General features: G+C 45.6%; 55 protein-coding genes (2 of these 55 only partly in view). 25 read left to right on the top strand and 30 right to left on the bottom strand.

Annotated elements, in window-relative coordinates:
• Window positions 1-132, bottom strand: the 5' portion of a protein-coding gene (locus KOD92_RS07105) for a DUF6496 domain-containing protein (protein ID WP_215232862.1). 42 nt of this gene lie to the left of the window's left edge; 132 of the gene's 174 nt are visible here — the first part of the coding sequence; the start codon lies at window positions 130-132; its stop codon lies off the left edge, out of view.
• Between the two features lie 102 nt (window positions 133-234).
• On the opposite strand from KOD92_RS07105, the gene KOD92_RS07100 reads away from it, so the two are divergent.
• On the top strand, window positions 235-1,611 hold the full coding sequence (locus KOD92_RS07100; RefSeq protein ID WP_215232861.1) for an amidohydrolase family protein: 1,377 nt from the start codon (window positions 235-237) through the stop codon (window positions 1,609-1,611).
• A 19-nt stretch (window positions 1,612-1,630) separates the two neighbouring features.
• A complete protein-coding gene (locus KOD92_RS07095) occupies window positions 1,631-1,996 on the top strand; it encodes a VOC family protein (protein WP_215232860.1) in 366 nt (121 codons plus the stop codon).
• On the opposite strand, the gene KOD92_RS07090 is transcribed toward KOD92_RS07095, so the two are convergent.
• Window positions 1,993-2,871 carry an alpha/beta fold hydrolase gene (locus tag KOD92_RS07090; protein WP_215232859.1) on the bottom strand — a complete coding sequence of 293 codons (879 nt, stop codon included), beginning with the start codon at window positions 2,869-2,871 and terminating at the stop codon, window positions 1,993-1,995. The genes KOD92_RS07095 and KOD92_RS07090 overlap by 4 nt on opposite strands.
• A gap of 210 nt (window positions 2,872-3,081) precedes the next feature.
• Here KOD92_RS07090 and KOD92_RS07085 point away from each other — a divergent pair, with 210 nt between their 5' ends.
• The 8 genes from KOD92_RS07085 to KOD92_RS07050 all read left to right on the top strand — a co-directional run bounded on the left by KOD92_RS07085 (window position 3,082) and on the right by KOD92_RS07050 (window position 12,412).
• Window positions 3,082-4,113: a hypothetical protein gene (locus KOD92_RS07085; protein WP_215232858.1), complete on the top strand. Its 1,032-nt coding sequence runs from the start codon at window positions 3,082-3,084 to the stop codon at window positions 4,111-4,113.
• Entirely contained in the window at window positions 4,113-5,276 is a 1,164-nt protein-coding gene (locus KOD92_RS07080) for a glycosyltransferase family 4 protein (RefSeq protein ID WP_215232857.1), read from the top strand. The genes KOD92_RS07085 and KOD92_RS07080 overlap by 1 nt, the downstream gene beginning before the upstream one ends.
• Before the next feature lie 29 nt (window positions 5,277-5,305).
• A complete protein-coding gene (locus tag KOD92_RS07075) occupies window positions 5,306-6,463 on the top strand; it encodes a glycosyltransferase (protein ID WP_215232856.1) in 1,158 nt (385 codons plus the stop codon).
• A gap of 49 nt (window positions 6,464-6,512) precedes the next feature.
• Window positions 6,513-7,439, top strand: a complete 927-nt coding sequence (locus KOD92_RS07070; RefSeq protein WP_215232855.1) for a glycosyltransferase family 2 protein — start codon at window positions 6,513-6,515, stop codon at window positions 7,437-7,439.
• On the top strand, window positions 7,396-7,962 hold the full coding sequence (locus KOD92_RS07065) for a putative colanic acid biosynthesis acetyltransferase (protein ID WP_215232854.1): 567 nt from the start codon (window positions 7,396-7,398) through the stop codon (window positions 7,960-7,962). Before KOD92_RS07070 ends, KOD92_RS07065 begins: the two co-directional genes overlap by 44 nt.
• On the top strand, window positions 7,959-8,708 hold the full coding sequence (locus KOD92_RS07060) for a glycosyltransferase family 2 protein (RefSeq protein WP_215232853.1): 750 nt from the start codon (window positions 7,959-7,961) through the stop codon (window positions 8,706-8,708). Before KOD92_RS07065 ends, KOD92_RS07060 begins: the two co-directional genes overlap by 4 nt.
• Window positions 8,709-8,836: 128 nt before the next feature.
• Window positions 8,837-10,045, top strand: coding sequence for an MraY family glycosyltransferase (locus tag KOD92_RS07055; RefSeq protein WP_215232852.1), 1,209 nt, complete (start codon window positions 8,837-8,839; stop codon window positions 10,043-10,045).
• A 96-nt stretch (window positions 10,046-10,141) separates the two neighbouring features.
• On the top strand, window positions 10,142-12,412 hold the full coding sequence (locus tag KOD92_RS07050; protein WP_215232851.1) for an NADP-dependent malic enzyme: 2,271 nt from the start codon (window positions 10,142-10,144) through the stop codon (window positions 12,410-12,412).
• Between the two features lie 210 nt (window positions 12,413-12,622).
• Here KOD92_RS07050 and KOD92_RS07045 read toward each other — a convergent pair whose 3' ends face one another.
• Entirely contained in the window at window positions 12,623-14,479 is a 1,857-nt protein-coding gene (locus KOD92_RS07045; protein ID WP_215232850.1) for a glycoside hydrolase family 2 protein, read from the bottom strand.
• 136 nt (window positions 14,480-14,615) lie between these two features.
• On the opposite strand from KOD92_RS07045, the gene KOD92_RS07040 reads away from it, so the two are divergent.
• Both KOD92_RS07040 and KOD92_RS07035 read left to right on the top strand, forming a co-directional pair.
• Window positions 14,616-15,677, top strand: coding sequence for an isoaspartyl peptidase/L-asparaginase family protein (locus KOD92_RS07040; protein ID WP_215232849.1), 1,062 nt, complete (start codon window positions 14,616-14,618; stop codon window positions 15,675-15,677).
• Window positions 15,678-15,811: 134 nt separating this feature from the next.
• Complete coding sequence (locus tag KOD92_RS07035) at window positions 15,812-16,921, top strand: T9SS type A sorting domain-containing protein (RefSeq protein WP_215232848.1); 1,110 nt, start codon at window positions 15,812-15,814, stop codon at window positions 16,919-16,921.
• Here the strand turns inward: KOD92_RS07035 and KOD92_RS07030 are convergent, their stop codons facing one another.
• The gene (locus KOD92_RS07030) at window positions 16,922-17,839 is read right to left on the bottom strand and encodes an alpha/beta fold hydrolase (protein ID WP_215232847.1); all 918 of its coding nucleotides are present in this window, start codon (window positions 17,837-17,839) and stop codon (window positions 16,922-16,924) included. It abuts the gene before it with no gap.
• Between the two features lie 186 nt (window positions 17,840-18,025).
• On the opposite strand from KOD92_RS07030, the gene epsC reads away from it, so the two are divergent.
• The gene (gene epsC / locus KOD92_RS07025; RefSeq protein ID WP_215232846.1) at window positions 18,026-18,856 is read left to right on the top strand and encodes a serine O-acetyltransferase EpsC; all 831 of its coding nucleotides are present in this window, start codon (window positions 18,026-18,028) and stop codon (window positions 18,854-18,856) included.
• Here the strand turns inward: epsC and KOD92_RS07020 are convergent.
• A complete protein-coding gene (locus tag KOD92_RS07020; protein ID WP_215232845.1) occupies window positions 18,849-19,442 on the bottom strand; it encodes a TetR/AcrR family transcriptional regulator in 594 nt (197 codons plus the stop codon). The genes epsC and KOD92_RS07020 overlap by 8 nt on opposite strands.
• Window positions 19,443-19,650: 208 nt before the next feature.
• On the bottom strand, window positions 19,651-21,747 hold the full coding sequence (gene ppk1 / locus KOD92_RS07015) for a polyphosphate kinase 1 (protein WP_215232844.1): 2,097 nt from the start codon (window positions 21,745-21,747) through the stop codon (window positions 19,651-19,653).
• A 141-nt stretch (window positions 21,748-21,888) separates the two neighbouring features.
• Between ppk1 and KOD92_RS07010 the strand changes: the two genes are divergently transcribed.
• Complete coding sequence (locus KOD92_RS07010) at window positions 21,889-22,911, top strand: aldo/keto reductase (protein WP_215232843.1); 1,023 nt, start codon at window positions 21,889-21,891, stop codon at window positions 22,909-22,911.
• Between the two features lie 99 nt (window positions 22,912-23,010).
• Here the strand turns inward: KOD92_RS07010 and pyrE are convergent, their stop codons facing one another.
• Both pyrE and KOD92_RS07000 read right to left on the bottom strand, forming a co-directional pair.
• Window positions 23,011-23,652, bottom strand: a complete 642-nt coding sequence (gene pyrE / locus KOD92_RS07005) for an orotate phosphoribosyltransferase (protein WP_215232842.1) — start codon at window positions 23,650-23,652, stop codon at window positions 23,011-23,013.
• A gap of 1 nt (window position 23,653) precedes the next feature.
• Entirely contained in the window at window positions 23,654-24,907 is a 1,254-nt protein-coding gene (locus KOD92_RS07000) for a hemolysin family protein (protein WP_229254574.1), read from the bottom strand.
• Window positions 24,908-25,058: 151 nt separating this feature from the next.
• Between KOD92_RS07000 and KOD92_RS06995 the strand changes: the two genes are divergently transcribed.
• Window positions 25,059-25,742: an NUDIX hydrolase gene (locus KOD92_RS06995; RefSeq protein WP_215232840.1), complete on the top strand. Its 684-nt coding sequence runs from the start codon at window positions 25,059-25,061 to the stop codon at window positions 25,740-25,742.
• A gap of 5 nt (window positions 25,743-25,747) precedes the next feature.
• Here the strand turns inward: KOD92_RS06995 and coaD are convergent, their stop codons facing one another.
• The 4 genes from coaD to KOD92_RS06975 all read right to left on the bottom strand — a co-directional run bounded on the left by coaD (window position 25,748) and on the right by KOD92_RS06975 (window position 28,237).
• Window positions 25,748-26,230 carry a pantetheine-phosphate adenylyltransferase gene (gene coaD / locus KOD92_RS06990; protein ID WP_215232839.1) on the bottom strand — a complete coding sequence of 161 codons (483 nt, stop codon included), beginning with the start codon at window positions 26,228-26,230 and terminating at the stop codon, window positions 25,748-25,750.
• A gap of 12 nt (window positions 26,231-26,242) precedes the next feature.
• Window positions 26,243-27,148: a DUF3822 family protein gene (locus tag KOD92_RS06985; RefSeq protein WP_215232838.1), complete on the bottom strand. Its 906-nt coding sequence runs from the start codon at window positions 27,146-27,148 to the stop codon at window positions 26,243-26,245.
• Window positions 27,149-27,187: 39 nt separating this feature from the next.
• Window positions 27,188-27,679, bottom strand: a complete 492-nt coding sequence (locus tag KOD92_RS06980) for an NUDIX domain-containing protein (protein WP_215232837.1) — start codon at window positions 27,677-27,679, stop codon at window positions 27,188-27,190.
• Window positions 27,680-27,796: 117 nt separating this feature from the next.
• On the bottom strand, window positions 27,797-28,237 hold the full coding sequence (locus tag KOD92_RS06975) for a CBS domain-containing protein (protein WP_215232836.1): 441 nt from the start codon (window positions 28,235-28,237) through the stop codon (window positions 27,797-27,799).
• Between the two features lie 143 nt (window positions 28,238-28,380).
• Between KOD92_RS06975 and KOD92_RS06970 the strand changes: the two genes are divergently transcribed.
• Entirely contained in the window at window positions 28,381-29,808 is a 1,428-nt protein-coding gene (locus tag KOD92_RS06970) for an ATP-dependent DNA helicase (RefSeq protein ID WP_215232835.1), read from the top strand.
• Window positions 29,809-29,816: 8 nt separating this feature from the next.
• On the opposite strand, the gene KOD92_RS06965 is transcribed toward KOD92_RS06970, so the two are convergent.
• The gene (locus tag KOD92_RS06965; protein ID WP_215232834.1) at window positions 29,817-30,773 is read right to left on the bottom strand and encodes an L-threonylcarbamoyladenylate synthase; all 957 of its coding nucleotides are present in this window, start codon (window positions 30,771-30,773) and stop codon (window positions 29,817-29,819) included.
• A gap of 170 nt (window positions 30,774-30,943) precedes the next feature.
• Between KOD92_RS06965 and KOD92_RS06960 the strand changes: the two genes are divergently transcribed.
• Both KOD92_RS06960 and KOD92_RS06955 read left to right on the top strand, forming a co-directional pair.
• The gene (locus tag KOD92_RS06960; protein WP_215232833.1) at window positions 30,944-32,683 is read left to right on the top strand and encodes a GMC oxidoreductase; all 1,740 of its coding nucleotides are present in this window, start codon (window positions 30,944-30,946) and stop codon (window positions 32,681-32,683) included.
• A gap of 31 nt (window positions 32,684-32,714) precedes the next feature.
• Window positions 32,715-33,353, top strand: a complete 639-nt coding sequence (locus KOD92_RS06955) for a gluconate 2-dehydrogenase subunit 3 family protein (RefSeq protein ID WP_215232832.1) — start codon at window positions 32,715-32,717, stop codon at window positions 33,351-33,353.
• Between the two features lie 72 nt (window positions 33,354-33,425).
• Here KOD92_RS06955 and KOD92_RS06950 read toward each other — a convergent pair whose 3' ends face one another.
• The 5 genes from KOD92_RS06950 to folP all read right to left on the bottom strand — a co-directional run bounded on the left by KOD92_RS06950 (window position 33,426) and on the right by folP (window position 38,668).
• The gene (locus KOD92_RS06950; RefSeq protein WP_215232831.1) at window positions 33,426-35,039 is read right to left on the bottom strand and encodes an ABC-F family ATP-binding cassette domain-containing protein; all 1,614 of its coding nucleotides are present in this window, start codon (window positions 35,037-35,039) and stop codon (window positions 33,426-33,428) included.
• 136 nt (window positions 35,040-35,175) lie between these two features.
• A complete protein-coding gene (locus tag KOD92_RS06945) occupies window positions 35,176-36,450 on the bottom strand; it encodes a lactonase family protein (RefSeq protein ID WP_215232830.1) in 1,275 nt (424 codons plus the stop codon).
• 161 nt (window positions 36,451-36,611) lie between these two features.
• The gene (rpsT, locus tag KOD92_RS06940; protein ID WP_215232829.1) at window positions 36,612-36,875 is read right to left on the bottom strand and encodes a 30S ribosomal protein S20; all 264 of its coding nucleotides are present in this window, start codon (window positions 36,873-36,875) and stop codon (window positions 36,612-36,614) included.
• A gap of 103 nt (window positions 36,876-36,978) precedes the next feature.
• Window positions 36,979-37,782, bottom strand: coding sequence for a diadenylate cyclase CdaA (cdaA, locus tag KOD92_RS06935; RefSeq protein ID WP_215232828.1), 804 nt, complete (start codon window positions 37,780-37,782; stop codon window positions 36,979-36,981).
• A gap of 40 nt (window positions 37,783-37,822) precedes the next feature.
• A complete protein-coding gene (folP, locus tag KOD92_RS06930; protein ID WP_215232827.1) occupies window positions 37,823-38,668 on the bottom strand; it encodes a dihydropteroate synthase in 846 nt (281 codons plus the stop codon).
• 28 nt (window positions 38,669-38,696) lie between these two features.
• Here folP and KOD92_RS06925 point away from each other — a divergent pair, with 28 nt between their 5' ends.
• The 3 genes from KOD92_RS06925 to KOD92_RS06915 are packed head-to-tail and all read left to right on the top strand — an operon-like array spanning window position 38,697 to window position 40,878.
• A complete protein-coding gene (locus KOD92_RS06925; RefSeq protein WP_215232826.1) occupies window positions 38,697-39,239 on the top strand; it encodes a DUF1599 domain-containing protein in 543 nt (180 codons plus the stop codon).
• Window positions 39,240-39,268: 29 nt separating this feature from the next.
• Entirely contained in the window at window positions 39,269-40,360 is a 1,092-nt protein-coding gene (locus tag KOD92_RS06920) for a BT_3928 family protein (RefSeq protein ID WP_215232825.1), read from the top strand.
• A 14-nt stretch (window positions 40,361-40,374) separates the two neighbouring features.
• Entirely contained in the window at window positions 40,375-40,878 is a 504-nt protein-coding gene (locus tag KOD92_RS06915) for a shikimate kinase (protein WP_215232824.1), read from the top strand.
• Here the strand turns inward: KOD92_RS06915 and KOD92_RS06910 are convergent, their stop codons facing one another.
• Together KOD92_RS06910 and KOD92_RS06905 are read right to left on the bottom strand one after the other, a co-directional pair.
• Entirely contained in the window at window positions 40,879-42,447 is a 1,569-nt protein-coding gene (locus KOD92_RS06910) for an OmpP1/FadL family transporter (RefSeq protein ID WP_215232823.1), read from the bottom strand.
• A 114-nt stretch (window positions 42,448-42,561) separates the two neighbouring features.
• Window positions 42,562-43,845 carry a hypothetical protein gene (locus tag KOD92_RS06905; RefSeq protein ID WP_215232822.1) on the bottom strand — a complete coding sequence of 428 codons (1,284 nt, stop codon included), beginning with the start codon at window positions 43,843-43,845 and terminating at the stop codon, window positions 42,562-42,564.
• Window positions 43,846-44,026: 181 nt separating this feature from the next.
• Between KOD92_RS06905 and proS the strand changes: the two genes are divergently transcribed.
• Both proS and KOD92_RS06895 read left to right on the top strand, forming a co-directional pair.
• Window positions 44,027-45,502 carry a proline--tRNA ligase gene (gene proS / locus KOD92_RS06900; RefSeq protein WP_215232821.1) on the top strand — a complete coding sequence of 492 codons (1,476 nt, stop codon included), beginning with the start codon at window positions 44,027-44,029 and terminating at the stop codon, window positions 45,500-45,502.
• 63 nt (window positions 45,503-45,565) lie between these two features.
• On the top strand, window positions 45,566-45,994 hold the full coding sequence (locus tag KOD92_RS06895) for an FKBP-type peptidyl-prolyl cis-trans isomerase (RefSeq protein WP_215232820.1): 429 nt from the start codon (window positions 45,566-45,568) through the stop codon (window positions 45,992-45,994).
• Between the two features lie 52 nt (window positions 45,995-46,046).
• On the opposite strand, the gene KOD92_RS06890 is transcribed toward KOD92_RS06895, so the two are convergent.
• Both KOD92_RS06890 and dprA read right to left on the bottom strand, forming a co-directional pair.
• Complete coding sequence (locus KOD92_RS06890) at window positions 46,047-46,676, bottom strand: AlbA family DNA-binding domain-containing protein (RefSeq protein WP_215232819.1); 630 nt, start codon at window positions 46,674-46,676, stop codon at window positions 46,047-46,049.
• A 3-nt stretch (window positions 46,677-46,679) separates the two neighbouring features.
• Window positions 46,680-47,804 (bottom strand): DNA-processing protein DprA, encoded by a 1,125-nt coding sequence (dprA, locus tag KOD92_RS06885; protein ID WP_215232818.1) that lies wholly within the window; start codon window positions 47,802-47,804, stop codon window positions 46,680-46,682.
• A 120-nt stretch (window positions 47,805-47,924) separates the two neighbouring features.
• On the opposite strand from dprA, the gene KOD92_RS06880 reads away from it, so the two are divergent.
• Window positions 47,925-49,748 (top strand): alpha-amylase family glycosyl hydrolase, encoded by a 1,824-nt coding sequence (locus KOD92_RS06880; protein ID WP_215232817.1) that lies wholly within the window; start codon window positions 47,925-47,927, stop codon window positions 49,746-49,748.
• Between the two features lie 39 nt (window positions 49,749-49,787).
• Here the strand turns inward: KOD92_RS06880 and lepB (KOD92_RS06875) are convergent, their stop codons facing one another.
• The 8 genes from lepB (KOD92_RS06875) to KOD92_RS06840 all read right to left on the bottom strand — a co-directional run bounded on the left by lepB (KOD92_RS06875) (window position 49,788) and on the right by KOD92_RS06840 (window position 57,156).
• Window positions 49,788-50,966: a signal peptidase I gene (gene lepB, locus KOD92_RS06875; RefSeq protein WP_215232816.1), complete on the bottom strand. Its 1,179-nt coding sequence runs from the start codon at window positions 50,964-50,966 to the stop codon at window positions 49,788-49,790.
• Between the two features lie 133 nt (window positions 50,967-51,099).
• On the bottom strand, window positions 51,100-52,236 hold the full coding sequence (gene lepB / locus KOD92_RS06870; protein WP_215232815.1) for a signal peptidase I: 1,137 nt from the start codon (window positions 52,234-52,236) through the stop codon (window positions 51,100-51,102).
• A 27-nt stretch (window positions 52,237-52,263) separates the two neighbouring features.
• A complete protein-coding gene (gene dapB / locus KOD92_RS06865; protein WP_215232814.1) occupies window positions 52,264-52,983 on the bottom strand; it encodes a 4-hydroxy-tetrahydrodipicolinate reductase in 720 nt (239 codons plus the stop codon).
• A gap of 24 nt (window positions 52,984-53,007) precedes the next feature.
• On the bottom strand, window positions 53,008-53,697 hold the full coding sequence (locus KOD92_RS06860; RefSeq protein WP_215232813.1) for a DUF5683 domain-containing protein: 690 nt from the start codon (window positions 53,695-53,697) through the stop codon (window positions 53,008-53,010).
• A 3-nt stretch (window positions 53,698-53,700) separates the two neighbouring features.
• A complete protein-coding gene (locus KOD92_RS06855) occupies window positions 53,701-54,618 on the bottom strand; it encodes a ParB/RepB/Spo0J family partition protein (RefSeq protein ID WP_215232812.1) in 918 nt (305 codons plus the stop codon).
• A 21-nt stretch (window positions 54,619-54,639) separates the two neighbouring features.
• The gene (locus KOD92_RS06850) at window positions 54,640-55,437 is read right to left on the bottom strand and encodes a ParA family protein (protein ID WP_215232811.1); all 798 of its coding nucleotides are present in this window, start codon (window positions 55,435-55,437) and stop codon (window positions 54,640-54,642) included.
• Window positions 55,438-55,601: 164 nt separating this feature from the next.
• A complete protein-coding gene (locus KOD92_RS06845) occupies window positions 55,602-56,624 on the bottom strand; it encodes an SPASM domain-containing protein (protein WP_215232810.1) in 1,023 nt (340 codons plus the stop codon).
• Between the two features lie 70 nt (window positions 56,625-56,694).
• The gene (locus KOD92_RS06840; RefSeq protein ID WP_215232809.1) at window positions 56,695-57,156 is read right to left on the bottom strand and encodes an Lrp/AsnC family transcriptional regulator; all 462 of its coding nucleotides are present in this window, start codon (window positions 57,154-57,156) and stop codon (window positions 56,695-56,697) included.
• Window positions 57,157-57,336: 180 nt separating this feature from the next.
• Between KOD92_RS06840 and ald the strand changes: the two genes are divergently transcribed.
• On the top strand, window positions 57,337-57,671 hold the 5' end (the start) of the coding sequence (gene ald / locus KOD92_RS06835; RefSeq protein ID WP_215232808.1) for an alanine dehydrogenase. It continues 778 nt past the right edge of the window; only the first 335 of its 1,113 coding nucleotides appear in the window; its start codon is at window positions 57,337-57,339; its stop codon lies off the right edge, out of view.

Below are 57,671 nucleotides of genomic sequence, written 5' to 3'. Positions count from 1 at the left end.
CGACAACCCAATCGCAATCGCCTGTTTTTTGGAAGTGACTTTTTTGCCGGAACCGGATTTCAACTTCCCTTCTTTTTGCTCGTGCAAGGTCTCCCCGACCTTTTCACTTGCCTTTTTTGAGTATTTTGCCATAATTCACCTGTGTTAATACGGTTAGCTTGATTTTTTGTTCTTTGTAAAAATGACGCTTTTATCAAAACCTGTACCAAAATCTCTTACTCAAAACAGCCACGCATGCAAACACTGCATATTATCCTGACAGCCACGTTACGAATACCGGCCAGGCTCTCCCTGTTGGCATTAATATTTGGATCAACAGGCGGTTATGCCTGGGCTCAGCCCGGGACAAAGCTGCTGAAAGACGTGACGCTGATCGACGGTACCGGCGCCGCTCCTTTGGAGCATGTCGATATTCTTATTGAAGGAAAACGCATTAAGGAAATTGGTAAAAACCTGAAAGCCAACGCCGAAACGATCGTCTCGCTCAGCGGAAAAACTGTGATGCCCGCGCTGATCTGTGCACACGCGCACGTTGGAACGCTGAAAGGCACCACTTCGTCGGCAGAGAATTACACACGTGAGAATGTGTTGCGGCAATTGAAAAAATACCAGGACTACGGAGTAAGCGCAGTGCTGGCAATGGGAACGGACAGACCGCTGATCTTCAACGGTCTACGCGACTCGACGGTCGCTGGGTTACTGCCGGGCGCACGTTTATTCTCTGCGGGATACGGTTTTAATACACCCGACAAAAATCCCGGCTCCTGGATGAACCTGCTGCTTCGACCAGAGCGCCCAGAAGATGTACCGGCAATGATGGAAAAGCTTGCGGCAGTTAAACCGACGGTCGTGAAAATCTGGGTCGATGATCACGGTGGCGGCAGTCAGAAAATGAAGCCCGAGATATACAAGGCGATCATCAAGGAAGCGCATCAGCGGAATATTCGCGTAGCCGCCCACTTATATTACGCCGACGACGCCAGCGCGCTGATCGACGCCGGACTGGATATTATCGCTCACAGTATCCGGGACAAGGAAGTTGATGCAGCATTGCTGGCGAAAATGAAGCAGAAAAAAGTCATTTACATTCCTACCCTTACCCTGGACGAATATCAGTTTGCATACGCAGAAAGTCCGGAGTGGCTGAATGATCCGTTTTTCAAATCGTCACTTGAACCGGGTGTATTTGAAATGATTACAGAGAAAAGTTATGGTGAAAAAATCAAGAAGTCGCCTGACTACCTGCGGAATGTAGCAGCAAATAAAATCGGAATGCGGAACCTCAAAAAGATCTCCGACGCTGGCATTACCGTCGCGCTCGGCACAGATTCCGGCGCATTTCCTGTCCGCGCGCAAGGATTCACGGAGCATTTGGAACTGGAAATGATGGTAGAATCCGGTCTGAGCCCATTGCAGGCGATCACGGCGGCAACAAGAAACGCAGCCCGCGCTTTGCTGATCGATAAAGAAAACGGTACGCTTGAAAAAGGTAAAATTGCCGATATGCTCATCCTGGAAGCAGATCCAACCAAGGATATTAAAAATACGAGAAAGATAGATTCAGTCTGGAAAGAAGGAAACGCTGCCAGCAAAGGCCCATTAAAACAATAGAAAATTCACTCCTGCAAAAATGAAAATCAGTTTTAAGAAATTAGACCATATTATGCTTTGCATTCCCGAAGGCAAAGAAGAAGTAGCCAGGGAATTTTATACCAATATACTGGGCCTGCCGGAGTTGAAAGACCTGGGTTATCCGTTGCCAAATGGAGCGATCTGGTTTCAGATGGGGGATATTCAACTGCATGTTCGGGCTGAAAAAAATCATAGTGTTTCAGACCGGCATCCGGCATTTGAGGTGCACAATCTGGCAGAAGCGCGCGCATTGCTGGAAAAACACAATATTGAGATCAAAAATGAAAGCAAAATCCCGGATAGAAATCGACTTTCTTTCCGGGATCCGTTTGGCAATCGCATTGAACTGATCGAAATGACCTAGTTCGCGATATCTGTATAAGGATTGCTGATCGTGACCACGTTTTCGTTGATAAACTGGATCAGATTTTCGTTCAGGCGCTCCTTGTGGGTAATGAAAAGTCCGTGAGGTGCGCCTTCGTAAATGATATATTCAGCGGCGGGAAGCATTTCAGAAGTGCGGTCGCTGCTCACTTTAATAGGCACTGTTTTGTCTGATTCACCGTGAATGATCAGTACCGGCACGTCGATCAGCGGCAAGTCGTTTCTGAAATCGGTTGCGCTGAAACTGCGGATGCATTGGGCCGTAGCCCGGCCCGATGCCTGCAATGCCAGAATGCTGTGCCACTGCAGTATCTCGTCACTTACTGCATTGTTGAGCAGGCTGATACCATAAAAATCTTTGGCAAAACCAGCCAGGAAATGCGGGCGGTCGTCCTCCACATCTTTTACAAACCCGTCGAACAGGTCTTGCGGAACGCCATCGGGATTATCTTCGCCTTTCAGCATATAAGGTACTACCGAGCTAATTAGCACAGCTTTTGAAACGCGGGCACTTCCGTATTTACTAAGGTAACGCACCACTTCTCCCCCACCCATTGAAAATCCGACGAGGGTAACATCGTGGAGGTCAAGACTTTCGATTACTGCATTCAGGTCACCGGCCAGTGTATCATAATCGTAGCCTGACCAGGTTTTATCCGATTTTCCGAACCCGCGGCGATCGTAGCCAATGCAGCGGATTCCGTGTTTTGGAAGCTCATTGAACTGATATTCCCACATTTCGTGGCTCAAAGGCCAGCCGGAAATAAAAATGACGGGTTTTCCCTCGCCAACTTCGTTCACAAACAATTTTATGGGTTCACCTGTTGTACCCGCTTTTGATTCAATCCATTTCATAGTCTTAGGTTTAAATAGCGTATAATTTGGTCCGTAGATCCGGTTTCGAACTAACGTACTTCCTTAAACTGTTTAAATTATCATTCCAAAAATCCTGTAAGTTGTAAAGTTGTAGGCAACTTATTTCTCAACAAAAAGTCAAAAAATCGTATTTGGAAAAAGTAATTCTAAATTTGCGCACACATTCGACGTAGAAAAGAGCTTCCATTAATGTTAAAGTACCTATACGGATTTCTGATTGGCATCGTCATTCTCGCCGGAATAACCGAGGTTGTATTAAGGGTAAAATACGGTTTCTGTAATTCGCCGCTCTACGTTTCCGATCCTGATTTTGAATATATATATGCGCCCAATCAGGATGTAAAACGCTTTGGTTATGTACTGAAAACGAATAAGTTTTCAATGCGAAATGAAGAGATTCTCCCTTCTGATACGCTGGTTATCCTGCTCATCGGGGATTCGGTCGTGAACGGCGGCAGCCTTACTGATCAGGATAGCATTGCTACCACCCTCCTGGAAAAGCGTTTTCAGGCTGATTTCAACCAAAGAGTGCGGGTATTGAATATTTCTGCGGGCTCGTGGGGGCCGGATAATGTGGCGGCTTACCTGAAAAAGTTTGGGCTTTTCAATGCGAAACTGATGTGCCTGGTGACGAGCAGCCACGATGCACACGATATCATGTCGCACCAAAGTCCGGTCGGGATTGATCCTGGCTGGCCGAACAAGCAATATAAGGTTGCATTGTACGAACTTTGGGACCGATACCGCTGGATTTTCTTCTATTATATTGATACCGTATTTTTCTCACAGGAGCCCGACGTCCCGGTAGTTGCCCAGGAAACGAAACCAGAGCCGGTTCCGGCAGACTCTTCCAGCCAGGTGAAAATCGATTCGGCAAAAAAAGATAAGCTCAATCAAGCTGGCATTCGCAAGCCGGGTACTGATTTCAATCCGGGATACCAGCAGCTTTTCGAAATGGCGCGCGACAATAATATTCCGTTTTTCATTTACCTGCACCCGGAAATCACCGAAGTGGATATGGGGCATTTCAATGATCAGGGGGAAGAAATTATCGCATTTGCCAAACAGAACAATATCAGGCTGATCAACGAATTTCAATATCCGATTTCCACCAAACTATATCGGAAAATGGATCTCGTACATTATAATAGCCAGGGACAGGTTTTTATGGCCGATAATTTGTACCCATTGTTTCAGGAATATTTAAATCTTAAAAAGTAATGCGCGTACTCGTTGTTCACAATCAGTTATGGGCGCATTATAAGTCGAGGCTTTTCAGCGATATCTCCCAGGTTTTTAGAAGATCTTATCCCGAAAGTGAATTTCTCGTGGCGCAGATCGCACTATACGAAGCGAGCCGGAGCGTGATGCAAAATGACAACGCAGTAGTTTACGAATATCCCTATCAGGTACTTTTTGAGCGCAGCCTGGATAGCACAGCTACGGGCGAAAGGCGAAAAGCACTTTTTAAGGTATTCAACGAATTCAAACCTGACGTACTGAATATCACCGGCTGGGGAGATATGGCGCAGGTTCAGCTCATGTTTTATGCCAGGTTCAAAGGTGTAAAAGTGGTGATCTCTTCCGAATCTTCCTCGCTGGATCACAGCCGCTCTTCCTGGAAGGAAACTTTGAAAAGCTTTATAGTAACCCGGGCCAACGCATTTTTTTGTTTTGGTAAAACTTCTGCGGATTACCTGGAATCATTGGGCGTAAAGCCAAAGGATATCACCGTGCGAAAAGCGGCGGTCGTTGACGAGGAAGTTATCCGGAGAAATTTTGAAAATGCTAAAAAGCGGCGGGCGGCTGAACAAACCGGCAATGCGGCGCGGAAATTTGTGTACGTGGGTCGGCTGGCGCCGGAAAAGAACCTGGAAATGCTCATCCGTGCATTCAGTAATGTTCATAAAAACGCGGACCCTGAAACGGTGAACTGGCAACTGCTATTCGTCGGCGACGGACCTGAGCGGCAGCGGCTTGCATTGCTTTCGGAGGAGCTGAAAATTAGTAATCAGGTTATTTTTGCCGGCGGTTTTCCATGGTATGAAGTTCCAAACTGGCTGGCGCAAAGTGACGTGCTGGTATTGCCGAGCAAATCGGAACCCTGGGGATTGGTGGTCAATGAGGCAATGGTTTGCGGAATGCCCGTAATCGTTTCTGATAAATGCGGCTGTGTGGCGGATCTGGTTGAGAACAATACAAACGGGTTCGTATTCAATCCGGAAAAACAGGAAGAACTGGAAAAGGCTTTGCTTTTTTTTATAAACAATCCTGAAAAAATAAAAACAATGGGCGCAGCTTCGCTGGTAAAAATCAAGCCTTTTTCTTCGGAAACTGTCGCGGCCCAAATGGTAGAGACTTACAAAAAACTGGCGAAGGCGTAAGCTGAGCATTGAAATACACTTACGAACAAATGCGGATTCTTAATATTTGTGCATACACCTGGGCGATCGGCGGACCAGCCCGGATCATTTACGACCACACTACCGAAGTACTCGCGCAGGGACATCAGGTTGATATCCTGAGCCCGATGACGCCCGGCGAAAAAATGTATCCCGCCCCGCAAGGCGCTCGGCTTATTCCATGTGCCAGAACTACGCCTGTAAGTGACATTTATAGGGAATTTTCCATCGAAATGTACCAGTATCTCAAAAAGCACATTGATGAATACGATGTGGTGCACATGCACGGAATCTGGCATTTTGGAAGTCTGGCGCCGTTTTTGATCCCCAGCAAGGCAGCAAAAGTCATCACGATCCACGGTCTGCTAGACAAATGGGCCGTGGCGCACAGTAAATGGAAAAAGCAGATCGTCACTGCACTGTATCAGAAAAGATTGCTTGGAAAAGCGGATCTGATACAGATCAATAATACCGACGAAGAGGAAGACGTGGTCCGGTACCTGGGTTACCGGCCAAAGAATATGGTGATCGTTCCTAATGGAATGAAGCTTTCAGATTATCAGAACTTACCTGAAAAAGGAATTTTCCGGGCGAAACATCAGATTACTGAAAAGCAGCAGCTTATACTTTTTATGGGGAGGCTCAATATTAAAAAGGGCCTCGACCTGCTGTTGCCTGCATTTGAAAAAATCCACCAACAGCTACCCGAAGCAGTACTGGTACTGGCTGGGCCGGACGATGGATACCAGTCGGAAACAGAAGAATTCATCAAAAAAAACCAGCTCGCCGACCGCATCAAGCTGGTAGGAATGCTGACTGATACCGATAAAAAAGAAGCTTTTTCTGACGCTGACCTTTTCGTTCTTCCGTCCTATTCGGAAGGATTTTCAATCGCAGTTTTGGAAGCGATGACGTGCAAAATCCCGACGGTTGTTTCCGATCGCGTAGGTTTTGGCGACTATATCAGAAAGTATGACGCTTCGTACCTAACTCCCTTGAACAGTGAGGGAGTAGCGGAAGGAATTCTTAAAATATTACAAGATAAACCTTACGCTTTGTCCGTAGCAAATCGTGCGTACGACATGGTAACCGAAAATTTTGACATCAAAGTAGTCGCTAATCAATTATTGGAAGAATACAAGAAGATTCAAAAAAGCCACTATCTTTGAGCATTTAAGTAACCGCTGAAAAGCAAGTCCGAAACGTTACACACTGGATATGATTGATTTATCCGTCATTATACTGACACACAATGAATCGAAGCACATCGGACGTTGCATTCAAAGTCTTCAGCAGGTAACCGACAAGATTTTTATCGTCGATTCTTTTTCAACTGACGATACGGTTTCCATCGCCGAAAATCTCGGCGCAACTGTGATCCAGAATCCCTGGGTTTCCTATTCCTTCCAATTCAATTTTGGTATCGCCAATAATCCATTTCAGACAGCCTGGCTGATGCGGATGGACGCCGACGAATACATTACGACCGAACTCGCAAACGAACTGAAAGCCTCCCTCGGCCAGGTTTCGGCGGGCGTTTCCGGTTTGTATGTAAAGCGTCGCGTGATATTTATGGACAAATGGATCCGTCGCGGAGGCTACTACCCGATCTGGCTGCTGCGCATCTGGCGCCGCGGGATCGGTACCTGCGAGGAATTGTGGATGGACGAACATATCAAGCTCAGCAGTGGAACGGTCGAAAATCTGAAAAACGATATCGTCGATCATAACCTCAATAACCTGACCTGGTGGACCCAAAAGCATAACAATTATGCAATAAGGGAAGTCATTGATTTATTGAACATTAAATATAATTTTGATAGCAAGCCGACCGTGGATCCGAAGTTCTGGGGAACGCAGGAACAGCGGACGCGTTATCTTAAAGTAAAATACTCAAAAATGCCGCTATTTACCCGGCCATTCATTTATTTCAGTTACCGGTATTTTCTAAAACTTGGTTTTCTGGACGGTTTGAAGGGTATTATCTGGCATTTTTTACAAGGATTCTGGTACCGCTTCCTCGTCGACGCGAAGATATACGAAGTGTATTACCGGGCCGGGAAGGACAAGGAGCAGATCATGGAACATTTCAGAACGGAATATGGAAAAGACCTTAAAAACCCAAACCGATCTGTCAAAGTATGACAATAGCTCGTACAAGCCCGGCAGTTTTGTGAAGCAATTACTATGGTATTTCACAGGCCGCCTGTTTGTGCACACGCATTTGCCTTACCCCTCCGGTTTCAAGAATAGTCTCCTGAGAATGTTCGGTGCAAAGATTGGAAACGGGGTTGTGATCAAGCCAAAAGTGAACATCAAATATCCCTGGTTCCTGCAAATCGGCGACCATACCTGGATCGGTGAAAATGTGTGGATCGACAACCTCACTATGGTGACAATCGAATCAAACGTCTGCTTATCACAGGGTTGCATGCTTTTAACCGGAAACCATAATTATTCGAAGAGCGCATTTGACCTGATCGTGAAGCCGATTATCATTGAAAAAGGCGCGTGGATCGGCGCGAAAGCGACGGTTTGTCCGGGTGTAAAAGTTGGGTCGCACGCAGTATTAACAGTCAATTCTGTGGCTACAACGAATCTGGACGCAGACGGAATTTATCAGGGAAATCCTGCCAGATACATTAAAACAAGAATAATAAACCATTGAAAGTAAGTATACTGACGGTTGTCTATAACGGAGCAGCCACGATCCGCCAATGCATTGAATCGATTGTAAATCAGGATTATCCTGATATCGAATACATTGTCGTGGACGGAAATTCGAAGGACGGAACGCAGGATATTGTGAAATCTTTCGAAGGGAAAGTCAGCAAATTCGTTAGCGAAAAAGACGCTGGAATTTACGATGCCATGAACAAAGGCATACAATTAGCATCCGGTGAAATAATCGGAATATTAAATGCAGACGATTTTTACGCGTTCTCAACCGTTATTTCCGAGGTGGTCGGACTGATGAAATCGGGCAACTATGAAGCTTGTTACGGGGATTTGGAATACGTTGACTTTACAAACGGATCAATAGTAAAAAGGAAATGGACTTCGGGATTATATCAGAAGGGTTCATTCTTAAATGGCTGGATGCCGCCACACCCTACGTTCTTTGTGCGCTGCGAGTTGTACGATAGGCTCGGCAAGTTTCGACTGGATCTGGGAAGTGCGGCAGATTATGAGCTGATGCTGAGATTTGTACACAAAGCAGAAATTAAGATTGGCTACCTGCCCAAGGTACTGGTCAAAATGCGGAGCGGCGGGGTCAGTAACAGTTCGTTTAAAAACAGGATTCAGGCAAACCGAAATGATCTTAAAGCATGGAGAACAAATGAATTAACTCCGAAATTTTACACATTGTGGCTAAAACCAATCAGGAAAATCTTTCAATTTATCAGGTTTTAAAAAAGACCTGATCCTGACGTTCAGTAAATATTTTGCATTTCGGTGACTTGGATATTTCCTATATTTACAAAATTTACGTCATTTGACTAGAATTTTCCTCTTTACACTTCATAAATAAGGCAGACACTATGGATTTAAAGTTACCTCTTCAGATATTAAGTGAAGGAAACTTCAGCAACATCATCCACCACGATGTGTACCAATGCCTCCTTTCGTTTCTGATCGCCTGTTTTCTGTCGATAATCTCCATACCTATTATCATTAACCTGTCTAATCTGCTGCATCTTACGGCAAAACCAGGTTTCCGCAGCTCTCACGAAACCGAAACGCCCACACTTGGCGGTATTGCCATTTTCGCAGCCACACTGATCGCCTACTTTCTCTGGCCACACTCTGAAAACATTCTCGATTCCAATCTGATCAGTCTCGCGATGACGGGCGTGATCATTTTGTTTTTTCTTGGAATAAAAGATGATATCCTTGCAGTTGACCCTACCAAAAAGCTGATCATTCAAATTTTCGCTTCGCTGATCTTGGTAGCGATGGGGAATTTTAAGGTTGATAATTTTTACGGGATCTTCGGCATTCACGCAGTAGCTGACTATGTCAGCATTCCACTTACTGTTTTCATATTTATCGCGATCATCAATGCGATCAACCTGATCGACGGGATTGACGGACTGGCGGGCGGCATTAGTTTAATTGCCGGACTCGGGTTTGGTATCTGGTTTATTCTCAACGACCACTTTTCTTTCGGCTGCCTCGCATTTGCTATGTCGGGTTCGTTGCTGGGTTTTTTAAGGTTTAATTTTTCAAAAACAAGCAAGATCTTCATGGGCGATACCGGGTCGCTGATCGTCGGTTACCTGCTTTCAATATTCTCGGTCGAATTTCTATCGCTGAATGTTGGCTACCTGCACGATCCGAACGCTTATTTCAATGCACCGATCATCGTGATGGTATTACTGATCGTTCCGATATTTGACACGCTCCGGGTTTTCATTGTCCGCATATTTAAAGGCGGCTCCCCGTTCGTAGCCGACCGCAATCACATGCACCATATTCTACTGGACAACGGGCTGAACCATTTCTGGGCTTCGTTCTCACTTTGGATGGTGACAATTACCAATACGGCACTGTTCTTCGCATTTCACGGGGACATTACAAATACGGCCTCGCTTTACATTTATATCGCGATGTTCGGCGCCTACATGCTTTTTGCACATATTCTCAAAAGAAGGATCGTTACCGTCAAAGCAAGGAAAAAATTGGTAAATAGTCCCTCCTTCAAGAAAGAAGATGTGCCTTCATCAGGCAACACAATGCGCGATTTCTGACCCCTGCGCCGGGGAATTTGCAGTGAATAGCTCCGCAAAATTCATTGGCATGAACCTAATGTTTGTACCTTAGCACGAAATAATTGCTATACAGGTATGAACAAAAAGATCAGAAAAGAAGACGCGCTATATTACCACTCGAAGGGCAGACCTGGGAAAATCCAGGTAATTCCAACCAAGGAAACAAGCACTCAGCGGGACCTTTCGCTGGCCTACTCTCCCGGAGTAGCAGAGCCTTGCCTTGAAATCGCCGAAAATGTTGAAAATGCATATTTGTATACTGCCAAGGGCAATTTGGTTGCTGTAATCAGTAACGGAACGGCTGTTCTTGGGCTGGGCGATATCGGTCCAGAAGCTTCCAAGCCTGTCATGGAAGGAAAAGGTTTGCTATTCAAGATTTACGCAGATATTGATGTTTTTGATATTGAATTGAATACCAAGGATGTCGACGAATTTGTCCGGACTGTCAAAATTCTGGAACCAACATTTGGCGGCATTAACCTGGAAGATATTAAAGCGCCCGAATGTTTTGAAATTGAAGCCCGTCTTAAAAAGGAACTGAATATCCCGGTCATGCACGATGACCAGCACGGAACTGCGATTATCAGTGCCGCTGCGATGCTGAATGCTTTGAAACTTGTCAATAAGAATATTGGCGAGATCAGAGTGGTGGTTTCCGGCGCTGGGGCCTCTGCTGTTTCCTGTACAAAACTGTATATATCGCTGGGTGTTAATCCTCAGAATGTGGCGATGTTTGATACAAAAGGACATATTCACAACGGTCGCACGGATTTGAGTGAGATGAAAAAGCAGTTTGCGACTGATGTAGCATATGATTCGCTCGATGCTGCGATGGTTGGAGCTGATATTTTCCTTGGACTCTCAACAGCTGATATTGTGTCCAAAGACATGGTGAAATCGATGGCGAAAGATCCGATCGTGCTCGCCATGGCCAATCCAAATCCCGAAATACCTTATCCTGATGCAGTAGAAGCGCGGGAAGACGTGATTATGGCCACCGGCCGTTCTGACTATCCCAACCAGGTTAACAACGTACTCGGGTTTCCATACATTTTCCGCGGTGCGCTGGATGTAAGGGCTACGGAAATCAATGAAGAAATGAAGCTGGCTGCGGTTCATGCACTGGCGGATCTGGCGACCAAGCCCGTTCCGGATATTGTCAACCTGGCTTATAATGAGACGAATATCGTTTTTGGTAAAAATTACATTATACCAAAACCCGTCGATCCGCGCCTGCTTACTACGGTAGCCCCCGCGGTTGCAAAAGCAGCGATGGAAACCGGCGTAGCACGCACGCATATCACAGATTGGGACGCTTACGAGCAGGAACTTTCAAGTCGCCTGGGTCGCAATGAGCAGATTTCAAGAGTAATCCTGAACAAGGCGAAGCTTGCACCAAAAAGGGTTGTTTTTGCTGATGCAGAGAATATTCAGGTATTACGTGCAGCGCAACAAGTTCGGGATGAAGGAATTGCGATACCGATCCTACTCGGTAGTAAAGAGACGATTCAGCATTTGATCAGAGAAAGCAAGCTCGACCTGGGAGACGTAGTAATCGTGGATCCGCGTGCGGAAGAAAATGAGCACATGATCGATACGTACGCTGCTAAACTGTACGAAAAACGTCAGAGAAAAGGACTTACGCCGATCGAAGCGAGAAGAACGATCTATTTCAAAAGCTATTTTGGCTCGATGATGGTCGAAAATGGCGAAGCAGATGCATTCATTTCCGGTTTAACCCGCACTTACCCGGACACAATCCGCCCGGCTTTGCACGTGATCGGAAAGCAGGATGGTGTGAATAAAGTAGCAGGTATGTACATTCTGCTCACACCAAAAGGCCCGCTCTTTTTCTCAGATACCACTGTCAATCTTGATCCTACGGTTGACGAAATCGTGGAAATCACGGAACTGACTGCAAAAGCAGTGGGACATTTCAATATTTCGCCCCGCATTGCGCTGGTAACGTATGCCAACTACGGTAGTGCTGCCGGTCACGATGCTGAAAAAATGCGGGAAGCCACTGCTATCCTGAAAAAGAGAAATCCGACAATGGTGGTGGAAGGCGAAATGCAAGCTCACCTTGCTTTCAATACAACACTTTTAAAAGAAAATCACCCATTCAGCGACCTCGTCGACGGCGGCGCGAATACGTTGATTTTCCCAAATCTGTCGGCAAGTAACATCGCCTATAACCTGCTGAAAGAAGCAGCCGAACTGGAAACCATCGGACCGATCCTTTTGGGTCTTAAAAAGCCGGTGCACGTGTTACAGCTAGGAAGCTCCGTCCGCGAAATCGTCAACATGGTCGCTATCGCAGTTGTAGAAGCGCAGATGAAGGGTTAGAGGGGAGGAAGGAGGAACGGAGGAAAGGGAGAATGGAGGAAAGGGAGGATGGAGGAAAGGGAGGAACGGAGGAAAGGGAGGAAGGAAAATAAAAGGGAAGAATAGCAGGTGCTCTGCGTTCTTCCCTTTTTGTTTTTTAATATTTAATTTTCTCCTTCCTCCGTTCCTCCTTCCTCCCTTTCCTCCCTTTCCCCCCTTTCCTCCCCAATCCTACCTCATCTTCACAAACTCCGGATTATAAATAGGCTGATGAATCGCTTTCAACTTGGCTTCCGGGAATTTGATTACTTTACGGTCGTAGGTCATCAAACCGTTTGTTTCGATCTCTACGTCAGTGGTTTGTGTGTAAACCGCCGCGGACAAACCTTTCCGGATCAAAGGCTCGAACTTTTTGATCATGCCTTCATAACGGTTGTAAAGTTCTTCCTGCGTTTTGAAGCTCTGGTAGCCCCAGTTGTCTTTTTGCTGCCAGGTATGTCCAGTCACCGGAAGTCCTAATCCGCCGAATTCACCCAAAACGATAATTTGCTTCGCACCGAAAAGATCAGGTCTCGGCATAACGGGCTCGGGGTAATTGTGCATATCTATAATGTGCCCCACCGGATGGAAGTTACCGCCGCTCGCGCTGTTTACGAGTCTGCTTGAATCGTATTGCATCGTCCATTTTGTGATCTCCTCGGTCTTGAACTGGCCCCACGCTTCATTGAAAGGTACCCAGATTACTATAGATGGGAAAAAGCGGTTGGCATCCATGATCGCTTTCCACTCGTCTTTAAATATCTTTTCTGATTCCGGCGTGCGGTCGCGATCGGTTTCGTTGCCGGTAATACCCGGGCGCTGCTCCCAGTTATTGCCCATATCGCCGCTCGGCATATCCTGCCACACCAGCATTCCAAGCTCATCGCAATACCGGTACCATCTCGCCGGCTCCACTTTCACGTGCTTCCTGATCATATTGAAGCCCATTTCTTTGGTTTTCACAATATCGAATTTCAGAGCCTCGTCATTTGGCGCAGTGTATAAGCCGTCGGGCCACCAGCCCTGGTCGAGCGGACCGTAGTGAAACAGGAATTTATTGTTCAAAGTCATGCGCTGGATCCCGTTCTGATCGGGCTGCATCGCGATTTTACGCATTGCGAAATAACTTTTCGCTTCGTCGATAACTTTTCCATTTCTCGTGATCGTCACAGTCAGATCGTACAAAAACGGACTGTCGGGTGACCATAACTTTGCATTTGGAACTGACAATGCGATGTTTGCATTAGGGGCGGCTTCCTGCTCGGCAACCTTGGTGGTTCCGTCGAAAGCCACAACCTTCACCTTATCCCCCTCTTTCGCGCCCTCCACCTTCAAGCTGATATCTACTATTTGCTTATCAATATCAGGAACCGGCAAAACACTTGTAATGTGACTTGTAGGCACGGTTTCCAGCCAAACTGTCTGCCAGATACCTGTCACCGGCGTGTACCAGATCGCGTGCGGATTCTTGATCTGCTTGCCTCTTGGCTGCGGTCCGTCGCTGCTAGGGTCCCAAACTTTCACGCTGATTTCCTGTTGCTTCTTTTTAACCAGCAAGTCGGTAATATCAAATGAAAAAGGATCATAACCGCCCTGGTGCGAGCCGGCTGGTTTTCCATTTACGAATACCTCACACTTCCAGTCCACTGCGCCGAAATGTAGCAGTACGCGTTGATCTTTCAGTTTCGGAGCAAAATCAACTGTCCGATTGTACCATAGCACACTATCTTTTCCAACCGTTCTGCCGACTCCTGACAATGCAGATTCAACTGCAAAAGGCACCAGGATTTTTCCCTCAAAACTGGCGGGTTTGGTTTTGCCGGCAGATTGCGGTACGATTGAGTAATTCCACAACCCATTGATATTCTGCCAGTTTTTACGGATCAATTGCGGTCTTGGATACTCCGGATGTGGATTGGCGGCCGAGACTTTTTCTGCCCACGGCGTAACGATTTTGCCTTGCTTATACTTCCAGTTGGCATTGTCCTGCGCATACAGGATCTGCGTGGAAATGGCCAGGATGGTTAGGAAATAGCTTAATTTTTTCATTCTTGATTTTAATTACTGAGACTTAATTTGAGTTTTACAATTCTAAAAGTCCTGCAATAATATGCTTTACTGCGGAATTCGAGTGCAACAGATATTGACTATATTAGATTTTACAACTCACTCAAAGCAAGAATCCATGAAAAAGGTCTGCATTATCTTCTTGACCCTATTAAACCTGCCGCTGTTCGCACAGGATTTTTCAGATAAGATCACGCTGGTAATCCACGGCGGCGCAGGAACCATAACCCGGTCTAATATGAGCCCGGAGCAGGAAAAAGCTTACAAGGATGTTTTGAATACCGCTTTGGAAAAAGGTTATGCAATGCTGAAAAGTGGCGGTACCAGCGTTCAGGCGGTGGAAGCTACGATTCATGTAATGGAAGATTCGCCGCTTTTCAATGCTGGCAAAGGTGCTGTTTTCACAAATGAAGGTAAAAATGAGCTCGACGCTTCGGTGATGGAAGGCAAAACGATGAAAGCCGGCGCAATAGCCGGAGTTACTACGATCAAAAACCCGATCAGCGCTGCGATTGCAGTGATGGAAAAATCCGAACACGTCATGATGGCTGGCGCCGGCGCGGAGAAATTCGCTAAACAACAGGGAATCGAGCTCGTTGACCCAAAATATTTTTACACAGAATCAAGATATAAAGCATTGCTGCGGGCCAAGGAAGCTGACAAAACTGAGCTGGACCATGATTCAAAAGACGAAAAGCAATTGAAGAAAGCGCCGAAAACTGGATTTGCGAAAGACGCTGAATTGATATTTACGGAAGGAAAAAAATTCGGGACTGTGGGTTGTGTAGCGCTGGACAAGTTCGGTAACCTCGCTGCCGGCACTTCTACCGGCGGAATGACCAATAAGAAATACGGACGCATTGGCGACGCCCCGATCATTGGCGCGGGTACTTATGCCAACAATGCAACTTGCGCAGTTTCGGCGACCGGCCACGGCGAATATTTCATCCGCTCGGTAGTTGCATACGACATTTCTGCATTGATGGAATACAAAAGCATGTCGCTGAAAGACGCCTCAAATGAAGTGGTTATGAAAAAATTAGTCGAGCGGGGCGGCGAGGGTGGTATTATCGCGGTCGACAGGAACGGGAATATTGCAATGCCATTTAACAGCGAAGGAATGTACCGTGGTTACATCAAAAGTGACGGAACACGCGAGGTACTTATTTACAAAGACTGACCTATTTTCCGGTATAAGATTTTAAGACAAAAAGAATGCAGTTTTATGCATTTGTTTCTGGTTACAACCATACAAAAAAGTGCATTTCCTGCGTTGTGTTTACATTAAGTAACTTAACGCCGCCCATTCCTTTTATGAAATCAATCTACGGGATTTTCTTTCTGATCGCGTTGTTTTGTAACGCAGGTTATGCCACTCATTTACAGGGTGGCGAGATCATGGCGGCTCACGTTTCGGGGCAAACTTATAATATCAAAGTCCGGATTTATGTGGATGCACAAGTGGGTGGCGGCGCGGCAGATGCCATGCAGGAAGTGACGGTATGTCTGGGAAATGGCACCACGCGCAATCTGCCAAGAACTACAACAAATCCGGTCCCCGGCTCACGGAGCATCATCGCGGTGGATTTTGAACAGCAATATACTTTTCCGACACCAGGCATTTTTCAAATTTCGGCAGCGGTTGATAACCGTACGGGTGGTATGCTTAACCTGGATAATTCGCAGGTGACTTCGATGTTTATCTGGACTGTAATCGATACACAGGTTGCAAATTCAACTCCTGTCCTGCCCTACCTGGCTTTCGATGCGGGCGTGAGGCAGGTTTTTTCAGTCGATCTGAAACCAACTGTGGCTGACAGCGATAGTATTTCAGTGAAAGTGGAGCGGATCAGCAAACCATCGCCTGGTTCCTGCGGTGTAAGAATGCCCGATCGTACTTATTTGTTTCCCAACGAAATAAGCGCAAATGGTACTTTTAAAGTTGAACCTGCATTGAACCAGCTGGTATGGAAAGCGCCGGAAGTTGTTGGTAATTATCTGTTTGCAATGGTTGTGAGAGAATGGCGCGGCGGCGTCGTGATTTCAGAAAGCTACCGGGAAGGAACAATCAACGTAACTGACAAGCCAGGTGAAACGGTTGAGATCCCGCCCTACGAATCCTCTGAATACGGAAACCCTATCACCTCAATTCCTAAGACTTCTTCCGCTGAAATTTCCATGGCTGTTGAAGCTTATCCGGTACCGACCGACGATTTTGTAACTGTGAATGCTTACAGCAAAAATAGGGCGGTGATCAGGCTGCAGTTGATTGACTTGAATGGTAGGATTGTTCGTGAAATCAAAACGATAGCTCCCGAAATATCTGTGCAGGAACGTTTTGATATGCGTAACCTTTCACACGGCGTCTACATTATCAAGGCAGACAATGCTACCGACTCGGTGACGCAAAAGGTGGTGAGATAATCAATTTCCGGTTATAGCAGTTTCGTCAGAAACCCTGTCCAGCGAGCTGATCTTTTCCTTAAAAAGAAGACCTTTTAAAAGCATTTCCTTGATCATCGACAAATGCGTGTAGGTGATCATGTGGCCCGCATTATAGAGAAAAATGTATTGGGCGCGTTTACTTTTAATGTGTTTTTTAGCAAAATCAATATTCGCAGGATCAGCAATCCAATCATTTCCACCCTGGATAACCGTTGTGGGGATTTGCAGACTTTGCCAGACCGGCAGCAGCTTTTTCAGTTCGTCGGAGTGGCTGTATTTTTCAGCAGTAGCCGTGTTAAACTGTTTCGGAAGGAAAAGCTGAATGAATGAATTCCTGCCCCATTTGGAAAACCAATAGAATTTTTCCTTTTCAGGATCAATAACCGGAGAGACCATAACGAGCTCTTTTACCTGTTCAGGAACCAGCGAAACGAGCTTTGCAGCAATCGGCGCGCCGTACGAACGTCCTAGTACTGTCACTTTTTCCTTGCTCTTATTTAGCTCAAAAACCGGAAGCAATGCATTCGCCTGTGTGGCAATCGACGTAACGTGCCGGCGCTTTTTCAGCCTGGATTTACCATAACCTACCCTATCTACCGAAACAATATGAAAGTGCTTTTGAAGGTCCTCATCGTCCATTAAGTTCATATATCCCCACAAAGAACCGGGCGCACCGTGAATTAAAAGCAACATAGGCAGCGTATCAGAACCTATACTGGCAATGCAAAGTGAAAGTGTATCATTCTTAATAATCCGCTCGACAGGTTTTACATCTTTTTGCGCATAGTGCTTTCTGACCTGCTTTGCCGAGATGATATATCTTGAAAAACAGGAACTTAACGAGAGCGAAATGGCGATGAACAGAACGGGTGTCCGAAGGAATTTAAGACTTGACATGCGTAAGAATGTTGCGGTATTTCATTCACAGGATATTCTAATATACTATTTAGGTATACAAAAAGTAAACCTCCGAATGGATTTTTTGAAAGAAATTGCCAGAACTAAATTTTTCATAGTGTTTCTTTGTTAGTGAAAAAACCGTATTATCTGCAATCGCAGCCTATTACCCTAATATATTTCTGAATGACAACCAGCCACCAAGAACCATTTTTCCTGCGCCTGACCGAGCAGAACGAAAAATACCGCTATAAGCTTCCATCAAGGCACGATGCGGGGAACTTCATTCAGAACCTTATCAATTTCCTCTTTCCGATCAGCCAGGATTGTCCTAACTGCCCTTCTAAGGATCTGGCAATGAAATATGCGGATCTGCGGGACGAGCTGGACCACATGTTGCAGCCACTATTGCCCCAACTTGAGAAGGAAAAGGGCGAGATACTGGACGAGATATTCAGTGGAATTCCTGATATCTACGAAATGCTGCTTGCGGATGCAAAGTCGATCACAGACAATGATCCTGCGTCTGTCAGTCTGGAAGAAGTAATTTCGGTGTATCCTGGTTTTATGGCGATAGCGACTTACAGGTTCGCGCATTTGTTTGCTCAATGCGGGATTCCGCTGCTTCCTCGGATGCTCACGGAGTTTGCACACAGCCAGACCGGAATAGATATTCACCCGAATGCAGTGATCGGCCGCTCCTTCTTTATTGATCATGGAACCGGCGTCGTGATTGGAGAAACGACACATATTGGTAATAATGTGAAGCTTTATCAGGGAGTTACTTTGGGAGCTACGCACGTATCCAAGTCACTTGCGTCGCGCAAGCGGCACCCTACGATTGAAGATAATGTGGTGGTTTATGCCAATGCGACTATTCTTGGCGGAGAAACTGTGATCGGGCACGATTCGATCATTGGCGGAAATGCCTGGTTAGTGAAAAGCGTACCTCCATTTTCTCAGGTTTATCACCAAAGCAAAATAGAGATACGCCCTCAAACTGTTCCTGCTACATAATGCTGCGGATAAACCGCCGCACACCTTCCATATAAATTGGTTCTGCATGCTCAAATGCAGACCTTGGTTGCGTGATCATTGTAATGCTAATAAACCCGAAGGTAAGGCACCACCATTCGTAGTAAGTTTTGGTAACACCTTCTGCTGATTTTGGACGAAGGCCCGCGATCATTTCCCATACCGGATTCCCCTTGATGCTCATCGCCTGCGAAAAAGCCTTTTTGGAATCGCAGTAAGCTCCTTCCAGGTTGAACATTACCTGAAATATCTCCGGATTTTCAACTGAAAAGTTCCAGATACTTTGCGCGACCTCTACGAGTTGTTTTTGAGGATTACTGAAATGTCCCTTGATCTTGATAAACTCGCTCTGCAGATGATCGAAACCTTCCATACGGACTGCTTCCAGGAGCTTGTCTTTGCTATCAAAATACTCGTATAAAATTGGGGGACTATATTCAATCACGTCGGCGATTTTACGGATCGAGACAGCAGTCCATCCGTCTTCTCGGGCAATGTCTTTAGCTGTTTTAACGATGTCGGAACGTACCTGAATTTTAAGTCGTTCTCTTCGCTCTACTATTCCCATGCGTGAGTAGTTCTTTTATGATTGAGTCAGAAACATATCTTTTCAAATATAACCATATAGAGCTTACAGCTCAAGGGACATTTGCTGCCTGCGCACAAAAAAAACGACAAGTTTCCCGATTTTATTTGTCAAAGTGCACTCATGAAATCTGAACACCGATTGAAAAATTTTGCTTGTAAAAAATTTTTTTAACCGGTTAAAAATGCGTTTATTCTCCCCTGCGGATCAAGCCACTCTTCTCTATTTTCTCCGCCAAACGGTAATTCACTTCCTGCGCACGTAACTTGCCACGGCCATCGTCACTGATCCGAAGATTGTTCTGATAAAGGTCCAGCCGGACTGATTTCTGATTGTCATTCGCATAATTCCTCAGCACAATCCGCATTTGATTTTTCAGCTGTTCGTCCAGAATCGGAAAGCATATATCGATACGTCTGTGCAGGTTCCTATGCGTCCAATCGCAGGAGCTCAGAAAAATTTCATCGTTTCCCCTGTTACCAAAATGAAAGATCCGCGTGTTCTCAGTGTACCTGTCTACATGCCGGCTAACCACGATATTATCGCTGATAGAAGGCAAACCGGAGATCAGTCCACAGCTTTCGCTCACCATCACATGTACGGGTACGCCTGCCTGTCCGGCCTGATAAAGTTTGTCAATTAAAATATGATCCTGTAACTGGTTGATCTTGATGGTAATAAAGGATTTCAGTCCCGCATTGCAGTTCGCAATTTCCCGATCGATCAAATCCATCAAGCGCTTTTGTAATGTAAACTGCGTGACAAACAGATAGTTGAACGGAAGGTATTTGTATTTCTTAGGTTCATCCTGGGTGGATAAATATCCAAAGAGCAGTTCAAGTTCATTGGTCAGCTCTCTGTGATTAGTTAAAAGTGCGTGGTCGACGATCTCGCGGCTGGTAAGGCGGTAAAATCCACCTGTTCCCAGAAAAGCATAACGCTCCCAGCCTTTTTGCACTTTTCTTTTGACCAGCGCCATTTTCGCGTGAACCTTCAAACCCGGCACGCTCAGGATAATCTTGACCCCGGCATCCCGCATTTTCCTCGACCATTGCAGGTTTTCCTGAATATCCATTTTGGTGTTGAGCTCCACGTAAGTAGTAACCCTTTTCCCATTCCTGGCGGCGCTGATCAGGGAATTTAATATAAATGAATGCGGACTGATCTTATAAAGCGACACGTGGATCTCCCTCACATGCGGATCGATTGCGGCTTCATTGAAAAACCGCACGATCGGTTCGTACGATTGATACGGTAGATGCAGTAGCTGGTCGCCTTTCTGAATTGCTTCAAATATGGAAGTATTATCTTCAAAATCAGGGATTTGCAACGGCCGCTGAACCGTATATTCGAGCCGCTTGCCAAGTGCCGGGAAGCGGATGAAGTCTTCCAAAAAAAGATAATCGCCGCGCTCGTGGAATTCATTCATCGGAATCGCCACTTTGTTGACGAGATATTCGCGCATATAAAGTGGCATTCCCGACTCGTAGAAATACTGAAAAGGCTGAACGAAATTCCGTTTATCGAGCTGTTTCAATATCCTCTGAGCTATTTGCATCGGGTATTCATCCTCAATCGAAAGCTCCGTTTCACGCTCTACACGTAAAGTATAGCTTTCCAGCACATTAAAACCGTGAAAGAGCAGCGACAGATTTTCGCGGATTATGTCTTCCAAAAAAGCAACTTGTCGTTTTCCATCCAGCTCGGGAAGCTCAATAAACCGACCGAAAGTTTCCGAAGGTATATTGACTGTCGCATACCAATCTTCTTCCGCGTCTTCCCTATGTTGTAATCTTACAATAAGATACAGCAGTTTTGATTCAAAGATTGTCGATTTCGATGCGCGCTTACTATCCAGAAAAATGGGTTGCAGGTGCCGAAAGAGTTTATCTATAAAAAACTTGCGCAGGAACGGTAAGTGCTCAGCGGCAAACGATTCCCGGTAATGCAAATGCACGCCCTGGTCGTTGAATGCGGGCAGGATACTGCCGGTGAGGATATCATTGAATTCACGAAGCTGGTTCTCAATCGTTTCGCTGACGTGTTCAAGCAGCGACTCGGGAAATATGTTCAGCTTGGCCCTGATATCGTTGCTCACCTCCCCCATTGCCAACAGGCCCGGAATCCTGACCCTGAAAAATTCTTTGGTCTGATAGGAATATATGCCCAGAAAACGGAGGCGTTCTCTCACCGGTACCGAATCATCATTGGCTTCCAGCAGCAAACGGTAATTATTGGACAGCCAACTCAGATTTGTATCGAAGTAGGGATAAGAAACATCTATCATTTAACAGGGTTGGAAAGATTCGAATTTTGGCACAATATAAATACATTTGACTGGTAAGGATATAACTTTGGGAGACAAAAATTAACCCTGTACAATCAGCGTTCAGTGTTATATTTTACTTAAAATCTAATTTTGTTTGATATGCGTTATCAATTATTAGGCCGGTCGGGCCTGAGAGTATCCGAAGTTTGTCTGGGAACCATGACCTTTGGCAAAGAATGGGGCTGGGGAGCGGATAAACATGAAAGCTTTAAGATTTTCGAAGCGTTTGCCGATGCGGGTGGCAATTTTGTCGATACAGCAAACAGATATACCGAAGGCTCATCTGAAAAATATGTAGGTGAATTTATCGAAAATGACCGCGATAGGTGGGTTTTATCTACCAAATACACTTTGAAAGACCGGAACGATGACCTGAATTTTGCGGGTAACCATCGAAAAAATATGATGCGGTCGGTCACTGCCAGCTTGAAAAGACTAAATACCGAATACATCGACTTGCTTTGGGTGCATCTTTGGGACAATACAACCCCGGTGGAAGAAGTAATGCGTGGTCTTGACGATTTGGTCAGCCGTGGTCTTGTTCATTATATTGGTATCTCGGACACGCCCGCCTGGATCGTTTCACAAGCCAATACCATCGCCGATTTTCGCGGCTGGAATGCATTCGCCGCTATTCAATTTGAGTATTCACTATTACAGCGCACGCCCGAGCGCGACCTGCTTCCAATGGCAAAAGCGCTTGACCTCGCGGTAACTCCGTGGGGCGCTATCGGTGGTGGAGCATTGACTGGAAAATATTTGCGGGGAGAAAAAGGTCGTGTGCCCGATCATAGCACCAGAAGAAATGAGCACAGTAGCATTATTGCACAAACTGTGGTAGATGTTGCCGCTGAACTGGGCGTAACGCCGGCGCAGGTCGCAATCAACTGGACCCGGCATCGTGACCAGGTTATGATACCGATCATCGGCGCCTCAAAAGAGCAGCAGCTTAAAGATTCGCTGGGTTGCCTGGAATTAAAATTACCAGAGGAAGCTATTCAAAAATTAAATGCGGTAAGCCAGATTGAACTGGGCTTCCCGCATGAATTTTTGAAATCGGATGGTGTGAAAGAAGAAGCTTTCGGCGGATTGTTCGAGAAGCTCGATAATCATCGGGGATAAGGGCTATTTGGCTATTGGCTATTAGCTTTTAGCTGTTGGCTTTGGGATTTAGCTTTAAAAAAGACTAACAGCTAACAGCCAACAGCTAATAGCCAACCTCTACTTCCCCCACTGATCCGGCGCTTGGCGCCAGGCGCTTAGACTTTCGACTTGTGAGGCTGATACGTAATTCAGCTCCAATGCGGTTTCGATCAACGCATTGTAATTGCTGATCGTGGTCAGCTTCACATTCTTTTCCTTGAAATTGTTCTCTGCGGCCGCAAATCCATAAGTGAAGATTGCGATCATTCCTGCCACTTCATATCCAGCTTCGCGCAACACGTCTACTACTTTCAGCGAGCTGCCTCCCGTCGAGATCAGATCTTCAATGATGATCAGCGACTGACCTTTTTCCAACCTTCCCTCGATCTGATTGCCCATTCCGTGTTTTTTAGGCTCGGGACGAACGTAGGCGAAGGGAAGTTCAAGCAGATCTGCAACCAATGCACCCTGGGCGATTCCACCGGTCGCAACCCCTACAACGGCCTGAGCACCAGGATATTCAGTGCGAATTATTTCAGCAAGTGCTTTTTTGATAAAGGTGCGGGTATCGGGATAGGATAGCGCAACGCGGTTGTCGCAATAAATAGGTGAAAGCCAGCCTGAGCTCCATTGAAAAGGCTTTTCCGGACTTAGTTTGATTGCCTGCGCTTCGAGCAGGAGTTCTGCTACCCGCTTACTGATATCGGTACCGTTTAACATATTAATCTTCGGATTCCTCTTTTATATTATGATTTACAACTAACAACTTGTCTATCCGGCTGCGATCCATATCAATCACCTCGAAATCAAAATTCTTCCAGCTGAACTGCTCACCCGTTTTGGGGATATTCTCCAAAATATGCAGTACGAAGCCTCCGAGCGTATTAAAACCTGCCAGCTCCCGCCGCTCGCTCTCCGGCATATTGATATTAAAGTATTGCAGAAAATCGTCAAAAGGAAGCTGCGCATCGACCAGAAAACTCCCGTCTTCGCGTTTCACGATCTCAGAAGCTTCTTCAATATCTTCTGAAATATCTCCCACCAGCGCATCCATAATATCGTGCATCGTCAAAATACCGAGCATTCCGCCATATTCATCCACGATAATACCGAAATAGACACGCTGCTCTTTGAATTTTTCCAGCGCCTGATACGCACGGTTACTTTCGGGCAGGTAAACCGGGTCACGCACAATGGTATTTAAAGTAGCCAGCTGCGTCTCAATATCGGTAGCGATCATATCTTTCACATACACCAGCCCTACCACGTCATCGACAGTCCCGCGGCAAACCGGATAAATAGAATGCCGGCTTTCGAAGATTTTGGCTTTATTTTCCTCCACCGTATCTTCCAGATCCAGCCAGATGATTTCCTGACGGTTGGTCATAAGAGAAGTCACTTTTCTGTCGCCCAACTGAAATACATTGTGCACGATCTCCTGCTCTATTTCCTCAAAAACACCTCCCGAGGTTCCCTCCTGGATCAGGCTTTTGATTTCTTCCTCTGTCACCGAATTCTCACTCTGGCGGATATTTAATACCTTGATAATCAGGTCACTGGAAACTCCCAACAGGGAAATAAATGGTGCTGTTACTTTGGAAAGCAAGTTCATCGGAGTCGCCATTACCTTGGAAATCCCTTCCGGGTTTGACATTCCAATTCGCTTCGGGACCAGCTCTCCGAGCACCAGCGACAGGTAAGTGATGAAAACCAATACACTACCTACTGCCAGCGAGTGGCCGTAAGGTCGCAATAGGTCCACCTGGTTAATCAGCGCCTCGAAATCGGTGGTGATATTATCCCCGGAGTACATACCTGTCAGCAAACCGATCAGGGTAATACCAATCTGGACTGTCGATAAAAATCTGGTGGGTGAATTGGCGAGGTTCAATGCTGCTTTTGCACTGGCGTCACCGTTTTTGGCCGCTGCTTCGAGCCGTGATTTTCGGGAAGAAACGAGTGCTATCTCAGACATGGAGAATATACCGTTGAGAAGCACAAGCAATAAAATTATCAGTAGTTCCAAGAACTGTGTATTTGATAGGGTACAAATTTATCAATAATAATCTCTGTCTAAACTAAACAGTTTACTTAATTTTGACGCTGATTCACGTACCATTTGAAAAATGACCATTTTTTTTGACGACCGTCCATTCAAAATTGTACGGACCAATCAGCTTTCGGCCGAGACTTCTCAATTTGATCTCATTGTTGATCTGAGGCTGGAAAAGTTGCATAAAAGTATGTTGATCGGGCACACCCTGTTTCTCAACTCCAATGCGACGACTGTTTTGCAAATGTTGCAACTCCTCGAAAAAGACTTTCCCAAGCAAATGTTGTCTGTGACGATGGCGGCAAAGGAGAAAGCGGAAATTGAGGAAAAGATTAAAGACCAGTACAAAGTGATCAAGGCTGCGGGCGGCGTAGTGGTTAAAGACGGGAAGTGGCTTTTTATGTACCGCCGCAAGAAGTGGGACCTGCCCAAAGGGAAGCTTGATAAGGGAGAAGATTCGCGTACTGCCGCAGTTCGCGAAATAGAGGAGGAAACAGGAGTTAAGTCATTGATAAAAAGCAAAATCTGTACAACCTGGCATACTTATACACTCAATAACAACCGCATTCTGAAACGCACCAAATGGTATCTGTGCGAAACGATCGACGATTCCAAAATGCAGCCGCAGGTGGAAGAGCAAATCGAAAAGCTCGACTGGTACAAACCTTCTGACGCAAAAGCACTGCTGATCAATTCTTACAGCTCAATCCGATTTGTGGTCGACAGCCTTAATAAGAAGCGCAACGTAAAGTCGTAATTGGATCAGATTTGCGGATTAATGCGGTCCAATTCTGAAAGCGAATAGGGAAGAAAATTGTCTACGCCCTGTCCGTAGCGATGCAGGTCGCGGATAATACTGGAACTGATCGGTGCCAGTTCGGGTGAAGTGATCAGAAAAACCGTTTCAATTTCTTCGTACAAATACCTGTTCACCTGCGAGATACCGTTTTCATATTCAAAATCGGTGGTATTTCGCAGACCTCTCAGTAAGAAAGTGGCACCGAGTTCCCGCGCTACGTGGGCGGTGAGATCATCGTAGGTCACTACTTTCACATTCTGCTCGTTCGAAAACGTCCGCTCGATCATTTCCTTCATCACATTCAATGGGAAATACCGTTTTTTGGTTGCATTATTCCCGATCCCGATCACTACCTGATCAAAAAGCCGCAAACCTCTGAGAACGATATCCTGATGTCCTCTTGTAAAAGGGTCGAAAGAGCCTGGAAACAATGCAATGCGGTCCATATGAAGAGTGGGTTATGATGAAACGAGGTACGTATTAAAAAGGCCAAAGTAGCGGTGACCGGGCACTTCTGCACATTGGCTGCTGTATTTGAGCGTCGTCGGCCGGCTGCCTATTTCTAAGCTGGGAAAATAATGAGAGAGCTCTTCGAATACTGGCGCAGATACACTCACGTCGCCGTAGCAAACCACCTTCATCTGTTCCGGCTCATATCCCAGCTGCCCCAATGTAAACAGCAATATATAAGCCATTTCCTGTACTTCCTTGAATTTGAACCGGTTGCAAAGGATCAACTGCTGGCTTTCACTCACAACCAGCGTGAACATATCTTTTTCAAAACACAGAGAAGCAACCCTTACTTCCTGGTGCTCCACGTGACTTACGAGCGCACCGATGATGATCGGACTGGTGGAATGATAAAAACTGACGCTGGCCGAACGGAAGTGATTGATGATCCATTCGTGCCAATGCCGCGGAATGCTGAAAACGTTCTTCGCATGCACCAGCGGAAGATCGTGGTAGAGTGCGATATCCTGCGCGGTTACCTGATTTCCGGAAGAAAAAGACAGGTACTCCCCTACTTTCTCAGCATCAAAAAGCACATTTGGTACCAGGCTAAATAGGTTGGAGTTGACCGAAACGCGAACCGCTTTCCAGGCTTCGGAAGACCAGAGCAAATGCCCGGTGAACATTCTTTTCAGCTTTTCAAAAACTTCTTCCTGGCTCAGCGTCTGCTCCAATGCATAATCTTCAAGCCAGATAACTTCCATATTTTCCTCCCGGACAATGCAGAAACGAATGTTTTGCTCGCCCATTTCAATGCATAATGTACTTGAAGGAATTGCCGCCGGGTCGAATGTATTATCGCCTACAAGCAGTGTAGGAATGATTTCAATGACCTGGTTTTCAGAATTTGCCACAATTAACGGATATAACTTCTTTGGAATGATACTACTGCCCTACCTGGGCGAAATGTATCCTTTTATTTTAAATAAGTCCTGCAACGATTCGACAGATGAGAAAATGCTATGCACCTGATTGGGCCTCAAAGATTTGATCTCAGGCCAGCTCATCAACTTTACTTCCCTGATAATTTGCCCCTCTTCCGACATTTCGGGGTCGCTTCCTCTCAATAATTTACCTTCGAAAACAGTTACCTCAAAAAACAGCTCGATTGCGTGCAAAGGTGCCTGAATATGTTCGTTGACAAATAGTAGCTGTCCAACGTCCACTTGCAAGCCGGTTTCTTCTTCGAACTCCCGCTTCACTGCCGCTTCCGCATTTTCGCCAAACTGAATACCTCCGCCCGGCGGACTCCAAAACGGTTCGTCGACGCCGTACATTTCGTGCCTAACCAGCAGAACTTGCTCATTTTGAATGCAAATACCACAAGCACGCACCCGAACCTGTCCGCCGAAAAGATTACCTATTTCCTCACTGATCGTTTGCAATGCCGGATTTTTGAAGCAGCAAAGATAAACATCCCGTCAAATTTGCCAAGACATAGTTCTTCCATTAAGGATATTGACCCTGTTCTGAAAACACTGAAATGTTGATTACGAAAAATATCAGGAATACGGACTTCCTGAAATGTAGCTTTCCAATGTGCTGATATGCTCTTTCTGCTCGTGCATGATCGCAGATACAATATCATTGATAGAAATAATCCCGATCAGCTTACCGTGCTGGTTCACAGGCAAGTGGCGAATATGCTTGTCGGACATGATCTGCATACATTCCTCTATCTTATCGTCCGTCTCTACCGTGATCACTTTGCTCGTCATTACTTCCCGGATCAGCGTGTCCCTCGACCCTCTTCCCTGCAAAATCACTTTTCTCGCATAATCACGCTCGGAAAAAATACCGATCAGAAGATCATTTTCCAGTACCAAAACTGCACCGATGTTTTTAGCGGCCATGAGTTCAAGGGCCTCAAACACCGTGTTGTCCTGCGTGACAGACCAAATCGCATTGACAGGCTTGTTGCCCATTACATGTTGTACTAGCATAGATGTTCAGATTTGGAGTTGATAAGATAAAAAGGGATTTCAATATAGAGATTACACCGACAAAAGTCCAATTAAATCTGAGTATTATTTTGTTACGGAATGCGCATTTTGATATTGTTTATCGTTCCGTTAGATTCGTTACCATGGATACCGATAAAATTTTACCGTCCCAGTTACTGCGCAAAAAATTTCCATTTAAACCCACGGAAGGGCAGCTGCGGTTCTTTGAAAAAACGAATGATTTTCTGGTCGAGGAAAAAGGCTTGGAGCGTTACCGCGATTGTTTTTTACTGAAAGGTTATGCAGGAACGGGCAAAACGACGATCATCAGCACTTTGATCAAGGTATTGAAAAACTTCGGTTACAAATCGGTTCTCCTTGCTCCTACCGGCCGGGCAGCCAAGGTAATGTCCGGTTACTCGGATAAAATAGCGCTCACGATTCATAAGAAGATATACAAACAAACCGCCGACGCCTATTCAGGTACACTGACATTTCAACGCCAGAAAAACTACCACGACAACACGCTCTTCATCGTCGATGAAGCTTCGATGATCACCGACGAAGCCGATTTTGGAAGCCGGAGTTTGCTTGCGGATCTGATTGATTTTGTATTTGAAAATCCCGGCAACAAACTAATGCTCGTGGGCGACGTGGCGCAGCTGCCGCCGGTTGGAAAGGAACTCAGCCCGGCTTTGGACGGAGGATATCTTGAAAAAACGTTCTATATGTCTGTTTTTCAAGAGGAATTAAAGGAGGTAATGCGGCAGGACGAACAATCTGGGATCTTATTTAATGCAACATTACTTCGCGAGCAGCTCACCGCAGAAGCGCCTGCTATTCAGATCACGACCAGATCTTACCAGGATGTTTTTAAAATGACCGGGGAAAAACTGGAAGAAGGGCTGCGGTACGTTTACAATAAATATGGCCAGGAGAATGCGATCATTCTTACGCGGTCGAATAAGTCGGCAGTACAGTATAATGAATATATCCGTCGCGTAATCCATTTTTCGGAAGAGGAACTTGATGCCGGCGACAGGCTAATGGTTGTGCGGAACAATTACAATATTCTCGACGAAGATTCCCCCGCTGGTTTTATTGCAAATGGTGATTTTGTCGAATTATTAAAAATCAGGAAAACGCAGGAAATACACGGATTTCGCTTCGCAGACGTGATATTAAGGCTCACTGATTACGAAAAGCAGCCTGAATTTGAAGCCAAGATATTCCTGGATACGCTTCATTCATCATCGCCTTCGATGTCATCTGAGGATAACCGGAAGCTTTATGATAGTGTTTCACAGGATTACGTTTATATCAAATCAAATAAGGAAAGGCTGGAAGCATTGCGCAAAGATCCGTTCTTGAATGCATTGCAGGTCAAATTTGCTTATGCATTGACGTGCCACAAAGCGCAGGGCGGGCAATGGAGTGCGGTATTTGTTGATCAAGGATATTTACCTCAGGAACAGATCAATGCCGAATTTATCCGGTGGCTTTACACCGCAATTACGCGGGCCACAGATGAAGTTTTTCTGATGAATTTCCATCCGCATTTCTTTAAATAGTTTCGCTTCTATTCCTGCACGGAAGCTCGTTTCAGTCGGTCGTTTATAGCCAGTCCGAGTCCTTGCATCGGTACCCATTCTGCAATAATCGAGTTGACCGGCAATGCATCCAGTTCTCGGAGATAGGCAAATAAATTGTGCGCAGCTTCCCGCAAATCGCCTTTTTCACTCAGTACCCGCTGATATTTACGATTCACATTTCTGAGGTACGAATTGAAAAGCAGGTAACCTTTTGAATCTGCATTTACGTCTTGAATATCACTTTTTTCAAGCATTTGAAGCGGCACGCGCGGGGCGTAGTGGCTCTTCAACATGCCCGGCGCTTTTGGGTTGGAAGAAGAGGTTGCGGTTACTTTTACCTCGCCTACAATTTCCTCAATATACTGAATAGCAAGTCCTCCCAACCGGTAAACGATCACTTCTCCGCCGTCGAAACCAACGATCGTCGATTCAATCCCGACTTCGCATTCTCCGCCGTCCAAAATATAAGGTATTCGGTTTCCCAACTGCGCATCCACGTGTGTGGCGGTTGTAGGGCTGATATATCCGAAAGGATTTGCACTGGGAGCTGCGAGCGGAAAGTCGAGCTGACTTAACAGTTCGAGCAAAACCGGGTGCCTGGGAATGCGGACAGCAACTGTATCAAGACCAGAAGTGACCAGGTCGGGGACGTTTTGTTTTTTAGGCAAAAGTAATGTTAGTGGGCCGGGCCAGAATGCGGCTGCCAGTTTCTGAGCTGGTTCGGGGAATTCGGTTACAAAATTCAGCGCTTTTTCGACTGAATCCGTGTGAATAATAAGCGGGTCAAATGCCGGGCGATTTTTGGTCTCAAATATGGATAATACCGCCTTTTCATTTAATGCATTTCCTGCTAGTCCATAAACCGTTTCCGTAGGTATTCCTACCAGTTCGCCTTTTACGAGAAATGATCTTGCAATGCGGATATCCTTTCCAATTTCAGCCAATGTAGCTATCAGTTTTTTAATGCAAAAATACTTTGTACGCAGCAGAATCCCGAGTTATGTCATTTAGATTGTTTTTAAATAACCTGATATTAGAATGCTGAGAGCGGCTCCTATTTATTACGTGTTTATATTTATTGATTAAAAAATACTATCCAAAAAACCCTTTACCTATGTTTCAAATCAAAGAACAACCTACCGTTTTTGATGTATGCATTGTGGGCTCCGGAGCAGGAGGAGGAATGGCAGCCTATCAACTGGCAAAAGCGGGTGCGAAGGTTGCACTTTTAGAGGCCGGAGGCTATTTCGATCCCGCTGATCCTAAATACATTACGCAGCTTAAATGGCCTTACGAATCCCCGAGACGCGGCGCTTCAAACCACCGGCCTTTCGGTGATTTCGATGCGGCCTGGGGTGGCTGGGAGATCGATGGAGAACCCTATACACGTAAAAACGGGACACAATTTGACTGGTTCCGGTCAAGAATGCTGGGTGGGCGCACCAACCACTGGGGACGTATTTCGCTGCGTTTCGGACCAAAAGATTTTAAAAGAAAGAGCATTGACGGACTTGGTGACGACTGGCCGATCGGCTACGACGATGTAAAACCATATTACGATCAAGTGGATAAACTGATCGGGGTTTTTGGAACAGTTGAAAATATGGACAACGAGCCGGACGGAATTTTCCTTCCTCCGCCCAAGCCACGTTTGCACGAACTTTTCCTGAAACAAGCTGGAAAAAAGGCGAATATTCCTGTGATTCCTTCGCGACTTTCGATCCTTACAAAACCAATAAATGACCAGCGCGGCGTTTGCTTTTATTGCAGCCAATGCTCCCGCGCGTGCCAGGCTTACGCGGATTTTTCTTCGTCTTCGGTACTTTGTATCCCGGCGATCAAAACCGGAAATGTAACGCTGATCAACAATGCAATGTGCCGTGAGGTACTTACAGATCCAAATACAGGATTGGCAACCGGCGTTTCGTACGTCGACAGAGAAAAGCTGACTGAGCACACCATTAAAGCAAAAGTTGTCGTTTTGGCGGCAAGTGCGGCGGAGTCTTCAAGATTGCTGCTTAACTCAAAATCAGAACGTCACCCAAATGGTCTTGCAAATTCAAGCGGCGTAGTTGGTCACTATTTGCACGATTCCACTGGTGCTTCCCGTGGCGCTTTCATGCCGCATATGATGGACCGGAAACGCTATAATGAAGACGGTGTGGGTGGTATGCACGTGTACACACCGTGGTGGCTGGACAACAAAAAACTGGATTTCCCAAGAGGTTACCATATTGAATACGGCGGCGGAATGGGTATGCCGAGCTACGGTTTCGGTTCTGGTATTGAAAATCTGAATGGTAAATATCCGACTGCATCCGGCGCAATGAAGCCCGCAGGTGGTTATGGAGCTTCACTCAAAGAAGATTATCGTCGTTTTTATGGTGCCAATATCGGTATGGCAGGTCGCGGAGAAGCTGTTCCCGATTTCAACAATTATGCAGAAATCGACCCGAGTGTGGTGGACAAATATGGTATCCCGGTATTGCGTTTCCATTACAAATGGTCTGATTACGAGATCAAGCAGGCGAAACACATGCATGATACTTTTGAGGAAATGATCCATGCATTAGGTGGAATACCAAACGGTGTGAAGCCGGGAGCTGACACGAATTACGGTTTGGCCGCTCCGGGAAGGATTATTCACGAAGTAGGAACCGTCAGAATGGGCGACGATCCGAAAACTTCTGCATTGAACAAATTCTCCCAAGCACACGATGCGAAAAACGTATTTGTGGTAGACGGCGGTTCGTTCGTATCGCAGGCTGATAAAAACCCGACCTGGACGATTCTTGCATTGTCATGGAGAGCATCAGACTACATCATCGATCAGAAAAAACAGAAGAATATTTAATTGTTTGAACATTGTTTCAAATCAGATATATATGAAACGCAGAGATTCACTCAAAGCCTTAACACTCAGTTCGCTGGGTATTACAGCACTTAATCCGCAGGTTGCATTAGCCGAACAGAGGGATCTGGAAATGCAGATGCCGCCGGAAACCCCGCTCAAAATCCCGGGTGGAAGAACGAAAGAAGAAGCAATCCGCGACGCGCGGCTCATGAAAGAGAAGTTTCTGACGGTCGCTGAGCTTGCTACTATTAAAGTGTTGGTCGATATTATTATTCCGGCCGACGAAAAATCAGGCAGCGCATCTCAGGCCGGAGTTCCCGATTTTATTGACTTCATCGTCAAAGATATGCCCCAGAATCAAACACCTTTGAGAGGCGGTTTGAAATGGCTGGACCGGGAATCGAGCAAGCGGTTCGGAAAGATCTTCACGCTGGCAACCAAGTCACAGCAGATCCAGATCATCGATGATATTGCCTATCCTGAAAAGGCCAAACCTATTTACAGTCAGGGTGTTGCATTCTTCAACCTCATGAGAAACCTGACAGCTTCCGGCTTCTACACTTCTAAAATCGGAATTGCAGATATTGGTTATATGGGAAATACGCCGAACGTCTGGGAAGGTGTTCCTGCTGATGTTTTGAAGCAATATGGATTGAGCTACGACTCATAAGTTGTAGCTGTTAAATGCAAAAAGGCTGATCAGATCTGATCAGCCTTTTCGCATTTATAATAAGATATATAATCAATATAGCTTCTGGCGCTGCTGTTTTACAGTTTCGTCTTGCAGGAAATCGTCGTAGCTCATCAGTTTGTCCAGAATTCCTTTTGGTCCGATTTCAATGATCCTGTTCGCGATGGTATGCACAAACTGGTGATCATGGGAATAGAACAACAGACAGCCGGTGAAATCAATCAGCCCATTGTTCAATGCAGTGATCGATTCAAGGTCAAGGTGGTTGGTAGGATCATCCAAAACCAATGCATTCGCGCCGGAAAGCATAGTACGGGACAACATACAACGCACTTTTTCACCTCCTGAAAGTACCTTCGCCTTTTTCAAAGATTCCTCTCCTGAGAAAAGCATTCTACCCAAAAATCCACGGATAAAGCTCTCGTCTTTCTCTTCTGAATACTGACGTAGCCAGTCCACGAGGTTCAAATCCACATCAAAAAACTGTCCCGGATCTTTTGGAAAGTAGGATTTGGTGATGGTCACTCCCCAGGTATGACTTCCCTTATCCGCCTTTTGTACATCACTGATAATGTCAAAAAACGTACTGATCGCCATTACATTACGGCTTACAAAAGCGATTTTATCACCCTTATTTACAGTAAAATTTAGATTGTCAAACAGCTTGGTCCCATCGTCGGCCGTTTTGGAAAGTCCTTCCACTCTTAATAGCTGGTCACCCACTTCGCGCTCGGATTTGAATGCGATATAGGGATATTTCCGTGACGAAGGTTTGATATCGTCAATTGTAAGCTTTTCAAGCAATTTCGAACGTGAAGTTGCCTGCTTGGATTTGGAAGCATTCGCACTGAACCGGCGAATAAACTCTTCAAGTTCCTTACGTTTATCTTCCGATTTCCTGTTAGCATCCTGGCGCTGCTTCAAAGCCAGCTGGCTCGATTGGTACCAGAAAGAATAGTTACCGGAGAACATCTGCACTTTACTAAAATCAATATCAACCACGTGCGTACAAACTTCATCGAGGAAGTGACGATCGTGGGAAACAACAATAACCGTATTCTTGAAATCTGCAAGGAAATTTTCAAGCCATAAAACCGTCTCAACGTCAAGGTTGTTGGTAGGTTCATCGAGCAGCAGTACATCCGGATTTCCAAAAAGCGCCTGCGCCAAAAGTACCCGAACCTTATCGTTTGAGTTCAGATCTGCCATCATCATTTGGTGCTGATCTTCACCTAAGCCTAGTCCGCTCAAAAGCTGCGCTGCCTCAGTTTCTGCTTCCCAACCATTCAGATCGGCGAATTCTGCTTCGAGGTCCGCTGCTTTTTCTCCGTCAGCGTCGGTGAACTCCTCTTTTTCATAAATAGCTTCCCGCTCCTTCATGATCTTGTACAGGCGCTCGTGCCCGATGATCACGGTATCCATCACCGAATAGGTATCAAACTCAAATTGATCCTGTTTCAGGAATGTCATCCTTTCGCCCGGGTTCATGTGCACATTACCCGTTTGCGGCTCTATTTCACCTGAAAGAATTTTTAAAAATGTAGACTTACCAGCCCCGTTCGCTCCGATTACACCGTAACAATTGCCTGGGACAAACTTTATATTTACTTCGTCGAATAATATCCTTTTTCCGTATCGCAACGATACGTTCTGAACCGTAATCATCTTAAAAACCGATTATTTTATGAATGAGACCGCAAAACTACAAAAATCGAGTCGATTTCGGGTATTTTGGTCAATTTAAAACAAACAAGGCAGACCGAACAAACCGATCTGCCTTGCCTCTATATTTGCTGAGCGATCAGGGGATTACGCGCAAAGTATGCGCTCCTTTTCCGACACTGATCGATGCTCCCTGTTTCTTCAAAGACGGGCTGTCACCTTTCGCAACAGTCCAGAATTCCACACCGCCATTTCCATTTCCGTATTGTAAATATTCAAAAACTGAAACAGCCACATTCGATCCGTCTTTGTCAAAAGCGACACTCTGCGGGTAAATTCCTTCGAAAGGATAATCTGCTACTTTGGTCAATGCGCCGGTCGGGGCAACTTTGAACAATGAGAGAGAAGCGCCTGTACCTGCGCCGGCCTCCGTCCAGGGTGAGCCGCTTTTTCCTGCATTCGCAGTCACGAGCAGCGTCCCGTCCGGGCTAACTGCAAAAGATCCCGAATTCAGACCGACGGGCGCTTGTCCAGAAACCTTGTGTTCCGCAGAACCGTCCATTGAAAAATCAACTACCAAAATTTCCCCTTCCCCTGCTGCCTTACCTTGTGCACCTTTGCTATCTAGTACTAAATAATGCTTACCGTCTGGCGTAAACTTACCGAACGTAGGTTCAGTCCCAACCTTAACCGGCTTTCCAAGCATTTCAACATTTTTCAGCTTACCTGCTTCTCTGATCACTTTATACAAGCCAACTTCATTTGAATTGTCGAGGGTAAAAGCGATAAAATCGCCGGAAGGGTGCCAGGTAAGGTCAATAATCTTGTTAGTCGTGTCAATTGCGGCGGGCAGGTTAAGGAAGCGCGCAGGCTTTCCGTCCGGGCCCGCTTCAATGAAAACCAGTTCCTTACCGGCATCGCTGGTTGACAGGATCAATTCGTTTTTATTTACATCAATTGAAGTCGGCTTTTTACCAACAGGAAATCCAAACTTCGCTTTCGGAGCGGCCAGGTTTGTGATATCAACCACAAATAGTTTTTCTCCAACAGGAAATTCCTGTGCAGGATCTTTATATTCTGTGACTCCATCCTCCGGCCTCAGGCGGTTTTCAAGTACATAAGCCAGGCCACCGGCTGCGGGTACGGCCAGCGTTTTGGAAAATCCCAGTGCCGAGTTAGATACCAGTGCTGATCCCAATCCTTTGCTGCCTCTTTCAATTGGAAACTTGATCGTACTCAACTGATCTTTTGAAGCGTTGTCTCTTAATAGCTTTCCATCAACAAATGCCGAGGCCGACATATCAGCATCAGAAACAACAACCAGGCCGCGGGCATTGAATGTAATGGGAGATTGGGCAACTACCGGCATACTACCTAATGTTGCCAATCCAGCAAATAATGCGACTTTTTTCATAAAGTGAATTTAGGTTTTAGGTGGTTTGAAAAACGTTTGAGTTATAAATCAAAAGAAACCTTGGTTAGCTTTTGACTATCCAAGGTTTCTTTTTTTAAATCGCAATATAAAAGAAAACCCTGATAGTAGACCTATCAGGGTAGTTTCCTCAGTAGAAAAAATTATGCTGCAACCGCAAGTGAATTAACCAATTTGGCCAATTTCGATTTTTGGTTAGAAGCTTTTTTCTTATGAATAATATTTTTCTTAGCCAAACGATCAAGCATAGAAGATACTGTTTTGTAAACATCTACTGCCACTGCCTTATCAGTCGTTTCGCGTAATTTCTTGATATATGAGCGTGTAGTTTTGTGCTGGTAACGGTTACGCAAACGTTTCGTTTCATTCGCGCGAATTCTCTTTAATGCAGATTTATGATTTGCCATTTCGTATTATTATTTTTCAATTTCTAATTTCGGTGTGCAAAAATAGACAACTGAGCACAATTTGCCAAATTTAACAACAAATATATTTGACCTTTCTCCTGCCCTATTTCCTCATGCGCTGTAAGTCAGACGATAAATACTCTTCGATCCGGCTTTCCAATTCGTTATAAGGAATGTTCCCGTGAAGCTCTCCTTCGACTGCCAGGGATATCTTGCCCGTTTGTTCCGAGATCACGATCACGATTGCGTCGGTCGCCTCGCTCATTCCCATTCCGGCCCGGTGACGGAAGCCAAGCGACGACGGAACATCCACACCGTCGGCTACGGGCAGCACGCATCTTGCTGCTTTCAATACACCGTCGACGATAATTACTGCACCGTCATGCAGTTCACTATATTGATTGAATAGGGATACCAGCAACGGTTTTGATACGCGTGAGTCGAGCAGTTCGCCCGTTTCTACATATTTACTAAGGTCGTCGCGCTTATTGACCACAATTAATGCCCCCGTAAAATTCGCAGCGATCGTTTTGCTTGCATCTACGATCTCTTTAAGGTTCTTAGCTTTCAGATCGAGTACGGATGTACCGATGATTTTTTTTAGAAAACCGTTATTGGTATAAATAGTTGACTTACCGATGATCAACAGAAACCTGCGTATCTCCTGCTGGAAAATGACGATCAATGCAACCGCACCAACACCCATAAAGTATTCAAGGATCGCAGTTAATAGTCCCAGTCCCAGCCCTTTAACAACCAGGTAAAAAACGTATACGAACAAATAACCCAGAAATACACGGCTCGCGATGCTACCCCTGACGAGTGTATAAACTTGGTACAATAAAATGGCAACCAGAAAAACATCCAGGACATCGGTCCAGTTAATGTTTAAAAAACCCACACGCATAGGAAAATGATAATATTCGCGCCTAAATTACTATTAAATTCTAAGAGTCACCGACCGCAGACCACAGTTTTACAGCTTCCACCGCTGCTTTTACGTCATGTACCCGCAACATAGACGCTCCCTGCTGCAATGCGAGCGTATTCAATACGGTAGTACCATTCAGAGCTTCATCGGCAGTGATTCCAAGTGTTTTAGAAATCGTCGATTTCCTTGAAAGACCAGCCAGCACCGTGCAGCCCAAAATCTGAAACTCAGAAAGCCTCCGGATCAGTTCGAAATTTTGAGCGCTGTTTTTAGCAAATCCAAAACCTGGATCTACAATAATATCAGCCAAACCATAAATCCGCAATGCAGCGATTTTGCTCTGTAAATTTTGCAAAATATCGATAACCAGGTTGTCGTAGCTTGTGAGCTTGCTCATTGTTTGCGGCTCACCCCGCATGTGCATTAATATGTACGGAACCCGGGCTTCGGCTACCGTGGCAAACATACTCTCGTCAATTGTACCGCCGGAAACATCATTTATTATCGATGCACCGTATTCAACAGCACGCTTTGCGACCTCAGAGCGAAAGGTGTCTACTGAAATGATAATGCCTGGAAATTGTTTGGTCAGTATTTGAAGAGCCGCCAGTACACTCGCCGATTCTTCCTCAATATCAATCACTTTTGCGCCCGGCCGGGTAGAATATCCTCCAATATCAATGATCGCCGCGCCTTCTTCCAGCATCGTTTCTGCCCGCCCGATGATATCGTTTTCGGATGTTACTCGGCTTTCTCTGAAAAACGAATCTTGGGTTACATTCAGGATACCCATCACCAGTGGCGTTGTCAGATCGACGATTTTGCCCCGGATGTTGAGCGATTTTTTGCTAACTTGCAACATAGATTTGTTTAAATACTAACTCAAAACAGTGAAATCCACAGAATCGGAATATCAGGAAATCATTCAGTATTGCCAAGATCTTTTCACAAAAAAAAACAAGGATTACGGAACCTCCTGGCGCATCCTGCGAATTCCTTCCATCACGGACCAGATCTTTATAAAGGCTCAGCGAATCCGTACCATTCAGGAAAAAGGCGTGCAAAAAGTTGATGAAAACGTTTCTTCCGAATTCATCGGGATCATCAATTATTGCGTGATGGCGCTGATCCAGATCGACAGCCAGGGTAGTGAACAATTACCGGAAGGCGCGCTTACAGAACTTTACAACAAACAAGTGAAGGAAGTGGCTGAGCTGCTATTCAACAAAAATCACGATTACGGCGAAGCCTGGCGCGATATGCGTATCAGCTCAATGACGGATATTATTTTAATGAAACTATTGAGAATCAAACAAATAGAAGATAACAACGGATTAACGATCGTGTCGGAAGGTGTGAAAGCCGGCTACCAGGATATTATCAACTACTCCGTTTTTTGTCTGATTAAATCCAATGCGCTGCAAACCAACTAGACTGCATGCATTAAATTCAGCTATTTTAAATGAAAATCATCGCTCAGATTTCCCGCGTCATTGTCGGGCTGCTATTCATTTTTTCGGGACTTATCAAGCTGAATGATCCGATCGGGACGCAGTATAAGCTGGAAGAATATTTCGAAGTTTTCGCGACTGACCTGCCTATGTTCCATGATTTTTTCATGGGACTTATCCCGCTGGCGCTCTACTTTTCGGTATTTCTCTGCACGGCTGAAGTGGTGCTGGGTATTGCACTGCTGGTGGGCTACAAACCCAGAACTGTGTCCTGGCTGCTGCTGCTGATCATCGTATTCTTTACATTTCTCACCTTCTATTCTGCCTATTTTAACAAGGTAACCGACTGCGGTTGTTTCGGGGCGGCTATTAAACTTACTCCCTGGACTTCGTTTGGGAAAGACATATTTCTGCTTGCGCTTATTCTGATCATCGTTTATTACCGAAAGAAATTCCGGCCGCTGCCGACAGGTATTATCGTGGCAGTGTCCACTCTCGCGTCGCTGGGTGTGGCAGTATATTCGCTGCGCCATTTGCCTATTCTGGATCTGCTGCCTTATCGTGTGGGAGCCAATATTCCCGCCCAACTGAAACCTTCGGAGCCGCTGCGATACCTATACACTTTCGAAAAAGACGGGAAGACGTTTGAATATGAGCAATATCCGAGTGACACGACGCTGGTATTCAAGGAAATGAATGTGATCAATGAGGATGCCAAGCCGAAAATCACAGACTATAAAGTTTGGAACGATGCAGGCGATTTTACAGAAGAAACTTTTAAAGGCACAAAGCTTTTCCTGATCATTAAAAACCTTACTGATATCAATACAGCTGCTTTGCCAGATATCAATAAGTTGCTCAATGCAGTGCGCGGAAAAGGGGTCGAGCCGATTATATTGACCTCAGGCAATAGCGACGAAATAGTTCAATTCGTGGCTTCTCACCAGCTCACTGCGCCTTTTTATTATGTAGATGCAACTGTATTGAAAACGATCCTGCGCTCAAATCCGGGCTTGTGGCTGCTGAAAGATGGTACGGTCAAAGGGAAATGGCACTATAATGATACGCCGGAAGCGGAGGAGGTTCTTAACCTTGTTAAATAGCCACTTTTTTTGAAATGAAAAATATAATCCTTGTGGGGATGATGTCGTCGGGTAAAACGACGCTTGGAAAAAAGCTCGCCCGGATCCTGAATTATCGGTTTGTAGATCTTGATAAGCTGATTGAGCAGGACCAGAATATGGATATCCCGACCGTTTTTGCAACGAAGGGCGAACCGTATTTCAGGGAAGTGGAAAGCAGGATACTGAAAGAAGTGTCCGGACGCCGGAATATGGTACTTGCATCTGGCGGGGGTACGCCCTGTTTTTTCGATAATATGAGGGTGATCAATCAAATGGGTATCAGCATATTTTTAGACGTGCCTGCGAAAGATCTGGCTCGCCGCATTGAAAACCACGGAAAAGACGATCGCCCGATCCTGTCAGGAACTACTTCGCTGACAGATACATTGGAGCAAAAAATAAATGAGCGCCTGCCGTTTTATTCGCAGGCGCTCATTACTTTGAAAGGTGATATTGACACAAGTCACTTATTGCAGGAACTGAAACCGCTGCTGTGATCAGAAATTGTATCCCAGCGTTAAAACTAGATTAAGTGGTTTGGTTGAAATGTTGGCAGTGTAAAATTGCTTGTCAGGATTTTCGAGTGTATAGGGCGTGTAAGTCGCTTTGTACATGGAATAGGTACCTGCCAATTCTACAAAGATCCGATTGAACCGCGCGCCCAATCCCGCAGAATATAGCATCCTATCGCGTTTGATCCCGTCAATGCGCTCGTAATACGGGTCTGCAAAATAGGCGATTCCAAGGCGACCTCTTAATATCCCAAACCGGTATTCCCCACCCAGCCTTGCATTCACAACATTGCGATATACATCTTTTACCTCCGCATTGTTATTTGTTCTAAAATCATCATTTTCCTGATCGGTCAGGAAGTTTGTGCGAAGGCGCATTCCTGAATAACCTACAAATTCCAGCGTTCCGGTGATAAAACCGCTGCTATTAAAGAAGTAAGTAGCACCAGCAGAACCTCTGAACGGACTTACAATCGAGTATTCGAAATCATTGGGTACCAGAGAAATCCGCCTGTCCCTCGGTCCGACATCTACACCATTATCATCGGTGATAGACCCACGGATATAATTTGCGGCGACAGATTGGTTGAACGTTTCCCGCATTGCAGTGAAAGTCGGCGAAGTAAGCGAGGCGCCGACCTGAATGGTTGGGGAGAATTTATAGATCAAACCAAACGTTGCATTAACCCCATTACCAGATGCAGAAAAGTCCTGGTAATTCGTAGTGGAATGGAAGTAGGATGCATTGATGATCGAATCATGCAGCATGTGGGTGTAGTTATACCTGATCCTGCTAAAACCAAGCGAACCGCCTACGAACAATTTATCATTGTAATTCCCTGCATAAGCAATAGTCCACTGCGTTTGCGCGCCTTTTGAACTGAAAAAACCCTCCTGCAAGGTGGCGTTCCTCGCATCGTCACGCGCATAAGGAGAACCATACCCTTCGGTAGTAGAAACAAAATTGGTAGGATAGATAGTCTGCAACTGGTAGTAGGCATGATCCAGATAGCGGTAAGTGCCCTGGTTGTCATCCAATTCCTGAGCGTAATCTTCATCCGTGTAGCCCGCTGCATTCGCATCTTCAATTGCCCTGTCCAGAAAATTACTGCTGTTGTTCAGACCCGTGTAATTGAATTTGTTCTGGAAAGATTGCTGTCTTGAAAAAGAAATACCCAGAGAAGTCCTTTTCCATTTACGCTGAAATCCAGGCTGGCTGGTAATGACCAATGATGCATTGGCAACATTGCCGGAGCTCTTTCCGGCCGCTGTAACGCGATCAATGTATTTGGTATCGGTATTGAAATTACTAAGTCCTGGACTTATCGATACTTCTGAGCGGGTAAAAAAGCCAAGTCCTGCGGGATTGCCGCTGATTGTGCTGGCGTCGCCGCCTAAGGCTGCGTGATTACCTCCGACAGCCTGAAAACGGGCTGTACCAGTTTGGTTAATCTCAGAATAGCGAAATGCGTCGCTGGCATATTGGGCAAAGGAAGTTGATGATGGTATTAAAAAGCTAAAAAATAAGATAGCTTTTGCTTGCGATCTGTTCATATCAAATACTACAAAAATCAATGCTGGTTTGAACAATTATTTAAACAAAAACCCTGCAAACTTATCGGGTTTTGCAGGGCTTTAAACATATCAAAGATCTAAATTCTTAACAACTTATCTCGGACCTCTTGAAGACGAACGTGTTGCTCCTCCTCCACCACCGCCACCGGATGGTGCGCTGTAAGATCTCGTTGGCGCACTAGGTGCACTGTAAGTTCTTGAAGGCGCGTTGTACGATTCACTTCTCGAAGGTTGCTGGTAAGTCCGGGTTGGCGCACTGTAATCAGACTGACTTCTTGAAGGAACGTTGTAAGACGGCTGGCTGTAAGTGTTTCCGCTTCTGGATGAACGTGGCGATGTATAATTTCCAGCGCTTCCGGAGTTAGGCTGCGAATAAGTGCTGCCGCCTGCCTGGCGTGGACGTGAGTAATATACATTGTTGCCTTCGCTTGCTCCTCTGGTCGAATAGGATTCGTTTGCCATTCTGCCACCGGTATTGTTCACTTCACCTCTGGTAGACGTTCTTCCTGATCTTGGAGAAGAATAAGTTTCATTTGCAGAAATCGCATTTGAAGATCTTCTTCCGTTAGATCTGTTGGTTGTAACCGCACCAGATCTCGATGGAGTTGAATTGGCCGCGCTGCGTACTCTTCCATTTGAAACAACTCTTGGTCCGTACGTTCTGGAAACTCCTCTTTCGACATTGTTAACTACGACAACCGGACGGCTGTAGGCCCATGGGGAATATCCATAACCACCTCCATAACCACCTCCGTAAAATCCATCGTAACCGTAACCGTACATGTTATAACCAAATGGATCGTAACCGAAAGGACTGTATCCCATCATGTTACCATAACCCATCATCCCACCGTAACCCATCATGCTGCCGTAACCGAATGGAGAATATCCCCATGGTGAATAGCCGCCCATCATGGATCCCATTCCGAAACCGATATAAGGGCTCATCCTGAATCCATTTCCATAACCGATGCGGAAACCTGCATTCATCATGCTTCCTGGCCAGTAAGACCCGATTCCGCCGTAAAACGGACTGATATTAGAAGTTGCGCTGTTGAAACCGTCAACAAAACCTGCATTGTAACCTACGTCACTGGAAACAGCGCGCTTCACACCCCGTGATGTCATGTAAGACTCATCGTAATAATCTGCGGTTCCGCTTTCTCCGTCGCCGGTGTAACTGTAATCGGGATTATCTCCCCGGGATAGTTCCTGATCTGCACCTCCGTCTCTCGTTACTACCCCCGAACCTGGCCCGCCTCCATAAAGGTCATCATAACCGCCGCCCGAACGTGATACATATTGATTTGAAGTACATCCCCAAGCTCCCAATAAAATTAGCAAAGACAAGTGCTTCGCTTTATTGATTGTAATCATGGCTTTAAAGGATTAAATGTTTGATGCTAATATAACTATAAATTCCGTTCCACACTATAAGTAAACGCCCGTTACATTACATTAATTCCAAAGTTAACATAAAAAACTATCTTTGCAACTCCCCGAAAAACGAGCTGTTTATAACAATATACTCCATTTCAATTACAAAAAAATCCTAATAATGAGTAAATCCCTGCCAACACGAAGTGAGAACTACTCCGAATGGTATAATGAGCTGGTAAAAAGAGCAGATTTAGCTGAGAATTCCGCAGTGAGAGGCTGTATGGTGATTAAACCTTACGGCTATTCTATCTGGGAAAAAATGCAGCGTGCATTGGACGATATGTTCAAGGAGACCGGCCACTCAAACGCGTATTTCCCGCTTTTTATACCCAAATCCTACCTAAGCAAAGAAGCTTCCCACGTGGAGGGTTTTGCCAAGGAATGTGCAGTGGTTACCCATTACCGGCTGAAAAATGACCCGAACGGGAAAGGCGTGATCGTGGATCCGGATGCAAAGCTGGAAGAGGAACTGATTGTACGGCCCACTTCTGAAACGGTGATCTGGAGTACTTATAAAAACTGGATCCAATCCTACCGCGACCTGCCTTTGCTTATCAACCAGTGGGCAAATGTGGTGCGCTGGGAAATGCGGACAAGGCTATTCCTTCGTACCGCCGAATTTTTGTGGCAGGAAGGGCATACCGCCCATTCAACCGCGCAGGAGGCGATTGCGGAAAGCGAGCAAATGCTGGAAGTTTACGCCACTTTTGCCGAAGAATGGATGGCGATGCCCGTTGTAAAAGGGATTAAAACTGCGAATGAAAGATTTGCAGGTGCCGAAAACACCTATTGCATTGAAGCTTTGATGCAGGACGGAAAAGCTTTGCAGGCAGGTACTTCTCACTTTTTAGGCCAGAATTTTGCGACTGCATTTGACGTGAAGTTCCAGGACAAGGACGGGAAACTGGAATATGTTTGGGGTACTTCCTGGGGAGTGAGCACCAGGCTCATGGGCGCATTGATTATGGCGCATTCCGACGATGCCGGGTTGGTACTCCCTCCAAAGCTCGCCCCGATACAGGTTGTGATCGTTCCGATTTATAAAAATGATGAACAGTTGCAACAGATTTCCCAAAAGGTAGATGAAATTACCAAAGCGCTGAAAAAGCTGGGTATCTCGGTAAAATATGATTCGAACGATGCTTACAAGCCGGGATACAAGTTTGCCGAGTACGAACTGAAAGGCGTTCCCGTGAGGCTCGCCATTGGCAGCCGCGACCTGGAAAACGGTACGATCGAGGTAGCCCGCCGGGATACCAAAACGAAGGAAACTGTCAGCCTCGAAGGTATTGCAACGCATATACAAGCGCTTCTTGACAACATCCAGGAGTCGATTTACAACAAGGCGCTCGCATTCCGGGATGAAAATACATTTCGGGTAGATACATTCGAAGAGTTCAATCAGGTTCTCGATTCTAAGGGTGGATTTATCCTTGCGCACTGGGACGGGACTTCTGAAACAGAGGAGAAAATCAAGGAAGAAACCAAGGCTACCATACGTTGTATCCCACTTGATCAGAAGGAAGAAGCAGGTACGTGTATTTATTCAGGCAAGCCTTCGACGGGCAGGGTAGTTTTTGCGCGGGCATATTAATTTTACAGAAATTCAAGACAACCAGGAAACTGGTTTATTTTCCAACCATAAGATCATAAAATAATGAAGCAGGCGCAGGCAGGAGACAACGTACAGGTCCATTACAAAGGCACCCTACCAGACGGGCAACTTTTTGATTCGTCGGAAGGTCGCGATCCGCTTAACTTCCAATTGGGAAGCGGACAAGTTATCAAAGGATTTGATGACGGGGTGACCGGAATGGAAGTTGGCGACAAAAAGACGATCCATATCCCCAATGCGGAAGCTTATGGTCCCGTAAATGAGGATATGATCATCAATTTCGATCGCAAGCAAATTCCGGCGGACATTCCACTGGAAATCGGCGGAACGCTGAATATGCATCAGGATGGTGGCCAGGTTATCCAGGTTATCGTTCGCGAAGTGACAGAAGATTCAGTGATACTGGATGCAAATCACCCGCTGGCTGGCCAGGATCTTATATTCGAACTTGAACTGGTTGGAATCAACTAATCAGTATATTACTAACGGGAACGGACCGGCGAAAGCTGGTCCGTCTTTGTTTTCACTCAGTCCATTTCAGGCTGAAAGCTTCCGGTTTGGTACCGGGTATTTTTAACAAAATCTGCCTGGCTGCAAGATCATGCAACATGCGGTCCGCTCGCTTCTCAGATACATTGATCATTCTCGAATAAAATCTCGCATTGACCGAATCCTCAATTCTCAGGTAAGCTACCAGCGATTTCACGTGCTTGCTTGCCAGCAGCTTTTCCGTTTCAAGATTGTCGGAATTATAAAGTAATAGCTTGGGAATAGGCACACTCTTATCTTTTACCCGCACATAAATCGTACGCGCACCTTTGTCGCTTACCACATAGTGCGGCTTTTCTTTGCTTTCTTCAACTGTCACTAGCAAAACCTTTTTGCCATTAAGCTGCTCAGATTTAATTTGAATTAAAATTTTGGGATCTATAAAATCTGTATTCGCTTTTTCCAGTTTTTGAAGCTCTGTCAGTTCCGACGTCACGCCGCTGATCACCCCTGAATCATTTACCCCAATAATTAATAAACCACCCGATGTATTGGCAAAGGATACAATTGTCTTAGCGATTTTTGCGGGGCTGTCAATCCTGCTTTTAAACTCTGTGCGAAGCCCTTCTCCGGCACTTATGATTTCTGCAATGCTTTTACTCATTCATTAAATAAGACTATATTTTTTACCCGGCAACGACCTGATCATTCCCTGGAACTCAAGGTTTAACAATAATGTGGCCAATTTGTTCAAATGCATACCCGAATGCCATGCTAACTCGTCAATCTGCGTTGTTCCTTTCTGTTTCAGCATCGCCAGGATCTGTCCTTCATCCTGCGTAAAACCATCGAAACTCAGGGACAGATTTTTTGAAGGAATCAGTTTTTCGGGCGCCTCTTCCCTACCCCAGCCCATTGCATTCACCAGATCTTCGACGGAGGTAAATATGGAAGCTTTGTGATCGCGGATCAATGCATTGCAGCCTTCCGACTGCGTATTTCCGATCATACCCGGAACTGCGTATACATCGCGGTGGTAGTTCTGCGCAAATTCAACCGTAATCAGACTCCCGCCTTTTTTCCCTGATTCTACCACAATGATCACATCACTTAATCCTGCAATGATCCTGTTCCTGGCTGGGAACCTCATAAAATCCGGCTTGGTTTCAAGTGGATTTTCAGTTACAATTCCACCGTTTCCCTCCATTTCCTGGGCCGTTTTTTTATGTGCTGCCGGGTAAATGACGTCAATGCCGCTTGCCATCACCCCGATCGTGGGGATATTGCTTTTCACGCAGGCGCGGTGCGCGGTAATATCAACTCCGTAAGCCAGCCCGCTCACGATCGTAACCTGAAAGGGTTCCAGCTCGCGTATAATCTGCTCGGTCACAGATTTACCATATTCACTTACTTGCCTAGTGCCCACGATCCCGACAGACCTGCCTGCATTAAAATCCATATTTCCTTTGGAATAAAGCGCGATAGGAGCGTCGTAAAGTGGTTTCAGCCGCAGCGGATAGGAAATGTCAGTGAAGAAGTGCAGCCCGATACCCCACTTTTTGCAATTCGCAAACTCGGTCTCAGCATCGGCCATTCCTTCGCGGGCGAGGATTGCTTTGACCACCTTCTCTCCCACTCCCGGAATTTTGATGAGTTTCCTGTAATCTGCCTGGAACACTTCCCTGGCGCCGCCGCAATAGCTGATCAATTGGCGAACTGTTACTGAACCCACACCTGGGGTGCGAATGAGCGTGAGGATACAAATTTCCTCTGTTTCTGGGGATGCTTTCATGAATTGTAGTGTGTTTTTTGAGTAAAAATCGTTGCTGACCATGCTAAAAAGCTTGGCATGCATTTTGCCAATATACGTCAATGGTTTACTTAAAACAATTTCAATTTCCCAAGTACATATATGGAAAATCTTGACACCGATGCTACGGAAACATTGGCTTCTTTTAAAGGAATGGGGGCGGTTTGTTACCCCGAGGGCGTGCATTACAGAGTATGGGCTCCGCACGCAGACAGCGTTTCAGTAATCGGGACTTTTAATGATTGGGATGTGGAGGCAAATCCGCTTCAATCCGAGGGAAATGGCTTTTGGGCCGCATTGGTTGAGAACTCCAAAGAAGGTGATGAATACAAGTTTTTCCTGAAAACGCCTTTCGGTGAATTTCACAGAAATGACCCGTATGCACTTAAAATGACCAACTCAGCAGGCAATTGCATCGTTTACAATCATGCGTCATTTGAGTGGCACGATTTCAACTTCCAGATTCCAAGCTGGCACGAGCTCGTTATTTACGAGCTGCACGTGGGTACCTTTCACGTAAAGGAGGAAGGGCAGGTTGGTACGTTCTATACTGCAATTGAGAAAATTCCTTATCTGAAAGAAATGGGTTTCAATGCAGTCGAGCTGATGCCCTGCGCTGAATTTCCAGGCTCCCGTTCGTGGGGCTATAACCCGGCGAACCCGTTTTCAATAGAAGCTGATTACGGCGGTCCCGATGGCTTGAAAGCTTTTGTCCAGGCTGCTCACGAGGCTGGAATGGCCATTATTCTGGATGTTGTATACAATCACTTCGGCCCTTCCGACCTGGATCTGTGGCAATTTGACGGCTGGTCTGAAAACGACGGCGGTGGTATTTACTTTTATAATGATTGGAAAGCAGAAACGCCCTGGGGCAGCACCCGGCCGGATTATGGTCGCGGCGAAGTAAGACAATATGTCCACGATAATGCGATGATGTGGCTCAAAGAATATCGCGTGGACGGTTTGCGAATGGATATGGTGCCTTATATCCGCAACGTAAAAGCTGACGGAAATCCGGGTAATGATATTGCAGATGGAATATCGCTGATGCAGTGGATCAACAAGGATATCCGGGAAAGGTACCCGAATTGTATCACAATCGCAGAGGATATGCATTCGCTTGATTTCATCACTAATTCAGTAGAAAACGGCGGATTAGGCTATGGTTCTCAGTGGGATGCAGAGTTTGTTCACACGATTCGCGATGCAATCATTACTGCTAATGATCAGGAAAGGGATATGGAGCAGGTGGTTCAGGCGATCACGTACAAATACAATACGGATTCTTTTCAGCGGATCATTTATACCGAATCCCACGATGAAGTTTCCAATGGTCAGGCCCGTGTGGCCGAGGAAATTGCAGACGGAGATGTGAATAACTGGTATTCCAAAAAACGGGCTGCGCTGGGTGTGGCGCTGGTTATGACCACGCCTGGCATTCCAATGATTTTTCAGGGACAGCCTTTATTGGAAGACAAATGGTTTTCAGACAGCGACCCGATAGACTGGTCTCGGCTTGACAAATTCAGAGGTTTTGCGAATCTGCACCGCGATCTGATACACCTGAGAAGAAACTGGTTTGGAGTAACAAAAGGTTTGCAAGGCCAGAACGTTCAGATCATTCGTGCCGATAATGAGAAAAAGGTGGTTGCAATGCACCGTTGGAGCGAAGGCGGGCCGAAAGACAGCGTGATGGTAATCCTAAACTTTTCAACCGAAACTTTCTCAGATTATAAACTTGGCTTTCCAAGAGGCGGAAAGTGGAATCTCAGGTTCAATAGCGACAATGGAGATTATGATCCGGACTTCTCGCATATCGGCATCACAGATGTGGATACCGCAGACGGCGAATTCGACGAAATGCCTGTTTACGCTTCTTTGACGATTCCCCCCTATTCTGCATTGATTTTCTCGCAGGAGGATTAAATAACCATCGGACAAAGCCAGGTTGATAGCCTGGCTTTGTTATCCGATGATCCTGAAAATCCTGTCCCACCGGATCTTCCGAAGAAAACTAGTGGGATTAGGGTCAATAGACATCCATACAAATACCGCTTTTCCTACAATGTGATCCTTAGGTACGAATCCCCAATAACGCGAGTCCGCTGAATCGTGACGGTTATCGCCCATCATAAAGTAGTAATCCTGTTTGAAAGTGTAAGTTTCGAGTATCTTGCCCCGTTGCGTCAGTCGGCCATTTTCAAATGCTATATCACTATTACCATCGTAATTTTTGATGACCTCTCCGTACAACGCCGAGTTAATCTCATTGAGTTGTACAGTCGTCCCTTCTTTTGGAATTATGATAGGCCCGAAATTATCCTTGTTCCAATCCAGCTGTTCAGCGCCAGGAAATAAGAACGGTTCTTTCAAACCTTTATCAAGCAGTATCGGATCAATGCGCTTTACAAAATCGTATGTTTTCAGCTTCGCTACAATATCGGAAGTGGTTTTAACAATATATCCGAACTGATCGTTAGCGGTAATGCTGTCGCCGAAAGTCTCCGTGAACTGCGCGTAATCTGCTATTCCGTTTTTGTGAAATATATTTTCTTCGTTTACCTGGGTAGTGGTGGAAACGAAGTATTCATTTTGAAGTCTGGGTGGATTCTGCATTGGCTTTCCATTCACGAAAACCTGTCCGCCTCTGATTTCCAACTTATCTCCGGCGATCGCAACGCACCTTTTGATGTAGTTAGATCGCAAGTCGGCCGGGTGAGGATGCAGGTCTGGCAGAACGTTACTGTATTTCTGGTAAGAATCCGGGTGCTCGACGGGCAAGTTGAAAACGACCACATCACCATTTTTTACATTCGTAAATCCGGGTAGCCGGAACTGAGGCAACTGAATCCAGTCGAGATATGAAGGAATCTGCGTTCCCCAAATGGTTTGGTGCGTGAGCGGAACTTGCAGCGGCGTGATCGGCGTGGTAGTCCCGTAATGCATTCGGCTCACGAACAGATAATCACCCACCAAAAGGCTGTTCTCCATCGAAGGAGTGGGAATCACAAATGCGCTGAAAAATAGCCACCGGATGATGGTAGCGGCTACAACTGCAAATAATATGGAATCAAACCATTCACGAAAAGCAGACTTTTTCCTGGGTTGTTGTTTTGATTTTGGCGCTAGTTCAAGGACTGACATTTCGGGGTTGTGATTACTTGAATCGCAAGTTACACTTCCCTTAATAAACAACAAATCTATATATTATATTTTTTTATATATAAACAAAAAAGGGAAGGCTGTTTGCCTCCCCTCCTTTTATATAATGCTTTTTTTAATTGATAACCCTGAAAAGCCGGTTCCACCTGATCTTATTGAAAAAGCTGGTAGGATTTGGATCGATCGACATCCACACGAAAACAGCTTTTCCTACAATATGATCTTTCGGAACAAATCCCCAATATCTAGAATCGGCTGAGTTGTGGCGATTGTCGCCCATCATGAAGAAGTAATCTTGCTTGAATGTATAGCTTGTAATCGCTTTACCGGCAATACTAACCGTTTTTTCGCCCAGTTCCACACCTTCGTTCTCTTCATAATTTTTAATAACCGGGCCATACAAAGCGACATTTTCTGGCGTCAGCGCAACTGTCATTCCTTCCTTCGGCACTTTTACCGGGCCGTAGTTATCGCGGTTCCATTTGAAAAGCTGAGAATTAGGGTAAAGCATCGGCTCGCTGATCTCTTTCGAAGATTTGACAACTGTGATACTTTTTACAAAATCATAAGTCTTCAATTTGGCTGCAATTTCCTCAGTCGTGAACACCAGATAACCCATTTGGTCATTACCAGGAATGGTGTCGCCATAAGTCTCGGAGTAGGTATTGTATTCTGATATTCCGTTCTCTTTGAACACCTTAGCTTCATTTACCGCAGTGGTAGTAGCCACAAAATATTCATTTTCCATGCGTGGCGGATTCTCCATCGCAGTTCCATTTGCATAAACCTGCAAGTCCCGCACTTCCAGATTATCACCCGGCAGTCCCACGCAACGTTTAATATAATTGGTTTTCAAATCGACAGGATGCTGTAACTCAGGCGGGTAATTGAATACAACCACATCCCCACGCTTCACATCGCTGAAACCTGGCAACCGGTATTGAGGCAGTTGGATCGCGTCGGTATACGAAGGGATATTGGTACCCCATATCGTCTGGTGGGTCAATGGAACCTGTAAAGGTGTTTTTGGCGTACGCGTCCCGTAATGCAGCTTGCTTACGAAAAGGAAGTCCCCCACCAGCAAACTGTTCTCCATAGACGGAGTCGGGATCGTAAACGCTTCGAAAAACAACCACCGGATCAGGGTTGCCGCAACGACAGCGAACAATATGGAATCAAACCATTCCCGTATCGCGGACTTTTTCTTTTTTGTATTCACTGTATTTGAAATCAATTCTCTATTTACAGACATGCTTATTTTTCAATTATTGATAGCGTACTAATCCAGGTCTTCAAGTAAATCGTCCATCCCGAATACCCCGGTTTTTCCAGGCAGCCACTCGGCAGATATTACTGCGCCCAACGCAAATCCGGCGCGGGTATGCGCAGTATGGGTAATTTCAATCGTGTCCACCTCAGATTCATAGCGGACAATGTGGGTACCAGGTACTTCGCCCAGTCTTTTTGCTTCTATTTGCACAAATCCATCTTCCTCCTCGGGCGCCAGCTTCCAGCCTTTTTGCGAGCTGTTTTCCGCAGCAATACCTTCTGCCAATGTGATAGCTGTCCCACTTGGCGCATCCAGCTTGTGAATATGGTGGATCTCGGTCATGGAGGTGCGGTAAGCCTGGCCTTTCATCAGCCGCGCGAGCTGGCGGTTCAATCTAAAAAAGAGGTTAACACCAATGCTATAATTGGAAGCGTAAAAGAATGCTCCCTGCTGCTGCATGCACAGATTTTCAATTTCCGATCTGTGTTCCAGCCAGCCGGTAGTACCACTTACGATAGGCCAACCCCTTTTAAGACAATAGGTTATATTATCATAAGCAGCTTCCGGCGCACTGAACTCAATCGCGACATCTACATCAGCTGCGGCGAGTGCATCCATTTCATGCCGGTTCTGTACATCTATTTTTCCTGCGATCGAGTGGCCTCTTTCAATGGCGATACGCTCGATCGTTTTGCCCATCTTACCATACCCGAGTAATAATATTCTCATTAAAAATGTATTTGATTCTAAATGTTATTTCAAATTAAAAACCAGCCGCACTCCTGGTGTAGGAGTAAGCATAGCCGGTTGGTGTAATTTAGGTTCAACCCGCAATGTGAGATCGTCGGACAGGTCAAAAGTTTTCAAATGCGCTGCTACATTGGCCTCAATAATAGAAAGCGTGTAGATCAACCCGGTCACGATAAGTGCAAATCCGCGGTTTCGGCGCCAGTAATTCTTTCCTCTGACTGCCTGGTCCCTGCTCGCGGGCAAGTATTCGCTTTTGGTATTCAATAAATTTCTGACCCTCACAGTCACCGAGGAATCAACTAACTCAGGTCTCGGCTGTCCATACTTTGGGCTATCCTCTTCCAGAATATAAAACTGTTTGTAAGCCGACAGGTAATCGCGGTATTTAAGGGAGTTCAGATAATAGGCATAAAGTCCTCCTCCAAATGCAATGTAGACGATAGGCGCTTTCCAGTAATCTCTGTTGTAAATCTGCCCCATTCCCGGTATCAATGCCATTCTGGTGGCAGTTCTTGGTACGGGCATAAACTTACCTTTAACATTTTTTAACGAATCACCCGGCAGCAGAACGGTACTGTCATTCACCACAACAGGTACTTCCATCACCTGAATGCTGTCTTTGTTATTCGTAGTTTGAGCCGAAATATGCTGCGAAAATAGCAGAATTACCCCCAGCCAGAGCCAGTTTTTCAAGTCTTATTTAAATTTCAATGTTTCCAAAATCTTCTTTAATTCCTCCTGCGAGGCAAAAGGGATCTTAATTTCACCTTTATGCGCCTCACTACTTTTTACGGAAACCTTTGCTCCGAAAAAGGAAGATAATTGAAACTGTAACGACTTTATTTCCTGATTAATTGTCACTGGTTTCTTGTCGGTAAGCGAGCTCGTGCTCATCATTCCAAGCTTTCTTACCTCGTCCTCTACCTTCCGCACAGACCAGCCTTCTTCAATGATTTTATTAAAAATTTTCAGCTGGCTCTGATCGCTATTAATCGTAATAATAGCTCTCGCGTGTCCCATACTGATCTTATTGTCCCGCAACGCAGCCTGAATTACCGGCGGTAATTTCAGCAAACGGATATAGTTATTGACAGTTGTACGGTTCTTACCTACTCTGATCCCCAACTCTTCCTGTTTGAGGCTGCATTCGAGTATGAGTCGCTGGTAACTGAGCGCGATCTCTATTGAGTTGAGGTTTTCACGCTGGATATTTTCGATCAGCGCCATTTCCAGCATTTGCTGGTCATTCGCTGTTCTTACGTAAGCGGGAATGGTAGTCAAGCCGATTGATTTGGAAGCCTGCAACCTGCGCTCACCAGAAATAAGCTGGTAAGAATCTTCCGACATCTGACGAACAGTAATCGGTTGAATAATGCCTTGTACCCGGATTGAATCGGCCAATTCCTGCAATGCTTCCTGGTCGAATTTCGTCCTCGGCTGGTATGGATTAGCCTCTATCTGATCAAGACTGATATCGTTCATCGAACCCACCACGTCCGTTGCCGGCATTCGGGAGGCTGATCTTGAATTATTTACCTTCTCTGAGTCCTGCAGAAGTGCTCCCAATCCTCTGCCAAGCCCGGTCATTTTTTTTGTCTTACTGCTATTCTCCATGTCTTAACTATTTGATCATAATCAGTTTACGCCCATTTGCTTATCCGAAGAGAGCAACCCGTTTTTACTTAGAATTTCTCTTGCAAGATTCAAATAGCTAACCGCCCCCTTACTGTCTGAATCCTGCGCCATAACCGGGATACCATAACTTGGCGCCTCACTGATGCGGACGTTGCGGGGAATGATCGTATTGAAGACAAGTGACTCAAAATGGTTAGTAACCTCAGTCACAACCTGATTAGAAAGCCGCAGCCGAAGGTCGTACATGGTCAGCAGGATCCCTTCGATAATCAGGTCGGTATTGAGCCTGGATTGAATGATTGTAATGGTATTGAGAAGTTTGCCGAGACCTTCCAATGCAAAATATTCGCATTGAACCGGAATGATAACCGAGTCTGCTGCTGTAAGGCTATTGATCGTGATCAGGCCCAATGAGGGTGAACAATCGATGATAATAAAATCGTAGTTGTCGCGCACTTCCGAAATGGCGTCCTTCATTCTGTTTTCCCTGTTTTTCAGGTTAATCATCTCGATCTCAGCACCGACGAGATCAATGTGTGAAGGAAGTAAATGCAGGTTTGGGAAGTCTGTTTCGAAGATAATTTCCGAAGCTTTCGCCTGCTCTACCATGCACTCGTAAATGCTGTTTTCCATTTCCTGCGGGTTAAAACCCAGCCCGGAAGTGGAGTTTGCCTGAGGATCGGCGTCAATGATTAAAGTCCGGAATTCAAGCGCAGCCAGGCTGGCAGCCAAATTAATAGCGGTGGTCGTCTTCCCTACTCCTCCCTTTTGATTCGCAATTGCAATAACTTTGCCCATGTATTCATTTGTGTTACCAATTTCAAATTTCAGCTATTCAGGGCAATTCACCAAAAAATGTTCCACGGAGATTTGAGTAAAACAAATATTATATTGCTAATCAGCGATTTAGCTTACATTATTATTTAATTAAAATTACAAACACCCGGAATTAGACGGATGTTTCACGCCCAAACCTGCGTTCCTTCCGTACAATTCTTGCACATTTCTATTTCCGATCGCGACCGGATCAGCGACGCACGGAAGTCTACATATTTCTTGCCTCTCCAAAGTTCTGTAAATGTCTGCCGCTTCATGTCACCAAGTTTATATTCAGCGTCTTTGTCAAAACAGCAAGGTACCACCGCGCCGTCCCAGGTTATCACGCAGGAATGCCACATTTTCCAGCAGTGATCTACAAATTTGTTTTTAATAGAATAGCCGCCGCCGGCTTCCTGCTTATATCTCGAATACTTGTCAATCGTCGGGATCAGATTTGAACCTTCCTCATAGTCATATATTTGCGCGGTTTTGAAACCGATCTCATCAACACCCATTTCCTCGGCCAGCTTCTTCACATCCTCGATCTGATGTTCATTTGGCTTCACTACCAAAAACTGAAAAATAACGTGCGGCGTGCTCGATTTGAGCTCCTTTTTCCACTTAATAATATTGCGCGTTCCTTCCAGCACCTTTTCCAGATTCCCGCCAACCCGATATTGCTGGTACACATCCTGCGTAGTCCCGTCGATAGAAATGATCAGCCTGTCCAGCCCCGACTCTACTGTCTTCTTCGCTTTCTCATCATTTAAATAATGCGCATTTGTGGAAGTAGCCGTGTAAATGCCTTTGTCGTGCGCATATTGGACCAGCTCAAAAAACTTGGGATGCAGGTAAGGTTCTCCCTGGAAGTAGAAAATCAGATATAATAGCGTATCTGCGAGCTCGTCGATGGTCTTTTTATATAGCTTCTCCTCCATCATCCCGGTAGGTCTCGTAAATGAACGAAGTCCGCTCGGGCATTCGGGACAGCGTAAATTACAAGAAGTGGTAGGTTCGAAAGAAATGGCGATCGGCATTCCCCAGTGCACCGGGTTTCCGGTCATTTTGGAATAAAAATAACTGCTCAAGATCTGAATAGAATTCCAGGCGCGCTTCGGCGTTACTTTGGACATTAAGTTCAGACCATCCTTAAAATTTTTGTTCATTAAATACCGCTTTTGGCGATTAGCATTCAGCTATTTGCGCGATGTGATGATTGAAAAAAGGCCCGCCCGATCAGACTACCTCAATTCCCGTAGTGTACTTTATCTCGGAAATTACGAAATAACTACTGATGTGTAACACGCTTTTGAGTGCAGAAAGTTTTTGTTGGTAGAATTGATTGTAAGCTTCCCCATCTTCCACGATCACTTTCAGCATATAATCGAAGTTGCCCGAAACGACCGAGCATTCAAGCACCTCACTCATATTCACGATAGCCTGGTTGAAGTCCTCAAAACTCTCTTTCCGCTGCTTATCAAGGGTTACATTGCAATATACCACCAGGCTTTTCCCCAGTTTCCTGCGGTTTAAAAGGCTGACATATTTGTCGATAAAACCCTCTTTTTCAAGCTTTTTGATCCGCTCGTGAACCGGGGTTACAGAGAGATTGATCTTACTTGCGATCTCTTTGATGGTCAGTTGCGCGTCGTCCTGCAATAGTGTCAGGATTTTGCGGTCGGTCGGGTCTAGTTGCATTCAGTATTTTTTTCTGATTAGCGCCAGGTTAAAAAGTGGTTTTCCAGTATTTTTTCTTACAAAACCAACCAAAAATAGTTTTCTTTTCTGTCTTATAAACTATATCTGGTATGATTTTCCGCAACAACCTACTTTTGGATTCTTCGCTTCCAAATACCACAAGCATTAACACTATCCTATATGATAATCGGTGTCCCGAAAGAGATCAAGAATAATGAAAACCGAGTGGCGCTTACGCCGGCAGGTGTGACTGAGTTCCGCAAGCAAGGTCACCTTGTATATGTACAAGCAGATGCGGGAAAAGGAAGCGGTTTCAGCGACGAGCAATATCAGGAAGCGGGCGCAAGTATCCTGCCTGCCATTGAAGAAGTGTATGCGATCGCGGAAATGATCATAAAAGTAAAGGAGCCGATTGAAAGTGAATATGCGCTGATTAAAGAAGATCAACTGCTATTCACCTACTTCCATTTTGCATCTTCGGAGCCACTTACACACGCGATGATTGAAAGAAAGGC

Origin of the sequence: Dyadobacter linearis (genome assembly GCF_907165045.1) — a bacterium.
Lineage (GTDB): Bacteria > Bacteroidota > Bacteroidia > Cytophagales > Spirosomataceae > Dyadobacter > Dyadobacter linearis.
This window is presented reverse-complemented; position numbering and strand designations above follow the sequence as displayed.

What these genes read in the sequence shown, in the direction of transcription:
- KOD92_RS07045 (WP_215232850.1), bottom strand. Translation starts at nt 14,479, where the DNA reads ATGAAAAAATTAAGCTATTTCCTAACCATCCTGGCCATTTCCACGCAG.
- KOD92_RS07030 (WP_215232847.1), bottom strand. Translation starts at nt 17,839, where the DNA reads ATGTCAAGTCTTAAATTCCTTCGGACACCCGTTCTGTTCATCGCCATT.
- KOD92_RS06975 (WP_215232836.1), bottom strand. Translation starts at nt 28,237, where the DNA reads ATGCTAGTACAACATGTAATGGGCAACAAGCCTGTCAATGCGATTTGG.
- lepB (WP_215232815.1), bottom strand. Translation starts at nt 52,236, where the DNA reads ATGTCTGTAAATAGAGAATTGATTTCAAATACAGTGAATACAAAAAAG.
- KOD92_RS06950 (WP_215232831.1), bottom strand. Translation starts at nt 35,039, where the DNA reads ATGATTACGGTTCAGAACGTATCGTTGCGATACGGAAAAAGGATATTA.
- KOD92_RS07070 (WP_215232855.1), top strand. Translation starts at nt 6,513, where the DNA reads ATGATTGATTTATCCGTCATTATACTGACACACAATGAATCGAAGCAC.
- rpsT (WP_215232829.1), bottom strand. Translation starts at nt 36,875, where the DNA reads ATGGCAAATCATAAATCTGCATTAAAGAGAATTCGCGCGAATGAAACG.
- KOD92_RS07085 (WP_215232858.1), top strand. Translation starts at nt 3,082, where the DNA reads ATGTTAAAGTACCTATACGGATTTCTGATTGGCATCGTCATTCTCGCC.
- KOD92_RS06970 (WP_215232835.1), top strand. Translation starts at nt 28,381, where the DNA reads ATGGATACCGATAAAATTTTACCGTCCCAGTTACTGCGCAAAAAATTT.
- KOD92_RS06945 (WP_215232830.1), bottom strand. Translation starts at nt 36,450, where the DNA reads ATGAAAAAAGTCGCATTATTTGCTGGATTGGCAACATTAGGTAGTATG.
- KOD92_RS07090 (WP_215232859.1), bottom strand. Translation starts at nt 2,871, where the DNA reads ATGAAATGGATTGAATCAAAAGCGGGTACAACAGGTGAACCCATAAAA.
- epsC (WP_215232846.1), top strand. Translation starts at nt 18,026, where the DNA reads ATGACAACCAGCCACCAAGAACCATTTTTCCTGCGCCTGACCGAGCAG.
- ppk1 (WP_215232844.1), bottom strand. Translation starts at nt 21,747, where the DNA reads ATGATAGATGTTTCTTATCCCTACTTCGATACAAATCTGAGTTGGCTG.
- KOD92_RS07095 (WP_215232860.1), top strand. Translation starts at nt 1,631, where the DNA reads ATGAAAATCAGTTTTAAGAAATTAGACCATATTATGCTTTGCATTCCC.
- KOD92_RS06840 (WP_215232809.1), bottom strand. Translation starts at nt 57,156, where the DNA reads ATGCAACTAGACCCGACCGACCGCAAAATCCTGACACTATTGCAGGAC.
- KOD92_RS06880 (WP_215232817.1), top strand. Translation starts at nt 47,925, where the DNA reads ATGGAAAATCTTGACACCGATGCTACGGAAACATTGGCTTCTTTTAAA.
- KOD92_RS06920 (WP_215232825.1), top strand. Translation starts at nt 39,269, where the DNA reads ATGAAAATCATCGCTCAGATTTCCCGCGTCATTGTCGGGCTGCTATTC.
- folP (WP_215232827.1), bottom strand. Translation starts at nt 38,668, where the DNA reads ATGTTGCAAGTTAGCAAAAAATCGCTCAACATCCGGGGCAAAATCGTC.
- KOD92_RS07010 (WP_215232843.1), top strand. Translation starts at nt 21,889, where the DNA reads ATGCGTTATCAATTATTAGGCCGGTCGGGCCTGAGAGTATCCGAAGTT.
- dapB (WP_215232814.1), bottom strand. Translation starts at nt 52,983, where the DNA reads ATGAGAATATTATTACTCGGGTATGGTAAGATGGGCAAAACGATCGAG.
- pyrE (WP_215232842.1), bottom strand. Translation starts at nt 23,652, where the DNA reads ATGTTAAACGGTACCGATATCAGTAAGCGGGTAGCAGAACTCCTGCTC.
- KOD92_RS07055 (WP_215232852.1), top strand. Translation starts at nt 8,837, where the DNA reads ATGGATTTAAAGTTACCTCTTCAGATATTAAGTGAAGGAAACTTCAGC.
- KOD92_RS06955 (WP_215232832.1), top strand. Translation starts at nt 32,715, where the DNA reads ATGAAACGCAGAGATTCACTCAAAGCCTTAACACTCAGTTCGCTGGGT.
- KOD92_RS06845 (WP_215232810.1), bottom strand. Translation starts at nt 56,624, where the DNA reads ATGAACAAAAATTTTAAGGATGGTCTGAACTTAATGTCCAAAGTAACG.
- KOD92_RS07035 (WP_215232848.1), top strand. Translation starts at nt 15,812, where the DNA reads ATGAAATCAATCTACGGGATTTTCTTTCTGATCGCGTTGTTTTGTAAC.
- KOD92_RS06915 (WP_215232824.1), top strand. Translation starts at nt 40,375, where the DNA reads ATGAAAAATATAATCCTTGTGGGGATGATGTCGTCGGGTAAAACGACG.
- KOD92_RS07075 (WP_215232856.1), top strand. Translation starts at nt 5,306, where the DNA reads ATGCGGATTCTTAATATTTGTGCATACACCTGGGCGATCGGCGGACCA.
- lepB (WP_215232816.1), bottom strand. Translation starts at nt 50,966, where the DNA reads ATGTCAGTCCTTGAACTAGCGCCAAAATCAAAACAACAACCCAGGAAA.
- KOD92_RS07080 (WP_215232857.1), top strand. Translation starts at nt 4,113, where the DNA reads ATGCGCGTACTCGTTGTTCACAATCAGTTATGGGCGCATTATAAGTCG.
- KOD92_RS07050 (WP_215232851.1), top strand. Translation starts at nt 10,142, where the DNA reads ATGAACAAAAAGATCAGAAAAGAAGACGCGCTATATTACCACTCGAAG.
- KOD92_RS06910 (WP_215232823.1), bottom strand. Translation starts at nt 42,447, where the DNA reads ATGAACAGATCGCAAGCAAAAGCTATCTTATTTTTTAGCTTTTTAATA.
- coaD (WP_215232839.1), bottom strand. Translation starts at nt 26,230, where the DNA reads ATGGACCGCATTGCATTGTTTCCAGGCTCTTTCGACCCTTTTACAAGA.
- KOD92_RS06850 (WP_215232811.1), bottom strand. Translation starts at nt 55,437, where the DNA reads ATGGGCAAAGTTATTGCAATTGCGAATCAAAAGGGAGGAGTAGGGAAG.
- KOD92_RS06960 (WP_215232833.1), top strand. Translation starts at nt 30,944, where the DNA reads ATGTTTCAAATCAAAGAACAACCTACCGTTTTTGATGTATGCATTGTG.
- KOD92_RS07000 (WP_229254574.1), bottom strand. Translation starts at nt 24,907, where the DNA reads ATGTCTGAGATAGCACTCGTTTCTTCCCGAAAATCACGGCTCGAAGCA.
- KOD92_RS07040 (WP_215232849.1), top strand. Translation starts at nt 14,616, where the DNA reads ATGAAAAAGGTCTGCATTATCTTCTTGACCCTATTAAACCTGCCGCTG.
- proS (WP_215232821.1), top strand. Translation starts at nt 44,027, where the DNA reads ATGAGTAAATCCCTGCCAACACGAAGTGAGAACTACTCCGAATGGTAT.
- KOD92_RS06855 (WP_215232812.1), bottom strand. Translation starts at nt 54,618, where the DNA reads ATGGAGAATAGCAGTAAGACAAAAAAAATGACCGGGCTTGGCAGAGGA.
- KOD92_RS06895 (WP_215232820.1), top strand. Translation starts at nt 45,566, where the DNA reads ATGAAGCAGGCGCAGGCAGGAGACAACGTACAGGTCCATTACAAAGGC.
- KOD92_RS06905 (WP_215232822.1), bottom strand. Translation starts at nt 43,845, where the DNA reads ATGATTACAATCAATAAAGCGAAGCACTTGTCTTTGCTAATTTTATTG.
- dprA (WP_215232818.1), bottom strand. Translation starts at nt 47,804, where the DNA reads ATGAAAGCATCCCCAGAAACAGAGGAAATTTGTATCCTCACGCTCATT.
- KOD92_RS07065 (WP_215232854.1), top strand. Translation starts at nt 7,396, where the DNA reads ATGGAAAAGACCTTAAAAACCCAAACCGATCTGTCAAAGTATGACAAT.
- KOD92_RS06995 (WP_215232840.1), top strand. Translation starts at nt 25,059, where the DNA reads ATGACCATTTTTTTTGACGACCGTCCATTCAAAATTGTACGGACCAAT.
- KOD92_RS07020 (WP_215232845.1), bottom strand. Translation starts at nt 19,442, where the DNA reads ATGGGAATAGTAGAGCGAAGAGAACGACTTAAAATTCAGGTACGTTCC.
- cdaA (WP_215232828.1), bottom strand. Translation starts at nt 37,782, where the DNA reads ATGCGTGTGGGTTTTTTAAACATTAACTGGACCGATGTCCTGGATGTT.
- KOD92_RS07100 (WP_215232861.1), top strand. Translation starts at nt 235, where the DNA reads ATGCAAACACTGCATATTATCCTGACAGCCACGTTACGAATACCGGCC.
- KOD92_RS06890 (WP_215232819.1), bottom strand. Translation starts at nt 46,676, where the DNA reads ATGAGTAAAAGCATTGCAGAAATCATAAGTGCCGGAGAAGGGCTTCGC.